The following is a 57,671-nucleotide window of genomic DNA, read 5'->3' on the forward strand; positions in this document are numbered from 1 at the left end:
CGTTGCAGCATCGGCGCCTCCGGCGTCGTGCGCGCCGGGACGACATCGCATCCGGGACCGCGGATGCGTGCGCCGGAGATGAGTCCGGCGGCCTCGCCCGCCGCGGTCAGCGCGGCGTCGACGAAGTGGGTGGTACTGGTCTTCCCGTTGGTGCCGGTGACACCGAAGATCCGCAGGTCCCGGGACGGATTCCCGTGGAACCAGGAGGTCAGCGGCCCCATCACGCGTCGCGGTTCGTCGACGACCAGAGTCGGCAACAGGGACGCCGGACGGTCGCTGATCACCAGCACGGCACCGGCCGCGGCCACCTCGCGCTCGAAGTCGAGTCCGTGCCACCGGCTGCCCGGTATCGCCAGGTAGGCGTCCCCGGGGCGGATCGTCCGGGAATCGTCGTCGATGTCGCGCACCATGATCGGGCCGGCTCCGGCCCCGCCGACGATCGGCGTCCCGAGGTGGTCGGCGATCCGCGCGATCGTGAGCCGCGCACCCGGGTCGGGGTCCGTCCGGCGACCACTCCGCTCCGGGTTCATCGCGCCTAGGTACCCGGGGCGCGGGCGAGCCCAAACCTCGACGTATGGTGCCGCTCGGTCGACTTTCCCGCCGTTATCGTGCAAAACCCGGCAATCGGACATGAGCCAGTTGCTCGCGCAACTGTGACACGCCTCACAACCGATCGAAAGCGTTGTGGTGCTTGCCCTTTGCCACCTCACCCGGTGCCGATTTCCGCCGGGGTGTTACATCTGCCCTCGTCGTGGCAACACTCGGGTTGTAGCCCGATCCCGACCCGCACCAGAGGGGAGCAAGAACCGATGACCGTTTCCACCACCACCGTTCACCAGCAACTTCGCGCGATCCTCGCGCTGACGCACACCGAGATCCAGATCGCCGAGACCCGGCAGGCCCAGGCCCGCACCGACGCCATCCGCAAGGAACTCGCCCAGAATGCCGAGAACGCACGCGAGCGTGCACTCACCATCGAGAACGCGCTGCGAGACCGCGGCGGTCTCGTCGACGTGATCCGACCTGTTCTCGGCCGCTTCGGAGCGGTGGCCAAGACCCTGGCCGAGCAGACCCAGCCGCTCGACGAGGCCCTGCTCGACGACCTCGCGCTCGAACAACGGCTCGTCGCACGCTCCACCTACCTGAAGGCACTGGCCACCGGCCAGGAGGATCAGGCGCTCGTCGGCCTGGCCGATCAGCTCATCGACGCCCATACGGCGACCGTCCACTGGCTCACCACTGTCCTCGCCGAAGAGGCACTGGGCGGACCGGCCGCGCTGCGTCGCGGACCTTCGCAGTGGGCCAGCGGCCTCGCGGCGCGCGCCCTGACCGCGCCGGCTCTCGGCGCATCATGGGCGATCGACCGCACCGCCGAGTTCGCGCGTCAGTTGCCCGATCCCGTCGACACGATCCGCAGCCGCTTCGGACGCGCAGTCGACGAGGCCACCGAGACCGCGTCGCGCGCCGGTGACGCAGTGAGCAATGCCGGCGCAGCCGTATCCAAGACGGTCGCCGCCGGACGCGACGCCGCCCTCGAGGCCGTCGAGGACAGCGCCCGCGACAACGGCGCCGCAGGCGCGGCCGACGCCCTCCATCAGCTGCGCGAGATCACCGGAACCGTTGAGGCCGAGGATCTCCCGATCGAGGGTTATGTCGACCTGAACGTCACCGACGCGGTCGCCGCGGTCAAGGAGCTCACCAAGCCGGCCGACCTGCGCGTCACCCTCGCCTACGAGGAGGCGCACAAGAACCGCCAGCGCGTCATCTCGGCGGTCGAGATCCGATTCGCCGAAGTCGCCAAGGACCTGGTCGGCATCGACAGCTGATCGACCGCACCGACCGACGGCCGCCATCCATCCGATGGCGGCCGTTGTCGTCCGGACAGAAAGAAATTTGGATCAGATCCAGAAAAACCGTGCGAGACCGCACTGACGCCCCTATGGTGGGTCACGTGGCATCGACATCGGACTATGCCCAGCAACTCCGGGCCGCAGATCTTCGTGTCACCCAGCCGCGGGTGACGGTGATGCATGCCGTCGACGATCACCCACACGCCGACACGGACACGATCTACCATGCGGTACGCGAAACCCTCCCCAAGGTCTCACGTCAGGCCGTCTACGATGTGTTGCACGCCCTGACCGAGCGCGGTCTGATCCGTCGGATTCAACCGTCTGGTTCGTTGTCGCGCTACGAATTTCGCACCGGAGACAATCACCACCACGTCGTCTGCCGCGCCTGTGGCGCGATCGGCGACGTGGATTGCGCAGTCGGGGAAGCCCCATGCCTGACCCCATCTGACGACCTCGGCTTCGTTGTCGACGAAGCCGAGGTCATCTTCTGGGGACTCTGCCCCGAGTGCGCCAGCACGACCCCGACCTGATCACCCCCGCGTGATCACAGCCCGTCAGTCCCCCTCGAAAGGAATGTCGTGACCTCCGACAGCCGCCCGCCCAACTCCGACGCCGACACCGCAAGCGCCAGCGAGAGCGAGAATCCGGCGATCCCCTCGCCGAAGCCGAAAGCGCATGCGCCGCTGACCAACAAGGACTGGTGGCCCGAGCAGATCGACCTCTCGATCCTGCACGCCCATTCCTCGCTGTCCAACCCGCTCGGCGAGGACTTCGACTACGCAACGGAATTCGAGAAGCTCGACGTCGAGGCGCTGAAGGCCGACCTCATCTCGCTGATGACGACGTCGCAGGACTGGTGGCCCGCCGACTACGGCCACTACGGCGGTCTGTTCATCCGCATGAGCTGGCACGCCGCCGGCACCTACCGCATCTTCGACGGCCGCGGTGGCGGCGGCCAGGGCGCGCAGCGGTTCGCCCCGTTGAACAGCTGGCCGGACAATGCCAACCTGGACAAGGCGCGTCGTCTGCTGTGGCCCATCAAGCAGAAGTACGGCACCAAGCTGTCCTGGGCCGATCTGCTGGTCTACGCGGGCAATGTCGCGCTGGAGTCCATGGGCTTCAAGACCTTCGGCTTCGGCTTCGGCCGCGAGGACATCTGGGAGCCGGAGGAGGTGTTCTGGGGTCCGGAGGACGCGTGGCTGGGCACCGACAAGCGCTACTCCGGTGAGCGCGAGCTGGCGCAGCCGCTCGGCGCCACCACGATGGGCCTCATCTACGTCAACCCCGAGGGCCCCGAGGGCAAACCGGACCCGATCGCCGCAGCCGAGGACATCCGCGAGACGTTCAGTCGCATGGCGATGAACGACGAGGAGACTGCCGCCCTCATCATCGGCGGTCACAGCTTCGGCAAGACGCACGGCGCCGGCGACGCCGACCTGATCGGACCCGAGCCCGAGGGCGCGCCGATCGAACAGCAGGGCCTGGGCTGGAAGTCGGGATACGGCAAGGGCAAAGCCGAGGACACCATCACCAGCGGCCTCGAGGTCGTCTGGACCTCCACCCCCACCCAGTGGGGTAACGGATTCCTCCAGAACCTCTACGGCTACGAGTGGGAACTCACCAAGAGCCCGGCAGGTGCCTGGCAGTACGTCGCGAAAGACGGTGCGGGAGCGGGAACCATCCCCGATCCGTTCGGCGGTCCCGGGCGCGCCCCGACGATGCTGGTCACCGACGTCGCGCTGCGTGAGTCGCCGATCTACGCCGACATCACCCGCCGGTGGCTCGATCACCCCGAGGAGCTCGCCGAGGCGTTCGCCAAGGCCTGGTACAAGCTGCTCCACCGCGACATGGGCCCCGTCAGCCGCTACCTGGGCCCGTGGGTTCCCGAGCCACAGATCTGGCAGGACCCGGTGCCGGCGGTCGACCACGAGCTGATCGACGCCGACGACATCGCATCGCTCAAGAGCACTCTGCTGGAGGCCCTCTCGCCGACGCAGCTGCTCAAGACCGCGTGGGCGTCGGCCGCCAGCTTCCGCAGCACCGACAAGCGCGGTGGCGCCAACGGCGCACGCATCCGCCTGGAGCCGCAGAAGAACTGGGAGATCAACGAGCCCGGCGAACTGGCCAAGGTGTTGCCGGTCCTCGAACAGGTCCAGAAGGACTTCAACGACTCGGCCTCGGGCGGCAAGAAGGTGTCGCTCGCCGACATCATCATCCTCGGCGGCGCGGCTGCTGTCGAAAAGGCCGCGGAGGCAGCCGGATTCCCGGTCACGGTGCCCTTCACCCCGGGTCGCACCGATGCATCGCAGGAGAGCACCGACGTCGACTCGTTCGAGGTTCTCGAGCCCCGGGCCGACGGCTTCCGCAACTACAGCAAGGGCGAGGAGAAGACACCGCTGGAGTCGCTGTTGCTCGACCGCGCGTACATGCTGGATCTCACCGCGCCGGAACTGACCGTCCTGATCGGCGGGCTCCGCGTGCTCGATGCCAACTACGGTGGCACCAAGCACGGTGTGTTCACCGACCGTCCCGGCGTCCTGTCGACCGACTTCTTCCGCACCATCGTCGACATGAACATCGAGTGGAAGTCCGGCACCGACGAAAACGTCTACGAGGGAACAGATCGCGCCACCGGCGAGACCAAGTGGACGGCGACCGCCGCAGACCTGGTCTTCGGTTCGCACTCCCAGTTGCGTGCCCTGTCGGAGGTCTACGCCCAGGACGACTCGGCGGAGCGGTTCGTGAACGACTTCGTCAAGGCGTGGGTGAAGGTCTCGGACAACGATCGGTTCGATCTGGCCTGACCTCTCACCGTCGCAACCCAGAACACCCCGCGGGTCAGCTGCCCGCGGGGTGTTCCGCGTTCAGCAGCCGTTCAACTCAGCCGAGCTAGGTTCGCTGGGTGGACACCGTCAACGGGCTCCCTCTTCACCCGCTCCTCGTGCATCTCGTCGTGGTCCTCGTTCCCCTGACCGCGCTGATGTCGATCGCAGGTGTGGTGTGGCCGGCGGCGCGTCGTCGGCTCGGCATCCTCACCCCACTGGTCGCGCTGGGCACCCTCATCGCGGTCCCGCTGACCACCTCCGCAGGCGAATCGCTGGAGAAACAGATGCCCGCGAGTGCGGCGGTCGAACGCCACGCAGGCCTCGGCGACCAGCTGATCTACTGGGTCGGACCCCTTTTCGCCCTGGCCGTGCTGTGGTGGGCCGTGCACGACGACCGGTTGATGACCGCCGTCCGGACCAGGGTGTCCGACTCGACGATCCCGACGAGCCGGCCCGTCGCCGTCGTGCTCGGCGCGCTCCTCGTCGTCGTGGCCGTGCTGTCGGTGATCATGGTGTACCGCATCGGCGAGAGCGGGGCGCGCGCCGTCTGGACATGAGACGCGCGGGGCCGACGGGCCCGCCGGCGGCGGCCCCGACCGGTGATACTGGGACGCATGCGCGTGCTGGTGATCGAGGACGACCCGCGGGCGGCCGAGACACTTCGCCGCACCCTGGCGGCCGAGGGCTGGACAGTCGACACCGCCGACAACGGGGCCGACGGCGTGGAGAATGCCGGCACCCGGACCTACGACGTGATCGTCAGCGACATCATGATGCCGCGCCTCAACGGGTATGAGGTGGTCCGCGAGCTCCGCAGGCGCGGGGTGTGGACGCCGGTTCTGATGCTCACCGCGAAGGACGGCGAGTACGACGAGGCGGACGCCTTCGACCTCGGTGCCGACGACTATCTCGTCAAACCGTTCTCGTTCGTCGTGTTGTCAGCCCGCCTCCGGGCGCTGGTGAGACGCGGTGCTCCCGAGCGTCCCGCTGTGCTCCGTGCCGGTTCGCTCACCCTGGACCCCGCGACGCGGGACGTCCGGCGCGGCGACACCCCGATCCGGCTGACCGCCCGTGAGTTCGCCGTGCTCGAATTCCTGATGCGACACAAGGGAACCGTGGTCAGCAAGACCGAGATCCTGGAGTCGGTGTGGGACGCGCACTACCGGGGCGACGACAACATCGTCGAGGTGTACGTCGGCTATCTGCGCCGCCGCATCGACACCCCGTTCGGTTGCCGAACCATCGAAACCATCCGGGGCGCGGGCTATCTCCTCGCCGGCGACGGCGGCGGGCCGCTGTCGTGAGGTGCCGCGCGCGGTAGCGACAGCTCGATTGCGAACCCGTCGCCCCCCGTGTCGACGACCGACACCGTACCGCCGTGCGCGTGCACTATCTCGGCCACGATCGACAGCCCGAGACCCGTGCCGCCACCACGCGCACGGGCGGCGTCCAGCCGGACGAACCGATCGAAGATCCGGGCCCGGTCGTCGTCAGGGACGCCGACACCGTCGTCGGCGACCGTCACCGCCACCTGCTCCGGCCGGACCGCCATCGTGACGCTGACCGCGCCACCGGCGTGACGGGCCGCGTTGTCGCCCAGGTTGCGCAATGCTCGCGCGAGCTGGCGGCGGTCGCCGGTCACCCGAACCGGCACCACCGTGGCGTCGACGTCGAGTTCGGTCGTCAGGTCGAGCCGGGTGACCTCGTCGTTGACGACGTCGTCGAGATCGACGTCCTCGAATTCGGGGCGCAGCCCGTACTCGTCGGCGCGCGCGAGCAACAGCAGGTCGTCGATCAGATCTCGCAGACGATAGGCCTCGGGCAACAACAGAGTCGACACCGCGTCGGCATCGATCGGCTCACCGGTCCGGTCGGCCAGCTCGAGCAGCCCGATGATCGTGACGAGCGGGCTCCGCAGCTCATGCGACGAATCGCCGACGAAGCGGAGTTGCTGGTCGCGGGCGAACGCGAGCCGGTCCAGCATCTCGTTCATCGTCTCGGCCAGGGTCGCGATCTCATCTCCGGTGTCGGGAACGGGAACACGGCGGGCGACCCCCGCGCGGGAGATGTCGGCGACTTCGGCACGGATGGACTCGACCGGACGGAGCGCTCGCCGCAGCAGCTGATTGGTCGCGATCACCGCCGCCGCGAGAATGATCGGGAACACCACGCACAGCACGGCGAACACCGTCCACACGGTGGCATGGATTCGGCCTTCCCCCGCACCGACCACCACCGTGACCAGGTCGCCGGACACTTCGGCACCCTGGATGGTCGCGCGGTACTCGGTGTCGCTGCCCGGGAACGCGATGTCGATCACGTGGCGGGTCCCGGCGCGGCCGGCAGGCGGCACGAGCGCCCGGTTCTGCTCGGAACCGGGAGTGGCGGCCAGCACGCCACCGTCGGCACCGACGATCTGGACGATGTCCACGGCCTCGGTCCGTTCCAGCAGAGACGGGTCGAGCCCGGCGACGCCGGACCGCGATATCGCATCGACGATCTCGCCGCTGCGCGCGGCGGTGGCACCGTCGGCAGCGGCATTCAACGAGTGATGCAGGACGAACAGCACGATTCCGCCGGCGATCAGCAGAGCGGTGAACAGCATCGCCGCGCCGACGAACGTCAGTCGCGTGCGCACGCTGGTCGCCCGGAGCCGCCGGCGACGGTCGGGCGCCGCGGGGGTCACGCCCGGCGCACGCACGCGACGACCTCGGCGAGCACCTGCTCGACCCGGGACTCCGCGAGCGCGGAGGCCGCGCCGGTCACCAGGACCTGCAGCTCCCCCTGCGCGGTCGGCGAGCCCTCGATCTGCAGCATCCATCGCGTGGTCCGTGGCGCGAACACGTACAGGCGACCGCCCGCGCTCGGCCGGGTGATCATCGGGGTCCAGCCGAGCAGCACCGGCACCGGGAAGAGGCGCCCATCGACGACCGGCCGACCCAGTACGTCCAGCACCTCCTCCATCGGCCCCGTCGCCGCCGCGATGCATCGACGGGTGCGCTCGACCGAGCCGCGGACATCCTCGCAGGCGTCGAGCGGCGTGACCGCAGCGACGACGAAGTCGCCCACGGTGTCCTCGGCGCCCGCCGGGCGCGTGGACGCCGCGGTGGCCGCCATCACCCGGTCTTGTCCGGTCAGCCGCGCGAGCGCCTCCGACACCGATCTCCCGAATGCCTCGAACGGGGTCATACCCTGCTCGGCCGCACCGGAACGGAACCGTGCGTAGACGCGGGCGTCGACGAGAGCCCGTCGACGAATCGCCGTGGACTGCGCGCACGAGACGGGGTCCAGCCCATCCAGGGTGAAGGCCCCCGCGGGCGGCATGCCCAGCAATCGGTGCCACGACCCACCGTCGAACTCGTCGGTGTCGGCGCGTTGTGCGGGCGGCGAGATGAGTTGCACCGCCGGAACATCCACTCCGCGGGCGATCAGGTCCGCCTCTCGGGCCAGTGTTCCGAGCGAATGACCGTCGACCGCGATGTGATGGAACACCGCGACCGCGGCCACCACACCGTCGTCGGCATCCGCCAGGATCCGCACGCAGAACGGCGGCGCGACCCGAACATCGAGCGACGCCGACATCTGTTCGGCGTGTGTGCGCAGCCTCGCGCGCCCCGGGTTCAGGTCTCGGTCCGAAACCACCTGTACGGCAACGTCGACCGCGGCGTCGGCGCCCCCGGCGAGCGCCCGCTGGACCGGCCCGGCGGGGGTGTCCGGATAGCTCGACCGCAGGGCCGGGTGCCGATCGGCCAACGCACGGAGCAATTCTCGCAGTTCGGCCGTGGTGGGCCGCCCGCTCTCGGGTGGAACCCATCCGACACGGACCAGCTGCCCGTGCGGGTGTCCCGGCGCACGTTCGACCGTCCGTTCCGCGGACGTCAGTGGACGATCGTCGTCCGGTGCGGCCGGCCGCCGTGCAGCAACGTCCGGGCGCCTCGGCTCGACCATCCGTTCGGCCAGTGTCTCCAGGTCGGGCGCGGTGAGCACGTCGTCGGGCCCGATCTCGGAATGTCCTGCCGCAGTCAGTGACCCGACGACCCGCATGACCGCCAGGGAGTCGCCGCCCTGCTCGAGGAACCCGGCGAACAGATCCACCTCATCAGTGCCCAGCGCCTCGCCCACGACCTGCACCAGCAGGGTCTCGTGGGAGCCGACGGGTCCGCGCGCCGCCCGGCGACCGGGGAGCGGGTGGTCCGCCAGTTCTCCGACGTCGAGCTTGCCGTTGCCGGTACGGGGCAGTGCGTCGATGCCGACGATGAGCGCCGGCACCATGTACGACGGCAGGACACCGGAGACCGCGCGACGCAGCCCGGGTGCATCGACGTCCGTTCCGGTGCCCTGCGGCACGACGAATGACACCAGCGCGGTACGGCCCGACGGCAACTCGCGCAGAATCGTCGCGGAACTCCGCACATCGGTGCATCGCCCGAGCGCGGCGTCGATCTCGGCGAGTTCGATACGCAAGCCCCGCAGGGTGATCTGACCGTCGCGGCGTCCGAGCAGTCGGATCTCACCGCCCTCGGTCCACTGGGCCAGATCGCCGGTTCGGTACATCACCTCCTCGGCCGAGAACGTGCTCTGCACAAAGGCCTCCGCCGTGGACGCCGGGTCGTCGAGATAACCGTCGGCCAGCTGCGGTCCCGCGCAGTGGAGCGTGCCGAGCGCCCCGGGAGGTTGTGGCCGGCCCCGGCGATCAAGGACCGCCTCGTCGACCCCGACCATCGGCGGGCCCACGGTGATCGCCCCGCCCGGCGACAGCGGTGCCGAGATGTTGATGCTGCACCGGGCCTCGGTGGGTCCGTACGCATTCCGCAGCCGGACGCGTCCCGACCAGCGGTCGATCACCCGCGGCGACGGCGGTTCGCCACCGATGATCACCTGCACCAGGTCGTCGGCGAGATCCAGCGGCAGGGTGTCGAGGACCGACGGCGTGACGATGAGGTGACTGACGCGATGCCGGCGGATCAGGTGCGCGAGAGCATCACCACCGGGAGTCGACCGCGGCGCGACGACGACGGTCGCCCCACAGACGACCCCGCACAGCATCTCGACGATCCCGGTGTCGAAGGTCGGGGATGACGCGTGCAGAATGCGTGACCCTGGCACGAGCGCGTACGTCTGTCGGATCTCCGCGATCAGGGCGGGCAGCCCGCGGTGGGGCATGATCACGCCTTTGGGGGTTCCGGTGGAACCCGACGTGAACAGCAGGTAGGCAGCATCGTCGGGACCACGTTCCAAGCCCGGCCACCGTTCGGCGATCGGGGAACCGGGGTCGTCGTGCTCGAGGTCGAGCCACCGGATCGAGCCCGGGCGGGAGGCGCCCGGCACGCACAATCCGACTTTGGCGCCGGAGCGATCGAGCAGATCCCGCGTACGCGCCTCCGGTGCGAACGGGTCGCCGACCGGCACCCAGACGCCGCCCGCACACAGCACCGACCAGAACGCGACGACGGAGGCCACCGACCGCTCGATGGACACCGCCACCCGGTCGCCCGCACCGACCCCGGCCTCCAGGAGCAACCGGGTCCCGCGATCCACCCGACGCGCGAATTCTCGTCGGGACACCGGCACCTCACCGTCGATGATCGCGATGGCCTCCGGGTCCGCCGACCGGTGGTCCTCCAGGTGGCTCACGGTGGGCGTGAAGGGCGGTGCCGGTGGTCCGCTCCGGCACCGGAAGCGCTCCCACTCCCCGTCGACGAACACCGAATCGTCGGGAATCGGTGGGCCGCCGTCCAGTTCGCGCAGTGTGGCGGTGAGGTGCCGGTCGAAACGTCGGGCGACGGTGGCCAGCGCATCGCTGTCGACGACGGCGGCCGGAGCTTCCCAGGTGACCGCCCGGCGACCGTTCTGGTCGGCGGGATGCAGGGTCACCGCGACGTCGGAGATCGGTCCGGTCCGCATCACCTCGAGTCCCCAGTGCAAGCCGTCGACAGCGGGCGGCTCGAAACCCGGCAAGAGGTTGACCACCGCACCGAAGCCGTTCAGCCCGTGCTGGTTTCGCAGCATGTCCTCGCGATGGTAGCGCTGATGGCGCAGTGCCTCGATCAGGGCCGACGACACCTCGGCGAGGGCCTGCCCGGCATCGCGGTCCCCGATCCCGTCGAGGCGCAACGGCACGACGTTCGAGACGGGCTGGACCGCGCGGAGACGTGTCGCCGAGGTACGTGCGGCGACCGGGAGACTCAGTCCCACGTCCGGGGTGTCGAGGAGGCGGGCGCACAGACCCGCGAACGCGGTGACGAACTCGGCCGACGATGCGGTGCGCGGGCTGGTCAGGGTGTCGGTGACGCGCGTGATCGACGACGTGAAATGTGGGACGGAACCGGCCAGCAGGGACGGTTCGAGGCCGTCGAGTCGTCGCGCCCAGTGTTGTCCGTCGGTCCCTCGGCGTCGCGAGTCGCGGTACTTCTCCTCTTCGGCCTCGAGTTCGATGTCGTCGGCGAGAGGCATCTCGTCCGGCCGCGCGGTACCCGCGTAGACAGCGGCGATGTGTGCCATCACCCGCAGGACGCCGGCGCCGTCGGTGAGCACGTGGTGTACCCGCACGATCCACCGGTGGGCGGCGGGAGCGAGAACGTGCAATTCGCTGCGGAACAGCGGCAGTCCGAGGTCGGCACCTGCGGGGTCATCGAGGAAACGCTGCGCACGCGCCTCGCTCTCGGCCGCGGGGTCGGCACACCCGGACAGGTCCACGTACTCCACCGGGTCCAGTCCGGAACCGGCTGGTTGCAAGGGGTGCGGATGACCGTCGGCGGGCGAACGATCCGGACTCAGACGTACGTCGCACCAGCCGACGTGGTCGAGCACGGCACCGGCCGTGCGGTGGAGTCGTTCGGCATCGAGCGGGCCGCTCAGGTTCAGGCCGAAGGCGACGACATGCGAGACCTCGGGATGCAGCAGTTGCGAGAGCCACAGGCCGCGGCGGGTGACGGTCATCGCGGATCGCCCCCTGGACATCGTCGGGTGAAGCCGCGCCCGGAGATCACGTCCCGACCGTAGGTCCGGCGAGTTGAACGGACGCTGAAACGTGAGGTCCGGCGGTCGACGACGAACGCCGCCCGCGGTGCATCTCCCGCAGCGTCACGCCCCGAGCGCGCGGGCGAACATCGGCCAGGACTCATGCATCTGGTCCTCCCAGTACCCCCAGGAATGCGTACCGGTCGCCGGGAGCCGGACGACGGCCGGGATGCGGAGGGCGGCGAGGCGATTCGCCATCGTCACCGTGCACGATCGTGCGGTCGCCTCCGCGAAACCGCCGGCGGCGACCTGCTCGGCGAGTTCCCCCACGTTGCCGGCGACTCGCCGGTCGGACAGGTTGTCGTGCGCGCCGGGCAGGCCGGTCGCGGCGCTGATCCACAGGGCAGGGGTGCGGCGAGCGAGCTTGTAGGCATTGATCACCGGGTCCTGCGCCGCCCACTGCGGGTCACCGGGCGGACCGTACATGTTGCTGGCGTCGGCGAGTCCGGGGACGAACGCGACATTGCGCAGCAGCAACTGCCCGGTGGGCGATGCGGTGTCCGCGCACCCCGAGTAGGAGCCCACCGCCCGGTAGAACCCGGGGTGGTTCTCGGCGATCCGGAGCACCGCCGTACCCGCCATCGAGATACCCGCGACGCCGCGCGAGCGTCCCGGACCGGATCGTCCCCCGTGTGCGTTCTCGAAGGCCGCGGGCAACTCCGAGGTCAGGAAGGTCTCCCACCGCAGGGGCCGGGACGTCTTCACGCCGAAGCGGAAGTTCGCTGCCGGATCGACGCGGCGCCAGTCGGCGTAGTAGCTCGCGGCACCGCCGATCGGGGTCACGGTCCACACGTTCTTGTTCGCGTAGAACGCGTTGGCGTCGGTGGCGTGCGTCCAGTCGTCGTTGTCCTCGCCGCCGGTCGATCCGCTGAGCAGGTACATCACCGGGGCGGCCTGGTTCCGGTTGGCCGGCGTCTGCACCAGCGACGGGACCTGGGTATGCATGGACCGCGACCACACCGACACCACCAGGTTCCGCGGCGACACCCAGGTCTCCCGGTATGGCGCTCCCGCGGTCGCCTTGGCGTAGCGGACCCCGGCGAGGGTGTCCGCGGCCGCGGTTCCGGCCGCCGGCACGAGCAGCCCCGAGATGCCGAGCACCATGCACAGGACGGCAGTGCCGGCGGCGATAGCGGCGTTGGACAAGCGAGGCATCCGTGGCTCCCTGAGTTCGGGCCGGGTCATCGAACCGGCTCCGTCATCGTATGCACATCGCCCTGTACCCAGAACCGTTCGGGTCAATCGTCCAGAGCTGTCGCACAGCGGAATCGGACGAATCGGTTATCCCCTCCGCCGGGTCGACGTACGGTCGGACGATGACACCACTCCTGCGCACCACCGTCGCGACGCTCGCCGCCGCGGCCGCACTCCTGACACCCCTCGCGATGTCGTCGGCGACGGCGAATGCCACGCCGTCATCCGGAATCTCGGCGGTCAGCCTGGCCAAGGCGGACATCCCGGCGGATCTGCTGCCCTTCGTGCCCGACGGCGTGCACGTCGAAGTCCGCGAGATCACCATCGCGCCCGGCGGCACCACCGGCTGGCATTATCACGACGGCCCGCTCTACGGCCTGGTCCGCCAGGGCACGCTCACCCATCCCGGCTCCGACTGCAAGCCGGTCGTCTACCGGACCGGTGACATCATCCAGGAGCCCGGCGGCAAGGTGAACACCCACGAGGGCACCAATCTCGGGACCACCCCGGTCGTCCTCGACGTCCTCTATCTGATGCCCCTGAACAAGCCGCTCTCCGAGGACGCGCCGGCACCCCCCTGTGCGACAGCCGCTCCCTGACGGCAAGCGCCTGGACCCACGGTCCTGAGGTGCGAGCTTGCGAACCAACCCCTGCTCCCTGAGGTGCGAGCTTGCGAGCGTCACGAAGGGTCCTGGCGAGTTGCGTGGCAGACCCTTCGTGACGCGCCCTCCGCACGCTCCGGGCGCTCCTCAGGGAGCGGTGGTTGACCACGCCCTCGGCACGCTCCGGGCGCTCCTCAGGGAGCGGTGGTTGACCACGCCCTCCGCACGCTCCGGGCGCTCCTCAGGGAGCGGGGTGAACCTAGGGAGCATGACGGTGCCGCCGGTCGAGCTGTGTCGTGAGTTCGGTTGCGAGCGAGCGGGATTCCGCGGTGAGGAGCCGGCCGTCGCGCACGACCCACCGTCCGCCGACCATCACGTCACGGGGACGGCGTCCCGGGCCCGCCCACAGCAGGCCGTCGAGCGGGTCGGGGACCCCGGCGTCGAAGACGTCCGAGCAGTCCCAGACGCACAGGTCGGCCGCGGCGCCCGACCGCAGGTGCCCCAGCTCGCTGCGCCCGAGACCGGCCGCCGAACCCTCGGATGCCATCGCGAGAACCGCACGGGCGGTGACCGGTTCACCGATCAACCCCGAGACCTGAACGGCCAGACGGGCGTCGGCGAGCAGGTGCCCGGCGTCGTTGCTCCCGCCGCCGCTGGTGCCGAGTCCCACCCGCACGCCCGTGTACATGAGCGCGGCCACCCGCGCGACGCCCCAGCCCATCGGTACATCGCACCCCGGGGCGTGGGTCGCCGATGCCCCTGACCGGGCGAGCAGAGCGATCTCGTCGTCCGTGATGTCGCAGAGATGCGCGACGGTGACGTCGTCGTCGAGCCATCCCCACTCATCGAGAAGTGTGAGGGGACGTCGACCGTATCGTGCTGCGGCGACCTGTACGTCGACCTCCTCGTTGGCCTGCGTACGGCGACGCAGACCGAATCGAGATGCGACCTCGGCGAGCGTCGCGAAGGTCTCGGGTCCGTCGGCGTGCACTCCGGATGGTCCGACGGCCAGCTGGAGCATGCCGTCGGCGCTGGTTCCGGTCGATGCCCCACCCAGATACGTCCGGTGGATGTCCGCGACCGACGCGGCAGCCAGATCCGGGTCGTCACGAGCGGTGCCCCGCACGAACACGAGACGCGCACCGACTCGTGCGGCAGCGCCGATCGTCGCGCCCGCCAGTGCGACCGGGTCTTGATCCCGTGGCCAGGTGAGGTGGTGATCGGCCACCGTGGTCACACCGCACAGCAGCGATTCCGCGAGTCCGACGGACGCCGCCACGGCGGTGAGTTCGGGGTCCACACCGACCGACGAATAGCGTTTCGCCATCGAGGCCAGCCACTGCGGCATCGGGACGGATCGACTCTCCGGACGCGATCGGAACGCGGTCTGCAGCAGATGATGGTGCGCGTTCACCAGGCCGGGGGTGACCACGCACCCCGAGACGTCGACGACCTGATCCGCCCCGTCCTGCGCGTCGGCGCCGGTCCCGATCCACCCGTCCACCACGACGACCGGGTCCCGCGTGACCGTCGAGGCGTCGCGCAGGATCGCCGCGGCCCCGGTGAGCACGGTCGTGGTCACAGTTCGAGAACCAAACGACCGCTCGTGCACCGCGACACGCAGATCATCATGGATTCGTTCTCGGACCTCTCCTCCGGGGACAGGATCGAGTCCCGGTGGTCCACCTCGCCGCTGACCACCCCGGTCTCGCACGTTCCGCACACCCCCTCGCGACACGACGAGGGTGCCACCACGCCTCGTCGGTCGAGCACGTCGAGGATCGTGCGGTCCGGCGGCACCGTCACCGTCACACCCGAGAAGGCGAGCGAGAGTTCGAACTCCGCGTTGGCCTCGGACTCCGTCGACGTGGCGGTGAACTTCTCCGCGAACGAATCGACTGCCGGTTGCGGTTCGCACAGGCGCGCAACCGCATCCAGCATCGACGGCGGACCGCATGTGTACACGGCGGTGCCGCGCGCCAGCCCGGCGAGCTCGTCACCGAGATCCAGGCGACCCGATCGAACCGACTCGTGGACCGTCACCAGCCCGGGGTACGTGGACTCGACGTCCTCGACGAACGGCATGTCCGCGCGGGACCGCCCGACATACACGAGCCGCCACGGCCGGCCCGATCGGTGGGCCTCGTCGACGAGGGCGAGGACGGGTGTGATGCCGATGCCGCCGGCCACGAACACGTACCCGAGTGCGCGAGTCAACGCGAAGTGGTTGCGCGGCAGACTGATCGTCACCTCGGCCCCGACCTCGACGTCGTCGTGCGCGGAGACCGAACCGCCGCGGCTGTCGAGGCGACGTTCGACGGCGATCCGGTAACTTCCCCTGTCGTCGGGCGAGGAGAGCAGCGAGTACTGCCTCACCGGCCCGGCTGGGGTGTGTAGATCGATGTGCGAACCGGCGGACCACGGCGGCAGCGCCTCACCTCCGGACGGCGCGAGGACGAATTCCTCCACCCGCCGGGCGATTCGGCGCCGAGACACCACGCGAACACGCACGGTGTCCTGGATGTCGTTCATTGACAATGACATCGGAGATCTCCTCGATACTTCGATCTCCGCCGGGATCCCAGCCACGGGAGCCACCCCCCACCACCGCGGGTCAGGGCACCTGCGCCGACGCCTGGACAACGATGAGGCGAGCAGCCGCGGCACCGATGAGCCGCCACCGGTGGGGAATGCCGCCAGCGTAGTAAAGGCTGTCGCCTCTTCGCAATTCGAGCAGACCGCCATCTCCGAGGTCGACCTCCACCTCGCCGTCGACGACGTGCAACCATTCGTCCTGCTCGTGCTGGAAGTACTCGCCGTGGTCCCGTCTGTTCAACAACTGTTCCTGAGGGAAGAACGCGGCGTCGCCCCGGACGAGCAGGCGCGCATATCCGGCGTTGTCCCCGGACTGCGGGAGGGTCGCGCCTTCTCCCGCGCGTACCAGTTGCGCCCCGTTCGGCGCCGGGCATGGCGCACCCGCCACGTGCCCCGGGTCGGCGGACAGCATGAGACTCACCTGCGTGGTGTCCAGGGCTCGGGCGATCCGTTCCAGCGTCGTCATGCTCGGACGCGCGTAGCCGCGCTCGAGCTGGGACAGGAACGGGTGCGAGATACCGGCCTGTGCAGCCAGATTCGCCAGCGTGAGACCGTGCTGCTTGCGGCGTCGGCGAATTTCGGTGCCGAGTGACACCTGCGCGATATCCGGCTCGTCGAGCGCCATGTGGCCACACCCCTTCCTCCGGCGAGAAATCGGACCGATGGTTACACGCCCGCAGCGCTGGTTAACGTCGCGGCAACAGCGCATTCCTATATTCGGTCGTGTTGACGTGATCAACAAGTATCACGAACCGCCCCACCCCCGCCGATCCCAGCCACAGCGGGACCACCGACCTCACGTGCGCCGTTGCACGCCCTCCGACGTCCTCGAGGAAGTTTCGTATGCAGGCTCCGCAGACTGCGCCCGTCCCGGGCATCACCGGGTCACTACCCAACGGGTCGGTGGTCGATGTCGAACTGTCGACCGACGCCGACGGTATCCGCCGGGTCCGCGCCGTCACGCCGTCCTCGCCCGACTCGCCGCCCCGGCCGGACTGGCTCGATCTCCGCGATCACCTGCTGCTGGCGCCCGCAGCCGAGCCCCACGCACACCTGGACAAGGCTCTGTCCTGGCCGGAATTGTCACCTCCGAGTGGCGATCTCGCCGACGCGATCGCCTCTTGGCGGGCGGGCAGCGTCTCTCTCGACGAGCACTCCTTCCGGACGCGCGCGCTGCTGGCGACCTCGTCCATGCTGGCCAACGGCATCACCGCGGTGCGCACCCACGCCGACATACTCCCGCACGAGGACCCGCTGCGCGCCGTCCGTGTCCTCACCGAGGTCCGCGACCATCTGCGCGGTCTCATGGACATCCAGATCGCCGTGCTGGCGAGTCCCCTGACGCCCACCGCGCACATCGAGGCCGCACTCGACGCAGGGGTCGATCTGGTCGGCGGCGCCCCACACATCGCCGACGATCCGCTCCTCGAACTCACTAGGCTGCTCGACCTGGCCGAGGCACGCGGCGTCGGAGCCGATCTGCACGTCGACGAGTTCCTCGACGGCGACCACCTGACCATCGAGGCCTTCGCCGACCGCGTCGCCGACTGGCCCGACGGCCGTGTGCGGACCGCCGGCCACTGCTGCCGCCTCGACACCCTGGCCACCGACGACCTGCACCGCGTCGCACGAGCGCTCGCACGAGCCCGCGTGTCGGTTGTCGCGCTGCCGGTGACGAACCTGTACCTCCAGGGCCGTCACGGCCCGTCGGCCGGGCGGCGGGGGATCACCCCGATCGACGTTCTGCGCGACCACGGCGTCCGCGTCGCCGGGGGCGCGGACAACATCCGTGACCCGTTCAACCCCGTCGGCCGGGCCGACCCCCTGGAGACAGCGGCCCTGCTGATCACCGCGGCACACCAGAGTCCGGACACGGCAACGCAACTGGTCACCGCCGAGGCACGTGCCGTGCTCGGACTGGAACCGGCGGGGCCTGTCGTCGGGGCGCGCGGCGACCTCGTCGCGATCCGCGGGAACGACCTCACCGAGGTGATCGCGACCGCTCCGGCCGACCGGGTCGTCGTCGTGAACGGTGTCCCGGTCGCGCGCACCGAGACCACCAGCTGGACGGCCTTCCCGTGGCCTCCGGTTCCGTCCCCGGCAGCGGCGGCGCCGACACAGGCGTCGACAGTCGATGTGCCACCGCTGCCCATGTCCCCCGTCGGTATGGAGAGATGATGAGTTCACCAGCAACGACCCCCAGACCGGCACTCGGTCACCCGCTCGTCGGCTTCGAACACGTGGAACTCACCTATCCGGACGGCACCCATGCCCTCCGGGACGTGAACCTCACCGTGCGAGAAGGTGAATTCGTCAGCGTCGTAGGTCCTTCCGGGTGCGGTAAGTCGACCCTGCTGCGTTTGTCGTCGGGGTTGGAGACGATCACCGACGGGTACCTGCAGAGTGGTGCCGAACGAATCGGCTACGTGTTCCAGGACGCCACCCTGCTCCCGTGGCGGTCGGTGGCCGACAACGTCGCGCTGCTCGGCGAACTCGATGGGGCATCGAAAGCCGAACGGCGCGAGCGGGTTCGCGCAGCACTCGAGACGGTCGGCCTGACCGGCTTCGACAAACACCTGCCGCACATGCTGTCCGGTGGCATGCGGATGCGGGTGTCGCTCGCCCGGTCCCTGACCCTCGACCCTGACCTCTTCCTGTTCGACGAGCCGTTCGCCGCACTCGACGAACTCACCCGCGAACGGCTCGGCACCGATCTCACCGAGCTCTTCGCCGTCAAACGCTTCGCCGGTCTGTTCATCACGCACTCGGTGGCCGAGGCCGCGTTCCTGTCCACCCGCGTGCTGGTGATGTCCGGACGTCCGGGGACCATCGTCGACGAGATCGAGGTCCCGTTCGACTACCCCCGATCGCCCGACCTGCGGTTCGAACCGGAATTCGGCGCGATCGCCGGCAGGATCTCCCGCGCACTCCGAGAGGCACATTCATGAGCGCCCCCGAGACCGACACCGACGCCACCCCGGGCGTGCGAACCCCGAAGCCCGGCAAGGCCGGCACCCCGGACCCCGGATCCACCACCGAACTCGCCGTGGCGGCACGCACGAGCCGACGCGGCCGCTCTCGCTCGAAGGCAGTGGGAGTCGCCGCTCCGCTCATCGTCCTGGCACTGGTCATCGGCGTCTGGTACCTCGTCAGCTACGCGGTGCTCGACCCCGGGCGACGATTCCTGATGCCACCGCCCCACCAGGTCGTCACCGACGGACTGCTGGGCGATGCCGCGCAGGCCATGTGGGAGGCCCTGGGCCGCACCGCGACCGTCGCGCTGACCGGACTGGCGATCGCCGCCGTCATCGGCATCACCTGGGCGGTGATCATGTCGCAGTCGCGACTCATGGAGAACGCCCTGTTCCCGTATGCGGTCGTGCTGCAGTGTGTCCCGATCCTGGCGCTCGTGCCGCTGGTCGGGTTCTGGTTCGGATTCGGTTTCAGCGCCCGCGTCTTCGTCTGCGTGCTCATCTCGCTGTTCCCGATCGTGTCCAACACGCTGTTCGGCCTACGGTCCGTCGATCGGCAGATGCGCGACCTGTTCGCCCTGCATCATCCGAGCCGCCTCACCATCCTGCGCAAACTGGAGTTCCCCGCCGCGATGCCGGCGATCTTCGCCGGCTTGCGGATCTCGGCGGGCCTGTCGGTGGTCGGCGCAATCGTGGGTGACTTCTTCTTCAAACAGGGCAACCCCGGCATCGGCATCCTGATCGACAATTATCGGTCGCGGCTGCAGGCCGAGGAGTTGTTCGCCTCGATCGTGCTCGCCTCACTCCTCGGCGTGGCCGTCTTCTGGTTCTTCGGCTGGCTCGGCAACCGGATCGTCGGCCGCTGGTACCAGCACTGACTCCACCCGGGCACCCGCCCCTGATCGTCGACACCCGACGATCTCGTCACTCCACCCCCCGAATCGTCTGTACGAAAAAGGAACTCATCTGATGAACACACATGTCTGGCGCCGCCTGTCCAAGACCACCGGCGTGGCGGTCGTGGCCGCCGCCCTCACGTTCACCGCCGCATGCGGCTCCGGTGAGAGCACCGAGTCCTCCGGGTACACCGGGGCCGTCGGCCCGGTCGACCTGAGCGCCAACTGCCCGGAGAAGATCGTGGTCCAGACCGACTGGAACCCGGAGGCCGAGCACGGCCACCTCTACCAGCTCCTCGGCCCCGACCCGACGATCAATGCCGGCAACAAGCGTGTCGTCGGCCCGCTGTTCGACCGCGGCCAGTACACCGGCGTCGACCTCGAGATCCGCTCCGGCGGACCGGCCATCGGCTTCCAGTCGGTGACCTCGCAGATGTACTCCGATCCGGAGATCCTCCTCGGCTACGTGGACACCGATCAGGCCATCCAGAACTCGAAGGACAATCCGACGACCGCGGTCATGGCACCGCTGGACATCAGCCCGCAGATGATCATGTGGGACCCCGCCACCTATCCGCAGGTGCAGGGCATCGCCGACCTCAAGGCGGCGAACGCGCGCGTCCTGTACTTCGAGGGGGCCACATACATGGACTACCTGACCGGGTCGGGCGTCCTCTCCCCCGGGCAGGTCGACGGCAGTTACGACGGGTCACCGGCGAACTTCGTCTCCGACGGCGGCAAGACGGCCCAGCAGGGGTTCGCCAGCTCCGAGCCGCAGGTCTACCAGGAGGAGGTCGAGGGCTGGCAGAAGCCGGTGAAGTACCAGCTGATCCACGACGTCGGCTTCCCGTCCTACAAGTCGTCGGTGGCGGTTCGCTCGGATGCACTGGACGAGAACGCCGCCTGCCTCGAGCAGCTGGTCCCGGTGATGCAGCGCGGGTCGGTCGACTACCTGGCGTCGCCGCAAGCGGCGGACGCGGTCATCCTCGACGCCGTCGAGCAGTACGACACCGGGTGGGTGTACTCCCAGCGCAACGCCGACTACGCCCGCCAGACGATGGCCGACCTCAACCTGGTCAGCAACGGCACCGACACGACGATCGGCAACTTCGACACCGCCCGCGTCGCCCGCGTGATGGAGGTGACCGGACCGATCTTCACCGAACAGGGCACCCCGGCCGCGGACGGGCTGACACCCGAGGCGATCGCGACCAACCGGTTCATCGACACCTCGGTGGGCCTGCCGTCATGACCGCGCCGGTGGTCGCCGTCGGTACCGATGAGGGGCGCCCCGACTTCGGACCCGACGACGTCGACGCGCTGGCCGACGACCTGCTCGCGATCGCCGGCCCGCGCGGCATCAGCTCGCTACCGCGCGCGCTCGCACGAGCAGCCCGCGACGGCTCCGGGATGAGCCCGATCCTCTCGGCGCAAGACCTCGGCGAGCCGGACCTCGTGTGCTATCCGCGCACGGCCGACGCGGTGCCCGCGATCGTGCGCGCGGCGGTCGCCCGCGGGGTGCCGATCACCACACGCGGCAAGGGCACCGGCAACTACGGTCAGGTCATCCCCCGCTTCGGCGGACTCGTCCTCGACATGACGTCGCTGACCGAGATCCGGGATGTCACCGGACGTTCCGTCACCGCGCAGGCCGGAGCACGGATGATCAACCTGGAGCAGACGGCCTGGGCGCACGAGCACCAGCTGTGGATGTACCCGTCCACCGTCCAGTCGACACTCGGCGGGTTCCTCGCGGGTGGTTCGGCCGGCACCGGCACGATCGTGCACGGTCGCAACCATCAGGGTTTCGTCGACGCGCTCGATGTCGTCCACGCCACCGCCGACGCCGAGGTGGTGCATCTCGAAGGCGCTGACGCGACGCCGTTCGTGCACACCTACGGGGTCGCCGGCATCATCGTCGGCGCCACCATCCGGGTCGAACCATTGCAGCAATGGCGGTGTGTCTATGCGAGTTTCGCCTCCGGGCGGGAGGCCTTCGACGCGGCATTGCGGCTGGCGACGGTCGAGCCGAAGCCGCGTCTGCTGTCCGCGGACGGCCCCACCATCACCGCGGCGCTGCCCGACGACCCCGCGCTCGTCCGTGGTCGCGCCAGCGTGCGCGGGATCATCGACGCTCGGGCGCTGGCGGAGACCACCGACCTCATCGCGTCGGCCGGCGGACGCGTCGAGGCGGTCCGCGAGGGCATCGCAGAGACGGTCAAGCTGTCGACACTGTCCTACAACCACCCGACGTGGTGGCTGCAGAAGTCGCAGCCGGACAAGTGGTTCCACATGGAGGTGCGCGGCGACGCGCTCGTCACCCGGCTCGACGAGGTCGAGCAGGTCTACGAGGGCGGCATGCTGCATCTCGAGGTCGGCCACGAGATGATGTTCGGGATGCTCAACGGGATCTACCGCAGTCCCCAGCAGGTCATCGACGGCGTCGCCGCGCTCGAAGAACTCGGGGTCGGCGTCCACTCCCCGCACCAGTGGTACGTCGATCTCGACGCCGAGCGCGTCCGCGCGCTGGCGCAGCAGACCGATCCGAAGGGTCTGCTCAATCCGGGGAGGTGGATGTGAACACGGTGAACATTGGCACCGGGCGCCCGGCCGGGCACCGGCGGTACGCCGAGCTGACCACCGACCAGATCGGCACCGCCCTGTCGCGGGATTCGATTCTCGTCGTGCCCACCGGCGCAATCGAACCGCACGGACCACACCTTCCGCTCGCCACCGACCTCATCGTCGCTGAGTCGGTCGCCGAGGCCGTCGTCGAGCGCGGTGCCGCCGCGGGACACGACGTCTGGCTGCTGCCCGCCCTGGGTTACACCAAGTCCGACGAGCACTCCCGGCTACCGGGCACGATCTGGCTGCGGGCGAGCACCTTGTTCGAGACGATCGTCGACATCGGCGCCTCACTCGCGCAGACCCCGGCCCGCCGCGTGCTCTTCCTGAACGCGCACGGCGGCAACTCCGCCCTGATCGAGGTCGCCGCGCGCGAACTCCGCCGCCGGTTCGATCTGCAGACGTTCTTCTCGTCCGGTCCGGGACATCCCGGTCGCACCGAACGCGGACTCGGCATCCACGCCGGCTGGGCCGAGACCTCGATGATGTTGCACCTCCGGCCGGACCTGGTGCACATGGACAAGGCGGTGGCGTCCGTGGCGGATTCGGTTGCCGACGCCGAGCACGTCGGGTTCGCCGACACGGTTCGATTCGGTTGGCTGTCCACCGATTTCGCCGAGTCGGGCGTCATCGGCGACCCCACCGGCGCTGACGCATCCATCGGCGCGAAGCTCTTCGACGAGCGCGTCGAGAATCTCGTCGCGGCGCTACCGGAGATCGCCACGTTCGACCCGGGCCGGGTCGGACGTTGATCACCAGCGGAACGGGGTTCGGAACCGATTGCGCGGTCACGGATCAGCTCACGATCGAGCCGATGGAGCTGTTGCAGCGCTGGCTTCCCGCGGCGGACCAACCGCGCCCACTGATGGCGCTGGGGACATGCGGTCGCGACGGCTATCCCCGGGTCCGGCACGTCCTGATCACCGAGGCCGACGACACCGCGGTCTATTTCCACACCGACAGCAGGTCGGCGAAGGTGGCCGAGCTCGCGGACAACCCCCGCGCCTCGGTCGCGGTGGCGTGGCCGGCCGTGGGCCGTCAGGTCGTCGCGCACGGCGACGTGCGGCGGGCGCCGGATGCCGAACTGCACGAGGCATATTCACGCCGGTCTCGATACCTGCAGCTCTTGGCATGGATGAACGATGACGATCTCGCAGCGCTGTCGACCGACGAACGGCGGCGCCGCTGGGCCGACTTCGACGCGACCCACCCACGACTGACCGCACCACCGACCTGGACCGGATACGCCGTCGACCTGCGGGAGATCACCTTCTGGCGGGGCGACCCGGACGGTCCGTCGCAACGAGTACGGTTCACCCACAACGCAGATCATTGGACATCGGAGGTTCTACCGGGATGACCGGCACTTACCACAACGCGCTGATCCTGCCGGTCAGCGGCGACAAGCCATGGTTCTGGGGATGGCTGTCGATCGGGGACGACGGCCGGATCGCCGGGATGGGTGAGGGTACCCCGCCCGCCGACGCCCCGCTTCCTCGTCATGACCTCGACGGCGCTTTCCTCGCGCCCGGCTTCGTCTCTGCGCACAGCCACATCTACACCGCCGGGATGCGCGGTGTCGCACCGAACAGTCCGCTCTACGAATGGGTCACACTCAACAGCACGATGCTGCTCGGCGCCGAGGCCGAGGATCTGTACTGGATGACGATGGCGGGCGGACTCGATCACCTGTCGTCCGGGATCACGTCGGTGTACAACTTCACCCAGTCGCGCGTCCTGGCCCTCTTCGACTACGAGGAGTCCGTCCTCAAGGCGGCGCGCGTGCACCCGCCCGAATTTGTCACCGCCCAGGTGGATGGACTTGCGGCCGCTGGAATCCGGTTCGTCACCAGCGTGCGGCTCGACGACGAGCAACTCGGCGAGGACGCTGCCTTCGCCGGTTTCGACGAGGTCATGACCCACCTCGCCACCGTCGACCCGGCGCTGGATCTGGGCGGCTCGGTCTACGGCTCGGTGCAGTGGTCGTCCTCGCCGGCGACCGCGGAACGCGAACGCGCCCTGATGGATCGGTACGGGATCACCAATCAGGCGCACTTCGTCGAGACGGCCGAACAGATCGAGATCCAACAGTCCAAGTTCGACTGGTACGACGCCGCGGGTGTCTTGGGCCCCGACTTCGCGTTCGGCCATTTCGTCCACCCCACCGAGGACATGTTCACGCGTGTTCGCGAGACCGGGTCGGCGGTGGTGTGGCAACCGATGTCCAACGGCCGCCTCGGTTCCGGGATCGCCGATGTGCCTCGCCTGCTGCGGGATTCGGTCACCGTCGGGATGGGCGTCGACGACCAGTCGTGCACGGACGTGTCCGACCCGTTCGAGAACATGCGCACCGGGCTGTTCCTGCAGCGCGGGAAGCACAGCGACGCCGCGATTCTGACACCGCTCGATGTGCTGGTGCTGCACACGCTGGGTTCGGCGTCGGCGATGGGCGTGGCCGACCGGGTCGGTTCGCTCGAGGTCGGGAAGTTCGCGGATCTGCTCGTCGTCGATCCACGCTCACCTCACCTCGGGCCGATCTGGGATCCGGTCGCGACCTATGTACTCGGATGCGGGCTGCGGAATCTGCGCGAGGTCGTCGTCGGCGGGCAGTCGGTCTGGCACCGTGACGTCGTCGACCCCCGGCGCGCACAGGCGGATTCCGAACTCACCGAACGGATGATCGCGTCAGCGGCGCAGTCCGGGATTCATCCGGTCGTCCCAGCGCATCGCGATCAGGATCGCACGAGCGTTGACGACCAGCGGTCGGTGTAATCGGCGATCCGGGAATCGGTGGTGTAGGTGGAATCCATCAGGTACAGGCCCGGCGCCGGGCACACCGCGCCGAGTTCCACCAGGACCGGTTTGAGCAGTAGATCGGGTGCCATCGCATGCGCCGGCCCCGCCCCGAGCATCAATGGGACGGCCGTGACATCGCGCAGGCCCTCGCCCGTGGCGAACTGGTCGAGGAAGAGTTTGAGGACGCCGGTATAGGTCGCCTTGAAGGTCGGGCTCGCCACCACGACGAGATCCGACGAGGCGACGGTCTCGACCGCGCCCCCGACTGCGGTGTCGCCCCACCCGAGCAGACCGGCCCCGAGCTCGATCACGTCGACGACATGGTCGGGTTCGGTCCCGGTCAGCGCCCTCGCCAACCGGCGGGCGGCGTCGAGCGTGCGTGAACCGGGCTTGGGATTCCCGGCGACAACGGTGGTGGTCATGGTCCGCCTCTCGCAGTATCGGTCCCGCTCATCGTGCCGCAGCAGGAGCGGGCGCACCCGCCCGACGCCGCAGTGTCGTCACGGCCGCCGTGGTGACGACCAGCACGACTATCGTCCCGACCGCAACTCCCACGACAGCTGTGGTCTCACCCTGTGCGGTCACGATGATCCCGACAACGCCCAGATCAGCGTGAGCGGGTAGGCGATGAGCACCGACCCGACAGCGGCGGTGACCGCCAGACCGACCACGGCGCACGCGAGCAGAACGGCCAGCTGCCATCCCAGGGACCGTGGGTCCGCGAGGTCGGCGCCGATCGCCGCGGCCCAGTTCTGGAACACCGCCGCGGTCGCCCATGCCGCGTAGACACCGACGAGGACCCGGGTCAGGACGGTGAGCCATCGCGGCGCCGAGCCGTCGGCCGGTCCGGCGGCGATCCGGGCCGCATCGAGCAGGGCCACCGTCATGACCGTCAGCACGACCGGTGTCACCCACGTCCACTCCGCGGCCGACACCAGAATCCACACCGCCGCGCCGGCGAACGCGACTTCGAGGTCGATGAGCAACCGCCGCGGGTCACCCGTCCCGGTGGCCCCCTTCCACACCACCGCCACAGCGAACACGATCGACAGCAGGTAGATGAGGCTCCAGATCGAGAACGTGTAACCCGCCGGGGTGATCAGCAGATCGGTCGTCGACTCGCTGGGCGATGCGCCGAAGCCCGAGAACGGGACGACCGGCGCGAACACCTGCGCCGCGGCGAGGAACACGGCGAGCCAGGTGATCGGACCGGAGATACGCGTCGGTGTCATATGTCCCAACGTAGGCGCAGATGCCCGATTCACGCCGACGCACTGTCTGAGGCGCAAGCGGACCTTGCGCAGCGACGGACTCCCCAGCTCCCGGAGGTGCGAGCAACGATAGCGGTCCCACCTCCCCGCTCCCTGAGGTGCGAGGAGCGATAGCGATCCCACCTCCCCGCTCCCTGAGATGCGAGGAGCGATAGCGACGAGCCACGAAGGGTCTTCGCGAGCCCCCCTCCGACTGATGAACCTCATCTCGACCGATGGACTTCGATCGAAGTCCATCAGTCGAGTTCGAGTCCATCGGTGACAACTGCAGTGCCACACAACCGGCCGGACCGGCGAAGGTGAAGCACCCCGCCTCCGGCAGTGATCCGTCTCCAAGCAGGCCGTCCACCCGTGTGACTAACGGGGTTTCTGTTCACCACAGTCCACCACGGTTCACCACTGGTGCGTGAGTGATATAGTCTGCCGCGCAGTCAGATTCGGCGAAGAATGGGTTGTGGAGAAACTTCGTCGTCGAACGTTTGGGCGAGTACCTTGGTGTCATGACCTCGATCACCGCACTCCGCGACACCCTCATCGGCCTGCCGCCACCACCCGACGACGGGACCGGTCGCGCCGTGTTCGAGCGTCTCGACGAACTGCGGGTGCTGCGCAACGTGCTCGATCACCAGATCGCCGTCCACATAGCGCTTTTCGACGCCTCTGGTGCCGCGGCGCGCGCGGGCTCGACGACCCGGTCGTGGCTGATCGAGATGGGAATGCCCCCGGCAGCCGCCGGCCGTGGTGTGCGGATCGCCGGTGGCCTGGCGTCGTTGCCGAAACTCGCCGACTGCGCCGCCGACGGATATCTGTCTGCCGAGTGCGTGGATGCGGTGGTCCGCGGCATCACTCTCATCGACACACGTGCTCCGGCAGCGCTGTCCGACGACGACCGGTCGCTGGTCGAGAGCGAGTTGCTCACCCAGGCGTTCTCCGGTGCCACACCCGCCGAGATCAACGACCACGCCCGGAGTATCGCAGTCCGGGTCGCAGCCACTGACCCGGACGCGGTTGCGGCGGCTGATGATGCGTCACTGAACACCGTGCACACCCGCGTCACCGAAGATGGTCGGGTCGCGATCACTGCCGATGTGACCGCGGTGATCGGCGAGAAATTTCTGTCGATGATCGACGAACGCTCCTGCCCGCGGCCGGAACCCGACGGCGCTGACGATCGCCGTGGTGTGGCGCAGCGTCGCGCCGATGGGTTGGAACTCCTTCTCGATCAAGCGGCGATCGGTGCGGCGATGACGACCGCCGGCGCACCCCGCACCCAAGTCCTGGTCACCATCCCCGCGGACGGCGCTGATCCGGCGCGCCTGCCGTGGGTCGGGGCGGTCACAGCATCGACAGCCCGTCGCCTGTCGTGTGACGGCGGAGTGGCCGAGATCGTCCTCGACGACGAGGGCGTGCCGTTGCGGATGGGCACCACGAAACGATTGTTCCCGCACCATCTGCGGCAGGCGATCATCGTGCGTGACGTGTGTTGCGTGAAATGCGGTGCCCCCGCCGCACATACACAGGTCCATCACATCGTGCACTGGGCTGATGGTGGTGCGACCGATCTGGACAACGGGTGCCTGCTGTGCCAGCGCTGTCACACCCAGGTGCATCACCACGGCTGGCGCGTGGTGATGGGCCCCGACCGGCACCCGTGGTTGATCCCGCCGGCCGACATCGACTCCCGCCGCCTACCCCGACCCGCCTACAACCGGCGCACCATGCGACTCGACGACGCCCCCGTCTAACCGCCCCACCCCCAGACCCTCCGGCGCCGACCCGACGCCACACGACCTTTGACAACTCCACAGTGTGCAACCACCCCCTGACCACCGGGGTCTCGTAGCGACAATCGGCTTGCAGCAAGCATTTCCGCCGCGATGTCCCGGTGGCTCAGGAGACAGTGCCGGCGACGCGCCGGTTCTGGCCCTTCATCGCGCTCGTCGGTGACGACTGCGCTCCGGCCGACGCTCGATCCCGCCGCACGACCAAACCGATGGCGACAGCCGCGACGACGGCGTAGACGAGACCGGTGACGACGGCTCCGCCGATGGTTCCGACCGCCTGCCCGGCCACGCCGATCACGGTGCCCAGAACGATCACATCCAGTCGACCTACCACCAGACCGATCACCGCCGTGGACCAGCCGACGACGAGGAGCACGCCGACCGTGGGCAGGGTCGTCGCGAGCCGCACCCCCACGCCGGCGAGACTCGCAACCATCGAGACCAACAGGCATGCGCCACAGACACATTGGGCCACCAGGAGTGAGTCACTCGCTCCGGTCGCGAGGATCGCGGCGATCAGTGCGCTCCCCCCGCGAGCGCACCGATCGCCCACGCCAGTGCGCCGACCAGGTACGCGCTGCAGGAGGTCGCCGACGATCCCCGCGAGGAAGGCGATCGGCAGCACCGTGCGTGTGTCGGACGAGCGGGCCGCGCGCCGAGATCAGCAGGACGATGATCAGCGCGATGAAGTAGGTGGCGAACAGCACCGACGCCGCGGCGGGCCCGAAGTCATGGGTCTCCACGTACCCCGGGAGCAGCGGCGTCATCGCATTCGAGCCGCAGATGGCGAGGATGAACCCGACCCCGGAAGCGCCTGCCAGCACACGAATTCCACGGCCGGTTCTCGGAGCGGTTACCATGGGAGAACTCAAGCCGACGTCTGTGACCACCGGGCAACCCTGTCGTGGCCGTCGTATTGCGCACCTCGCCGGCGCGCCGAGAGATCAACCGACCGGGCGAAGGTCCGAGGGCGTCCCCGGACGCGGTCCCCAATACTTCTCGACCCAGCTGCCCGACCCGGCCTGCGCATCGGGCTCGGGGATGTCCCAGTCCACGAAGTCGTAGAGGTCGCGTGACATCTCGACGATGACGTCGCGGAGTTCGAGGGACGCCAGCCACCGCTGCGGGATCGCTGCGACGCCGTCGCGGGCACCCAGCAGATTACCGGCGATCGCGCCCGTGGAGTCCGAGTCGCCGTCGTGGTTGACCGCGATGATCACCGCGTCTTCGAGGTCCTCGGCCACGAGGGCGGAGTAGATCGCGATCGCGAGTGCTTCCTCTCCGACCCAGCCGCCGCCGAGACGCGTGATCGCCGCCTCGTGGGACAGGCCCGAACCGGCCAGTGCCTCGGCGGCGTCGAGCGCAGCCAGGGTCTCCTCGTATCCGGCACGAGTCCGGAGGACCCCTTTCGCGACCGTCAGCGCCTCGGGCAGGCTCGCCCCGGCGACCAGATCGCGGATCGCGACCGCGAGGACACCGGCGGGCAGCGAACCGGAGGGGTGCCCGTGCGTGAGCGAGGCGAGGGTGGCCGCGAGATCGAAAGTGCCTGCGGCCGACCACTCCGCGCGGGCCGCGAACAACCCCACGGGCGCGACCCGCATGACGCCCCCACACCCCTTGCTGTCGTTGTCGGCGGGCGCGCCGGGGCGAGTGGTCGCCCGCAGCGCCTCGAGGCAGGTGGCGCCGGGCGCCCGCCGGCTGTGGAGCTGCCGGTGTCCCGCCAGCCAACTCGACCGTTCGCTCGTCGCGAGTACACCGTGGCGCGGATGGCCGCCCTGGGTGATGAACCAGCGCAGGTAGGCGCGTGCCGTGGTGGCCGCGTAACAGGAGATGCCTCCCGCGCAATCACGCACCCACGCGCGCAGCAACCCTTCGGCGGTGAACAGCGTCATCTGGGTGTCGTCGGTGATGGTGCCGACGCCGCCGTACGCTGCCGCATACGAGGTGATCCCCCGGGCTCCGAACCGCTCGACGATCGTTTCCCGGGCGGAGAACTCGACCGCCCCGCCCAGGGCGTCGCCGACCGCCCCCGCGAGTAGACATCCGCTGAATCGATCCATCGTCGCCCCCTAGAGTTCTCCCCGGCGTTTCCCCATGGTCACATGCGCGGCCCGAACTCGCTGGACAGCGGACCGCGGCGGGGTATTTTCGGAGGACCTCGAGACGAAGGGGATCCGATGACGCTCTCCCTCATCCCCGCTTCCCAGCGGCGCACCCTGGATGAGATCGACGAACGTCTCGACTTCTCGGTCGGCGACCGCACCGCCAAACGCAGCGCCTTCTGGTTGATGCTCACCTTGTCCGGCATCATCGCGGTGTCGGGTGTCGTCGCCGACAGCACGGCAACGGTCATCGGCGCGATGATCGTCGCGCCGCTGTCGACCCCGATCCTCGGCATCGGGCTCGGAATCGTCACCGGCCGTGGACGACTCGTGCTCGCAAGCATCGGCTACGTGCTCGCCGGGGTGGTCCTGGTGACGGCCCTCGGCGTCGTGTTCGCGCAGTTGCTCCCCAACCCGACCAACGTGCTCGCCAATTCGCAGGTCCTGGGCCGGACATCGCCGACGCTCGTCGACCTCCTGGCCGCGCTGGCCACCGGTATGGCCGGCGCGGTGGCCATCACACGTCGCGACGTCGGTGACGTGTTGCCCGGCGTGGCCATCGCCATCTCCCTGGTGCCGCCGCTCGGGGTCGTCGGGGTCTGCCTGGGGTCGGGAGCGCCCTCGCTCGCGCTGGGCGCATTCGTGCTGTTCGCGTCGAACGTGGTCGCGATGATCATCACGAGCCTGGTCGTGCTGACGATCGCGGGCTACGGTCGCGAAGCCGCTGAGGCCGCCCAGGACGCGGGCGAGCAGCACTCGAGCCGGTCGCGACGACGGGCCTACGCCGTACTCGCCATCGCGCTCGTCGTCGTCACGGTTCCGATGGTCGCGAACTCGCTCTCGTCACTGTGGTCCCGGCAGATCGCGACCGCGGCGGAGTCGTGGCTGGGATCCACCGGAAGCGTCACGTCCGAGGTCACCGGGGTGTCCTGGACCGGCAGTACGGTGACGGTCAGCGTGCTCGCCCCACCCGATCTGCCGCCGGTCGGCGAGCTCCAGACGACGGTCGACGAGTTGGTCCCCTGGGACCCCGAGGTCGTCGTCGTCCACACGGTCGGCGAGCGGTCGGGCGCCGGCTGACCGACGGTCGGACCGCTCGCGCGAGCCCCTGGCGACTCGCCGACCGGAGGTGACATCACTCGAACACACGTGCGAAACTGTGCATGTGGGCATGAAGTGGATTGGCGGGGACAACGGCCAACCACACCGGCCCGCCTTCGTGCGGGTCGGCCACAAGGCGGTGCTCATCGACCTCGGCGCGCTCTACCCCAACGCACCGCACTTCAGCGGCGAATACCACCCCGACGGGCTGCAGATCCGCTCGGTGCACCTCGGCGTCCTCACCGAGTGGGGACGCGACGAGTGGGGCGCCTGGTACGGCAAGGTCACCTACACGATCACGTCCAAGGACCGGCAGGAGAAGGTCACGCACTGGGTGCCGTCGTGGGCATTGCGCCCCGCCGGTGATCCCCCGCCCGGGCGCCGGTGACCCTTCGAGGCTCGCTTCGCTCGCACCTCAGGGATCGAGGGTGGCGTCGCTCGCACCTCAGGGATCGGGGGTAGCGTCATCAGGGATCGAGGGTGGCGTCGCTCGCACCTCAGGGATCGGGGCGACTCCTCAGCGGTTGAGCGGGTCGCGCGGCAACCCGAGGATGCGCTCGGCGATCTGGTTGCGGGTGATCTCCGACGTCCCGCCGGCAATCGACATCCCGCGGGCCCCGAGTATCAGCAGGCCGGCCAGCTTGCCGGGGCCGGCCGAGAACGCGACATCGGGTCCGAGCAGTTCCGCAGCGAGATGGGCGCGATCGCTGAGGTGTTCGGCGAGAAGCAGTTTCGTGACATTGCCCTCGGGTCCGGGGCCCGCGCCGACAACCGACCGGGCGGCGCGACGCAGATTCAGCAGTCGCAGCGCATCCTCGACGGCGAGGAACTCCCCGACCGTCGTGGCCGCTCCCTCGACCCGGTCGCCGTAGCCCTGGACGAGCGCCACCATCTGCTGCACCGCACCGTCGCTGCCCGGCGCGCCGCCACCGATGCTGACGCGCTCGTTGCCGAGGGTCGCGCGGGCCACCGCCCAGCCGTCGTTCGGGGTGCCCACCACGTCGGCGTCGGGGACGAAGACGTCGGTGAAGAACACCTCGTTGAACTCGGAGCCGCCGGTGATCTGACGCAGCGGGCGTACCTCGACACCCGGCGCCGACATGTCGATCAACACCGCGGTGATGCCCTTGTGTTTGGGGGCATCCGGGTCGGTCCGTACCGTCGCCAGGCCTCGCCGGCACAGGTGGGCGCCGCTGGTCCAGACCTTCTGGCCGTTGATGCGCCAGCCGCCGTCGACGCGAGTGGCCCTCGTGCTGACCGCCGCCGCGTCCGACCCCGCGCCCGGCTCGGAGAACAACTGACACCACACCTCGTCGCCGAGCAGGGCCGGCCGCACGAACCGGTCGATCTGGTCCTGCGTCCCCTGCTGGATGAGGGTGAGGATGACCCATCCGGTGATGCTGTAGTCGGGGCGCTTCACACCCGCCGCAGCCATTTCTTCCTCGATGACGAGTTGCTCGACGGAGTCCGCGGCACGCCCCCACGGCCTGGTCCAGTGGGGCATCACGTAACCGGTGTCGATCAGCCTCTCCCGCAGCGCGACCGGGTCGTCGAGACCGGCGAGGTCGGCGATGTCGGCCCGTACCCGGGCCCGTAATTCCTCCGCTTCGGGCGGCAGGTCGAGACTGTTGGCGCGGGTGATGCCGGCCGCGGAGTACTCGTAGACGTCGCGGGCAGGCCGCTGTCCGCCGAAGAACGCCTGCAGCACGGCGGCGCGGCGCAGATGCAGGTGCGCGTCGTGCTCCCAGGTGAACCCGATCCCACCGTGCACCTGGATGTTCAGCTCCGCATTTCGCGTGTACGTGGGCAGCGCCAGCGCCGCGGCCGACGCCGCGACCAGTCCGAGGGCATCGGCCTCCTCGTCGGCCGCCCGTGCGGCGTCCCACACCACCGCGGTGGCGGCCTCCGCGCCGACGAGCATGTTCGCGCAGTGGTGTTTGACGGCCTGGAACGAGCCGATCGTCCGGCCGAACTGCTCGCGGACCTTCGCATAGGCCACCGCGGTGTCGAGCGCGTCCCGCGCCCCGCCGACGGCCTCGGCCGCCACCAGTGTGCGAGTGAGCGCCAGCGCGGTGGCCGCGAGTCGGGGCAGACGGGTACCGGCGGCATCCGACAACGACACCCTCGCCGACCGCCGGGTCGGGTCGAGATCGGCCTGCGCACCCACCTCGACACCGGGGTCCGACGACTCGACCACCCACACGTCGTCGTCGGCGATGAGGACCAGCAGATCCGCGAGCGGTACGCCGAGCACCGCGTCGACGTGACCGGAGACCGTGCCACCGGACTCGGTCAGTCCCGGCGCGAGCGCGACACCCGCGGTGACCGTCCCGTCGACGAGTGACCTGAGCCAGCGAGCTCGCGCCGCGTCGTCGGCACGAGTCAGGATCGCCGAGGCGATCACGGTGGGCAGAAAGGGGCCGGGCGCCACGGCGCGCCCGAATTCCTCTGTGACGACGACCAACTCGGCGACGCCGTAACCGGAACCGCCGTACTCCTCGGCGACGTGCAGACCCAGCCACCCGAGGTCGGCGACCTCAGGCCAGAAGGTGGGTCGGGCCTCCTCTGCCGCATCCAGACGATCACGCGCCTGCGCCCGCACCTTGCGGTCGACGGTGAAATCGCGCACCACCGAGGCGAGTTCGACGTGGTCTTCGGTCAGGGCGATGCTCATGGCGACTCCCGGGATCGTCGGTCACCCGATCACACCATCTCCGCCCGTTCCGGGGTGGACGCTTGAGACAAACTCATCGAATCCGTTCCCGGCGCGCCCGTTGCACGACCGGGTCCGGGAACGGCACGGCATCGACGAGGTCCCTGGTGTATTGGTTCTCGGGCCTGGTGAGCACATCCCGCGCCGGGCCGCTCTCCACGACCCCACCGTTGCGCAGCACGACGACGCGATCCGCGACCTGTTCGACGACGGCCAGATCGTGGCTGATGAAGATCGCCGCGAAACCGAACTCGCGCTGGAGATGAAGGAAGAGGTCGAGCACCCGCGCCTGGACGGAAACGTCCAGGGCACTCGTCGGCTCGTCGGCGATCAGCAGGTGGGGGTCCGCCGACAGGGCCCGTGCGAGCGCGACCCGTTGCCGCTGTCCACCGGACAGCTCGTGCGGCAGGCGGTGCGCGAACGACGTGGGCAGCTGGACCGCCGAGAGGAGTTCGGCCACGCGCGCCGCCCGCTCGGCGCGCGTACCGATGCCCTGGATGTCCAGGGGTTCGCGGATCGATTCGGCGACGCTGAACCGGGGATCCAGCGACGCCGTCGGGTCCTGCGGGACGAAGGCGACCCGCCGGCGCAGCGCCTGCAGCCGCGCCTTCGAGACCGCGGCGATGTCGTCGCCCTCGACGAGGATGCGGCCGGCCTGCACGGGTACCAGCCCGCCGATGGCGCGTCCGAGTGTGGTCTTGCCCGAACCGGATTCGCCGACCACGCCGAGGACCTCGCCGCGGCGCACGGTCAGCGACACGTCGGCGAGTGCGGTGTGCGGACGGGCGCCGAATCGGCCGGGGTGACGCACGGTGATCCCCTCGACCGCGACGACGGTCTCCGGCACGTCGTCGGTGACGGCCGGGCCGACTGGGACGGCGACATCGACATCGCCGTCGGGCAACCGCGGCACGGCGGCCAAGAGCTGCCGGGTGTAGGGCTGCTGCGGTGCCGCGAAGATGTCGTAGACGTCGCCGGTCTCCACGACCTCGCCGAGTTGGACGACGACGACGCGGTCGGCGATGTCCGCGACGACACCGAGGTTGTGGGTGATCAGCAGGATTCCGGCACCGGTCCGATCACGCAGTCGGACCAGGAGGTCGAGGATCTCGCGCTGGACCGACACGTCGAGCGCGGTGGTCGGTTCGTCGGCGAGCAGCAGGACGGGATCGTTCGCGAGCGCGAGCGCGATCACGACTCGCTGTTTCTGCCCGCCGGACAGCTGGTGTGGGTAGTGGTCGATCCGCGTCTGCGGATCGGGGATGTCGACGAGCGTGAGGAGTTCGACGGCGCGCGCCCGCGTCCGCTGTCGGGAGACGCGCCCGTGCGCGCGCAGGGCCTGCCGCAGTTGCCATCCGATGGTCTGCGACGGGTTCAGCGCCGTCTGTGGTTCCTGGAAGACCATCGCCACCCGGTCACCGCGGATGCCGTCGAGCACGCGTTCGGGCCGGTTGAGTATCTCCACGCCGTCGACCCGCACCGACCCCGTCGCGCGGGCCGTGTCGGGGAGCAGCCCGATGGCGGCGCGCGCGGTGACGCTCTTGCCGGACCCGGACTCCCCGACCAAGGCGACGATCTCACCCCGGTCTACCCGGAGGCCGATGCCCGCCACAGCCGGCCGGGGATAGGAGAAGTCGACATGCAGGTCGTCGACGACGAGGGCCGGGGACGTCTCGTTCGAGCTCTCGACGGTCATCGTCCGACCCTCCGGTCATGCGAGATGGACTGGGCGATCAGGTAGAACCCCAGGACGAGGACCGACACGATCAGCAGCGGGCCGAGGGAGAACCACGGGTTGGTCTCCAGATACCCGTTGCCGGTCGCCAGGATCGACCCCAGCGACGGGGTCGGGGCGACCACTCCGACCCCGAGGTAACTCAGCGCGCCCTCGATGAATACCGCCAGCGACAGCGAGAGCGCGAACTGCACCGCGAGCGACTCGACGGAGTTGGGCAGAACGTGCCGCAGCAGCACCCGAGAGGTCGACGCGCCGCTGACCCGCGCGGCCTCAACGTAGGGCATCTCCCGGATCCGCAACACCGAGGTGCGGGTGAGCCTGCCGAAGATCGGGATCTCGGCGACGGCGATGACGATTCCCACCGTCAGCGCACCGGGACCCAGGATGGCCGTGAGCGTGATGCCCAGGATCAGGGCCGGGAACGCCAGGATCACATCGAACACCCGCTGGGCGACCACGTCGCTGACCGGACTCGAGACGGTGACCAGCCCGGCGAGAATGCCGATTGCGGCACCCGCCGGCACCGCGGTGAAGATGATCAGCAGATCGATCCGGATGCCGTAGAGCACCCGGGTCAGCAGGTCGCGGTTGACCTCATCGGTGCCCAGCCAGTGTTGTGCGTTCGGCGACAACAGGTATGCGCCGTCGATCTGCTGGTCGGGCCCGAACGCGGTGAGGAAGGGGCCGACGATCGCGAGGAGGACGACGACACCGACGAGCACGCTCCCGACCAGTCCGGGCCCCCGGAACAGGCTGCGCCACAACGGCGATCGGGACCCGCGGATCTCGCGGTCGTCCGGACCCTCGGGCAGCAACCCGGGCGCGAGGTCGACGTCGAGCGGCGTGCCGGTCGATGCCGACGCGTTCGGAAACCCGGTGAGGCTGTGGGACATGTCTATTCACCTGCCAGACGGATACGGGGGTCGAGCCAGGCATGTGCGATGTCGGCCAGCAGCTGGATGATCACGAAGACCGCCACCGACAGCAGGACGAGCACCTGGACGAGCGGATAGTCGCGGGAGAAGATCCCCTCCTCGGTGAGCAGCCCGAGTCCGGGCCACCCGAAGATCGATTCGACGAGCACGGCTCCGCCGAGCAATGCGCCGACCGTCAGGCCGAGAGCGGTCAGAGTGGGAGGGAGAGCATTCCGCAGAGCATGTCTCAGGATGATGTCGGAATGCGACACCCCCAGGGCGCGCGCGGTCAGCACGTACGGCTGCCGCAGCTCGGTGCGGATCGACTCGGTGAGGAAGCGTGCGAGCATCGCACCCGCCGGCAGTCCCAGCGTGAGTGCGGGCAACAGGAGGTACTGCGCGCTGATCTGCAGGCTGTCGGTGAATCCGTCGGGAGGTGTGCCGCCTGCCGGCAGCCATCGGAGTTTGACCCCGAACACCAGGATGAGCACGGTGCCGACGACGAACGTCGGCAGCGCGATCGCGGCCGCGTTCACGCTCGTGAGCGCCGCGTTGAGAAATCTGTTGTCCCACAGCGTCGCCGCCAGGCTCAACCCGAACGCCAGGACCAGCGCGACGACGAGCGCGGCGCCGGTGAGGATCAGCGTGTTCGTCAGGCCGTAGGTGATGAGGTCCCCGATGCTGCCACCGACCTGATAGCTCTGACCGAAGTCGAGGGTGAGCAGACCGCCGATCCAGGTGACGTACTGCGCGAAGAAGCTGCGGTCCAGACCCAGGTCGTGGCGGATCGCCGCGAGCGCCTCCGGCGAGGCGTCGGGCCCGGCGAGAGCCGCCTCGGGGCCGCCCGGGATGAGTCGCACGATGGAGAAGATGAGCAGTGACGCGACCGCGAGCACGATGATCGCGGTCGGCAGCCGGCGAGCCAGGTATCCGAACATGTCTACTGCTTCCCTGCCGAGGTGAGGTACGTGTGGGCGAGATGGAGTTGGTTGCGCCGGTCCCAGTCGACGTTGCCCACCGACGCGGCGGTCGCCACCTTGGTGAGGACGACGCCGACCTCCACGAGGAACAGGTCGCCCAGCCAGATGTCGTCGAGTCGGCGATAGGCGGCGAGGGCTTCCGGCGACGAGCCGTCCGGAACCTTCCACGCCGCCTCGGCCGCGGCCGCGTAGGCCGGGTTCACGTAGTTCGACGAATTCTTGGCCGCGTTGAACGGGTACGCCGACACCGCGAGTGTCGACGGGGTGAATTGCGCAAACCCGTGCTGCAGCAACCACAATCCGGCGAACTTACCGCCGATGAGCTTGGACGCCTGCTGGGTCTGGTCATTGGGCACCAGCTCCACGGTGATCCCGACGTCCTTGAGGTTCGACTGGACGATCTCGGCGATGACCCGGTCGACACCCTGAGTGGAGAAGTCCAGCGCCAGCGGAGGAATCGGTCCGACCTCGGCGAGAAGGGCTCGTGCGCGGGGTAGATCACGGGCGTAGGTGGTGTTGTCGGCGGGCTGGAACGCGGGAGACCACTCCGGCCACGGCAGGTTCACGGTGTAACCGCTGCCCCGGTAGACATCGGCGATGATCCGTTCGCGATCGATCGCCAAGGCGATCGCGCGGCGGATCCGCACATCGGACAGCACCGGGTTGGCGACGTTGATGCCCACGTACTGCTGGGACTCGGCGCCGGTGAGGGTGATCTCCTTGAAGCCGTATCGCGAGGTGACCAGTTGCTGGTCGTGGTAGCTGAGCCCGTCTGCGACATCGAGCTGACCGGTGCGCAGCCGGGTCGACAACGACTGATCGTCCTTCACCACGACGAACCGGACGGCGTCCAGCGGAGGGGCCCCTCCCCAGTACCGGTCGTTGCGCACCAGACGGACCGAGGAATTCGGTTGCCACGACTCGAACCGGAACGGGCCGGTGCCGTTGAACCGCCTGCCCGCCTTCAGATCGGCCAGGGTGTTCCCGTCGATGATGGGGGCCGAGTCGAGCAGGTCGAAGATGTTGCTCAGCGGATGGGCGAATCCGAGAACGATGCGATGCGGGTCCGAGGTGTCGAAGCCGGTGATGGCTGCGGCCGTCCGCTTGAACTGCGGTGTCCACGGCCCACCCACGTACGCCCTGATGGAGTTCTCCACGTCGGTGGAGACGAACGGCCGGCCGTCGTGGAAGGTGACGTCGCGGCGCAGATCCAGGGTCAGCGACCGTCCGTCCGGGGACAGCTGCCACCCGGTCGCGAGCGAGGGTTCGACGGTGAGCGAGTTTCGCGCGTAGCGGATCAGCGTGTCATAGGTGTTCGCCACGACATGCCCGTTGAGATTGCCGGTCCCGATCTGCAGAAAGGTCTTCGGCGACAGGTCGTTGAGCACACCGACCCGCAGCTCGCCGCCGCGCGGTGCGGGCTCGCCGGGCTCCAGCGACCGGACCGCGGAGTTCTGTTGCCGGGACACGGCGGACTGGCAACCGGTCACCGCGAGCAGTGTCGTGACGGCCACGACCAGCACGCAGCCCACACGGACGCTTCGACGTCGGAGCATATGGATTCGGCAATTCTGTGATGGCTGCGGACGTGCCGCAGGGCGGACCGGGGTCTCGGGAGGGATCGACACCTCCGAGGTGGGGGTTCGACGCCCATTCTGGACAACCGACCACAAGAGATGCGTCCTTGGATTTCACCGGGATACAACCCTTGACACCCGTGGGGCCGTGCGGCACCGTGCGTCGTGCCCGGTATCCGACGACCCCGGACGCGACGACAGGAGGATCGGCACGTGGCCGACCGCAACACGCCCACCATTCCCGAGAATGCCCGCGGCTACGAGGGTTTCGGTGGTGTGGTCGGGCGCACCACCTCGGAGTCGGAGCCGTGGTGGCCCGACGAGAAGTCTGCGCCACCCGGTGCACCCAACATCGTGGTCGTCCTCATCGACGACATGGGTTACTCCGACATCGGTCCGTTCGGCGCCGAGATCGACACACCCAATCTGGATCGTCTGGCACGCAACGGAATCCGGTTGAGCAACTATCACACCACCCCGGTGTGCTCACCGGCGCGAGCTGCCCTGCTCACCGGACTCAACCCGCATCGCGCGGGCTACGGGAGCGTCGCGAACTCGGACCCGGGCTTTCCCGGTCTCCGTCTCGAGTTGGCCGACGACGTGCTGGCGCTGCCCGAGATACTTCGGGAATCCGGGTACGCAACATACGCTGTCGGCAAATGGCATCTGGTGCGCGACGCGAACATGGGACCGGGCCGCAACCGCGAATCATGGCCGCTGCAACGCGGTTTCGACAGCTACTACGGTTCGCTCGAGGGCCTCAACTCGTTCTTCTACCCGAATCAGCTGATCGCCGACAACTCGGTCGTCGACGTCGAGGCCTATCCCGAGGACTACTACGTCACCGACGATCTCACCGATCGCGCCATCGGGCAGATCAAGAGCCTGCGCGCGCAGGACCCCACGAAACCGTTCTTCCTGTACTTCGCCCACATCGCGATGCACGGTCCGCATCAGGTGAAGGACGCCGACCTCGCCAAATACCGCGGCCGCTATGCCGAGGGTTGGGATGTGGTGCGGCAGCGCCGCTTCGAACGCCAGAAGGAAGCGGGGCTGTTCGACACCGACACCCCGATGGCCGAACGCAACACCGAACCGGGATACGACGCCCCGCCGTGGGCGGACCTCACCGCCGAGGAGCAGCGCCGCTACCAGCGTTACCAGGAGGTCTATGCCGCGATGGTCGACAGCGTCGACCAGAGCGTCGGCCGGGTCCTGGACACACTGGACGAACTCGGTGAGCTCGACAACACCATCGTCGTCTTCACCTCGGACAACGGCGGTACCGCCGAAGGCGGCCCGGTCGGAACCCGTTCGTACTTCAGCCAATTCGTCCACGGACCGGTTCCACCGGACTGGGAACGCGACGTACCTCATGACGAGGACCTCATCGGGTCGTCGGAGCTGGGAGTGCACTATCCGCGTGGCTGGGGTCAGGCGTCGAACACGCCGTTCCGGTTCTACAAGGGGCAGACCTTCGCCGGCGGTGTCCGGGTGCCGTTCGTGATCTCGTGGCCGGCCGGCCTGTCGCGAGACGACCAGGACAACGGCGTGCGACGCCAGTTCTCTTATGTCACCGACGTCGTCCCCACACTCCTCGAACTCGCCGGGGTCGACAGCCCCACCCATCGGCACGGGCGGCCGGCCCAGGAGCGGGACGGCGTGAGTATCGCGGAGTTCCTCCGGAATCCGACGGCGGAGTCACGCCACACCGAGCAGTACGCCGAGTTCGGCGGACACCGCGGTTTCTACCGCGACGGCTGGAAGCTGGTGTCGCTGCACACGGATCCGGCCGCGGTGGACGATCCGACCTGGGAACTGTACGACGTCACGAACGATCCCGCCGAGACCCGCGACCTGGCTGCGACACATCCCGACAAGGTCGCCGAGCTCGCCCGCGCCTGGGACGAGGCGGCCTGGCACAACACGGTGTTCCCGTTGTTCGATTCGCCCTCGGCACAGTCCCGGCGGCGTCCCGCGGAGGAGCGGCTGAGCGATCCGGTGCGAATCGTTGCGGGCACACCGACCCTGGAGCGCTACCGGTCCAGTCGGCTGATCGCCTACCGCGACTTCGACATCGAGGCCGAATTCGACGGATGGACCGCCGACGCCGAGGGCGTCGTGGTCGCGCACGGCGATCCCCAGGGCGGGTACCTGCTCTACATCGAATCGGGTTCGGCCCATTTCGTGTTCAATGCATACGGTCGCCGGCAGCGGGTGTCCGGTGCCCTACCCGCCGGCACCACCCGACTCGTCGTCCATGCCGTCGCGACGCCCGCGGTTCGCTGGGGATTCACGATCGAAGCGGTCGCCGGCGAACATTCGTCGATCATCGCCAAACTCGACGATCAGGTGCAGCTTGTCGGCATGGCACCGTGGACGGGAATCTCGTTGGGCCTCGACGCCCGTGGACCGGTGGACCCCGACGTCCGGAGCCGACGGGGCGTGTTCCGGTTCGGGCCGACGCTCCGCGCGGTCACCTACCGGCCCGGGATCGTGCGCGTCCCGGTCGATGTCCGTCGCGGGATCGACCAGGCCGCGGAAGCCTCCGCGGACTGACCCGTTCCGATCACCGTGAGCGTTTTCCTCGATCGCACCACCATCGCAGTGTTCTGATGAATCGGATTGTCACGAAACGTTATTGAGAAGAGAGGACAAGAGATGACCTTGGCGCAGATCGAGGACCGGACCGAACGCGAGCAGGCAGCTCAGCAGATCTACCGCGATGCGGGGATCACCGTCGACAAGCTCGGCGAGCACATCGGGGCACGCATCGGACAGGTGCGGCTCGGCGGGGACATCGCCCCGGAACAGGTGGAGGCGATTCGCCTGGCGCTGGCGATCAACAAGACGATCGTCTTCGAAGGCCAGGATCACCTCGACGACGACAAACAGTATGCCTTCGCCGAACTCCTGGGTGATCCCACCGCACCGCATCCGACGGTGACCTCGCGCGGCGAACAGTTGCTGACCATCGAAGGTGCGGCGAACAGCTGGCACTCCGATGTGACGTTCGTCGACCGCATCCCGAAGGCGTCCATCCTCCGGGCGGTGACGCTGCCGAGCTACGGCGGCGCAACCACCTGGGCCTCGACGGTGGCCGCCTACGAACAGCTGCCGAAACCGCTGCGCGCGCTGACCGAAGAGCTGTGGGCCACCCACACCAATCTCTACGACTATGTCGGCCAGAAGGAGCCGTCGGGCGGCGTCGACGTCAGCCGCAAGGCCGATCACTACAAGGAGTTCACCAGCTCCGAGTACCAGACGTTGCACCCCGTCGTCCGTGTCCATCCGGAGACCGGCGAACGCAGCCTGCTGCTCGGACACTTCGCGAAGGAGTTCCGGGGCCTGAAGAGCTCGGAGTTCACCGACCTCTACCAGCTACTGCAGGCGCGTATCACCAAGCTGGAGAACACCTTCCGGTGGAACTGGAAGCTCGGGGACGTGGCGATCTGGGACAACCGCGCCACCCAGCACTACGGCATCGCCGACTTCGGCAACCAGAAGCGCGAACTGCACCGCATCACCCTGGCCGGTGACGTGCCGGTCGACATCCACGGTCAGTCGAGCCAGGTCCTCCAGGGCGACGCCACGCATTACTCGGTCGTCGAGGAACCCTCACGACTGTCGGTGTTCGCGGCCTGACCCGCGCGCCCTGCTCCTTCACGAGCGAGCTCGCGAGCCACTTCCTGCTCCCTGAGGAGCGAGCCTCACCCCCGCCCCCTGAGGAGCGAGCCTGCGCGCGTCACCCCCCGCTCCCTGAGGTGCGAGGAGCGCAAGCGACGAGCCTCGAAGGGTCCTGGCGAGGTGCGTGGCGAACCCTTCGTGACGCGCCCTCCGCAAGCTCCGGGCGCTCCTCAGGGAGCGGTGGTCGGAGGCGCCCTCCGCAAGCTCCGGGCGCTCCTCAGGGAGCGGTGGTCGGAGGCGCCCTCCGCAAGCTCCGGACGCTCCTCAGGGAGCGGTGGTCGGACGCAGGGAGCACAGGGTGCGGCTTGCGCTCCTCTCGCCTCACGGCCGGTCGCCCTCGGCGACCGGCCGCTCCGGGTCCGACGCCCACTGCGAGAACGAACCCGGGAACAGCGCGGCGTCGATCCCCACCACGGCGAGCGCCGCGATCTGGTGCGCGGCATTGATCCCGGAACCGCAGTAGACGACGACATCGGAGCCGGCGTCGGAGTCGAGGCCGAGATCTGCGAACCGGCGTCGTAACTCGTCACTGGGATGGAAACGGCCGGACGTGTCGACGTTGTCCGCCGTCGGGACGTTGATCGCCCCGGGAATGTGCCCCGCACGCGGATCGACCGGTTCGACGTCGCCGCGGTAGCGCTCGGGGGCCCGGGCGTCGAGCAGATGCTCCGGCCCGGCCGCGACATCGTCGATCGTCACGACCGGCAGTTGCCCGGAGGTGAGGGTCACGCTGCCGGTCCGCGGCCGACCGCCGTCCCCCGTCGTCGTGCGCAGGCCCTCGGCACGCCACGCCGCGAGACCACCGTCGAGGAGTCGCACGTCGGCGACACCCGCCCACCGCAGCAGCCACCAGGCACGCGCGGCCGCGAGATTGCCGGAGTCGTCGTAGACCACCACCGGGACGCCGTCGTCGATCCCCCACCGCCGGGCTGCCTCCTGGAGGTCCGCGACGGCGGGCAGCGGATGCCTGCCGCCGATCGGGCCCGAGGGCGGGGCCGCCAGTTCAGAGTCCAGGTCGACGTAGACCGCGCCGGGGATGTGTCCCTCCCGATAGGCCCGTCGGCCGTCGAAGTCGCCCAACTGCCAGCGGACGTCCAGCAGGACCGGCGGCCTCGCCAGCAGCATCTCGGCCAGGTCGAGCGGGGTGATGAGGACCTCGTTCATGGCGGCGAGGGTACCAACGCGGAGCGATGGCAGAATGGGGCAATCCGCCCATGACCGGGCACCTGGCGATCCGTCGCCCCGTCGTCACCACCCTCAGGAGTCCATCCGTGGCGTTGTTTCCTGCCGTCGTCTTCGGACTCATCACGTTCTGGCTGCACCGGCGCATCGTCCGTGCGACCGCGCTGCCGCGGCCCTGGTCGATCGTCGCCGACGTCGCGCTGGCCGTCCTGTGGGCGCTCGCCCTCATCGGATTCGCCACCGGGCGCGTGCTCGATCCGTCGTGGGCGCGACCGGTCGGCACCATCGGGCTGATCTGGCTCGCCGCCGTCTTCTACCTCTTCCTCGGGCTCGCGGTGGTGGGCCTCGTCTCGTTCGCCGCGCACATCGTCCGCTGGATCCGGCGGCGGCGGTCGGGGGTGCAGGACACCCCGGCGCTCGCCGCCCGTCGACTCGGCAAGCTCCGGGTCGCGACCGCCGCGATCGTGATCATCGCTCTCGCGGTCACCGGGTACGGCGTGTTCGAGGCGTCCCGACCACAGATGGTCGACGTCGACGCCACGTTCGCGAGCCTGCCGCCCCAGTTCGACGGGACGCGGATCGCGGTGATCTCCGACCTCCACGTCGGTCCCGCCCGCGACGCGTCGTTCACCCAGCGCGTAGTCGACGACGTCAACGAGCAGAAGCCGGATCTCGTCGTCCTCGTCGGCGATCTGACCGATGGCACCATCCCGAACGTCCGCGACACACTCGAACCCCTTGCGGATCTGCAGGCGCCGCTCGGCGTCTTCGGCGTCAGCGGCAACCACGAGTACTACGCCGACGACGGCGACCGCTGGCTCGACGTCTGGGAGGGACTCGGCGTGCGCACGTTGCGCAACGCGCGTGTGCCCATCGAGGTCGACGGCGCGACCATCACCCTGGCCGGTGTCCACGACGCCACCGCGCCGGAACCGTATGAGCCGGACCTGCCGGCGGCCTTGGCCGGGACATCCCCGGAGGACTTCACCCTGCTGCTCGCCCACCAGCCCAAGCAAGCTGTCGAGGCCTCCGATCTGGGTGTCGACCTGCAGCTGTCGGGGCACACGCACGGTGGGCAGCTCTGGCCCATCCGCTACCTGGTCCGGGCCCAGCAGCCGACCATCACCGGGCTCGACCAGATCGGCGACACCGTCGTGTACACCACCCGCGGCGCCGGCGCCTGGGGCCCGCCGGTCCGTGTTCTGACGCCGCCCGAGATCACGATCCTCACGCTGCGATCGGCGCCCCCTGCGCCCTGAGGTGCGAGGAGCGAAAGCAGACCTTCTGGCCCCTGAGGTGCGAGCAGCGATAGCGACGAGCCTCGAAGGGCTGGTGAGTGTGACTCGCCGGCCCTTCGAGGCTCGCTTCGCTCGCACCTCAGGGAGCAGGAACGGGGGCCCGCGCACCTCACGGAGCACGACGGGGGCTCGGGCGCACCTCAGGGAGCAGGAACGGGGCCCCCGCCAGGGATCACGACGGGGGCTCGGGCGCACCTCAGGGAGCAGGAACGGGGCCCCCGCCAGGGATCACGACGGGGGCTCGGGCTCACCTCAGGGAGCAGGCGGACCGTTGATGTCGGACGGATGGGTCGCCAGCGGGGTGACCTTGATCCGCATGTAGGGGAACAGGGGCAGACCCGACAGCAGGGTGTGCAGTTCGTCGTTCGACTCGACGTCGAAGATCGAGTAGTTGGAGTACTCGCCGACGATCCGCCAGATGTGCGGCCACTTGCCGGCGCGTTGCAGATCCTGCGAGTACGCCTTCTCCCGGGCGACCGTGTCGGCCCGCACGTCGGGGTCGAGGTCGTCGGGAATGGACACGTCCATCCGCACGTGGAACAGCATTACTTCGCCGGATCCAGCACGAAGTCGTAGGAGATGGTGAAGCCACCCCGGCCGTCGTCCTTCGGGTCCAGCACCAGTTCGGGCTTGACGGCGCTGGCGACGTCGTCGTCGTTGTGCGGGTCGCCCGGGAAGTACAGCTGCGCGGTGAGCTGCTCGTGGCCCGGTGCCGAGACCTTGAGGTGCAGGTGCGCGGGACGCCACGGATGCCAGCCGGCAGCGGAGATCATCTTCCCGCACGAGCCGTCGGTCGGGATCATGTACGGCGCGGGCCGGATGGTGGTGATCTCGAAACGACCGTCGTCGTCGGCCGTGAAGCTGCCACGGAGGTTCCACTCCGGGATTCCGGGTGCGAACTGCGAGTAGAAGCCGTCGTCGTCGGCGTGCCAGAGCTCGACCGTGGCACCCGCGAGGGCGGTGCCGTCACAGGACCGGACCTGGCCGGTCCACACCAGCGGGTCGCCGGCCTCGTCGTCGCGCATCGGGAGGGTGCCCTTGGCGCCGAGTTCCGGTGCGTCCGGGACGTAGTACGGACCTTCGATGCTGCCCTTGTTGCCCTGGCGGTGCTCGGTCGCGACGTCTTCGACGACGTGCTCCACCCACACGTCGAGGAACAGCGGCCACTCGCCGTCCTCGCCGACGTTGATGAGCCATGCCTTGAGGGCGTTGTACTCGTCGTAGGTGACCTTGTGCTTGCGGATGGTCTCGTGCACGCCCGCGAGGACCTCGTTGATGAGGGTGGACACGCGCTCGGGCGGGGTGTCCTTGACGGCCTCGAACGGCGACTTGTCCGCGTGGAACCGTTCGGTCGCGGAGGCGCCGGACGCGGCGGCGGTGGCGACTTCCTGGGGATGCTCGGTGGTGGTCATGTCCTTCTCCTTGTTACTCCGAGTTCGTGGGGCTGCCACGAGACGTGTTGTGGGGTCGTGCTTTCAGTTGTCGGTGCGGTACTTCTCGAGCTTGTCCGGGTCGACCTCGAAGCCGATGCCCGGCGCGGTCGAGCGGTGCAGATGGCCGTCGCGGATCTGCAGCGGCTCGGTCAGCAGGTCGTCGCTCATGTCCAGGAAGTTCGACAGCTCACCCGCGTAGCGTGAGGTCAGCTCGAAGGCGCTGCCGAAGGCCAGAGTGCAGGCGGTTCCGATCTGGCCGTCGATCTGATTGCCCATGACGACCGGGACGCCGAGACCCTCGGCGAGGTGATGCGTACGGCGGGAGGTGGTGAAACCCGAACGCGCGGTCTTGATGCTGATGGCGGTCGCCGACCGGCCGAGGATCTCGCGGGTGACGTCGGCCGGGGTCGGCACCGATTCGTCGGCGATGAACGGCACCGCCAGCTGTTCGACGAGCCAGCGTCGGCCGAGCACATCCGCTGCGTCGCACAGCTCTTCGGCGAACAGCAGATCGAGGTCGGCCATCTCCCGCATGGCTCGCGCCGACTCGGCCGCCGTCCACCCCCGGTTGCCGTCGACGTACAGTTCGACGTCGTCGCCGAATCGCTCGCGGAGCGCGCGGACGACCGCGGTGTCGAGGGAGGCGGGATGACGTCCGACCTTCACCTTGAACGTGCGGATACCGTAGGTGTCGACCATCTTCTCGGCTTCGGCGACCATCGCGGCCGGTTCGGCGAAACCGAGCATGTGACCGACCCGCATCCGGTCGGTGTACCCGCCGAGCATGTCGCCCACCGGAAGCCCCAGGACCTTGCCCAGTGCATCCCAGATTGCCATGTCCACAGCGGATTTCGCGGCCGGGTTGCCGACCGTTCGCGCCATCCGGGCGGCGACGACCTCGCGCTCGAGCAAGGTGAGGCCGACGACCGCGGGCGCGAAGATGCCCTCGATCACGGCGATGATGCCGTCCTGGGTCTCGCCGTAGGTGAACGGGCGCGGCGGTGCCTCGGCGACGCCGACCACACCCGCGTCGGTGTGCACCCGGACCAGCACGTGGGTGGCGGCGTGCACCTCACCGGAGGCGAACTTCAACGGCTTCACATACGGGATGGCGAACGGGATCGCCTCCACAGCGGTGATCTTCACGATTTCTCTCCAGATCGAACACCCAGACGGGCACTCACGGAACGATGGTCGGCGACCCGGCTGCCGCCGGTTCGGGCGACGACGGCGGGATCGGTGTTGATGGCATCATCCGGGGCGAAGGCGGCGGCGATGACGTCGGCGACCGCGGTGACGACCGGGTCGTCGGAACCCGATCGCCAGGCGAGTGCGACCTCGACGGTGTCGGCGTCGGCGAGGTCGCGCACCACGAGACCGTCGAGCGGCAGTGACCGCACCGAGGCCGGGAGCAGGGAGACCCCCAGCCCGGCGGCGACCAGCGCCAGCAGGACCGCGGTACCCGGCGCCTGGTGCGCCCGATGTGGGACGAAACCAGCTGCGCGACAGGTTCGCATCGCAGCGTCGTTGACCGCCGAGTCCCGGCTGTCGTAGAGCACGAACGGTTCGTTGCGTAGGTCGGCGACCGAGACCACCGGCTCGACGGCCAGGCGGTGATCGACCGAGACCGCGACCACCATCGGCTCGACATCGATGACCTTTGTCTCGATGTCCTCGCCGATCGCCGGCGGACGGAGCACTCCGAGGTCGAGGGCTCCGGCACGCAGGGCGTCGCACTGGCCCGGCGTGAGCATGTCGGACTGGATACGGAGATCCACGTCGGGCAACTCCCGCTTGACGACCCGCGCGATGCGCGGCAGGTGGGAGAACGCGGCGATACCGGTGATACCGACCCGGACGAGGCCGCTGCGGCCGGCGGCGATCCGGCGCACGCCGTCCACGGCTTCGTCCACGCCGGCGAGAATTCGCTCGGCCTGGATCCTGAGGTACTGCCCGGCCGGGGTGAGTGACACCTGGCGGGTGGTCCGCGTGAACAGGGTGACGTCGAGCTCGGCCTCAAGCTGCCGGATGGCGTACGACAGCGCGGGCTGCGCCACGTGCAGCGACTCCGCCGCCTGCCCGAAATGACAGGTGTCGGCCACGGCGGCGAAGTACCGCAAGTGTCGTAGCTCCATGACCCGCCTCGTCTCGTACCGATGGAACCGCGGTTGTGACCGCGGACACGTCTCACGGTAGAGCGTCGATCCATACATGACAAAGACACAATTTGCAGCGATTGATCAATCGCATCGATCAATTGGCTACTGGGCCAGGACTGGCAATTACCCCGGTGTGATCGCCACCACGTGCTGCCACAGTGCAGAGAGCAGCCCACTTTCTGGAGGTATACGACCATGACCGCGTCCGTATCGGAACACCTGAACCATGTGAACTCGGTCCTCGGCGACGCGGTCGTCGACGACCGCGACGCCGGTGTCTACCGCGCCAACCGGCGGATCTTCACCGATGAGGACATCTTCGAGCTGGAGATGAAGCACATCTTCGAGGGCAACTGGATCTACCTCGCACACGAGAGTCAGGTCCCCGAGCCCGGCGACTACTTCACCACCTACATCGGCCGGCAGCCCGTGGTCATCACCCGCGACAAGACCGGCGAACTGCACTGCCTGATCAACGCCTGCGCGCACCGCGGCGCGATGATCTGCCGGCGCAAGACCGACAACCGGATGACCCTCACCTGTCCGTTCCACGGGTGGACCTTCCGCAACGATGGCACGCTGCTCAAGGTCAAGGACCCCGACGGCGCCGGGTACCCGGACACCTTCGACGTCGACGGTTCGCACAACATGACCAAGGTCGCCCGCTTCGACAGCTACCGCGGCTTCCTGTTCGGCAGCCTGAACGACGACGTCAGTTCGCTCGGCGACCATCTCGGCGACACCCGCGTCGTCATCGACATGCTCGTCGACCAGTCCCCCGAGGGTCTCGAGGTCCTGCGCGGCGCGTCCACCTACACCTTCGACGGGAACTGGAAGGTGCAGGCGGAGAACGGCGCCGACGGCTACCACGTCACCGCCACCCACTGGAATTACGCGGCCACCACATCTCGACGCGGCACCGGCGAGTCGAAGAACGACACCAAGGCACTCGACGCCGGCGGCTGGGGGAAGTCCGGCGGCGGCTACTGGTCCTACCCCAACGGCCACCTGTGCCTGTGGACCTGGGCGGCCAACCCGCAGGACCGTCCGCTGTGGGATTCGCTGGAGCAGCTCAAGGAGATCCACGGCGACGCCAAGGGCGAGTTCATGGTGAAGGGCTCGCGCAACCTGTGCCTGTACCCGAATGTCTATCTGATGGACCAGTTCTCGACGCAGATCCGCCACTTCCGCCCGATCGCCCCGGACAAGACCGAGGTCACCATCTACTGCATCGCCCCCAAGGGGGAGAGCGACTCCGCACGGGCGCATCGCATCCGCCAGTACGAGGACTTCTTCAACGCCTCCGGCATGGCCACGCCCGACGACCTCGAGGAGTTCCGCTCGTGCCAGCTCACGTTCCGGGCCCAGGCCGCGCCGTGGAACGACATGAGCCGCGGGGCCGAGCACTGGCTCACCGGGCCCGACCCCGTCGCCGAGTCGCTGGGCATGACCGGGGTGATCTCGGCCGGCGTCAAGAACGAGGACGAGGGTCTCTACCCCGTGCAACACGGCTACTGGCTCGAGACGATGCGCGCCGCCGCAGCCGCCGAACAACGCATCTCCGCCACCGAGCGCTGAAAGGGATGGCCATGACGAACGCCCACACCGATTCCCCTGCACCGACGTCCGCCCGGGGCGCCGCCGGCGCGACCCGGAAACTCATCACCCAGAACATGATCGAGCAGTTCCTCTACCGGGAGGCGCGTCACCTCGACGACCGCGAGTTCGAGAAGTGGCTCGACTGTTACGCCGACGACGTCGTCTACTGGATGCCGTCGTGGGACGACCGGGACCGCCTCACCGAGGACCCCCACCGCGAGATCTCGCTCATCTACTACGGCAACAAGGGCGGCCTCGAGGACCGGGTGTTCCGGATCCGCACCGAGCGGTCCTCGGCGACGTCACTGCCGGAGCCACGGACGAGTCACAACATCACCAACGTGGAGGTCATCGACCGGCGCGGTGACCTCGTCGACGTCCGATTCAACTGGCACACCATGTATTTCCGGTACAACACCGTCGACCCGTATTACGGGACCTCGTTCTACACGATCGACTTCTCCGGCGAGCATCCGCTGATCCGGCGCAAGACGATCGTGCTGAAGAACGACTACATCCATCACGTCGTCGACGTGTATCACTTCTGACCGATCCCCATCCCAGTCAGCCCGATCAGCGAGGACCGACCCATGACTGTCACCACCGAGGCGGGTGTCCGCAGCGGCACCGGCGACACCGACGCGCCCACCCACCAGGTGGCACTGTCCTTCGAGGACGGGGTCACGCGATTCATCACGTGCCGAGAGGATCAGACCGTCGCCGACGCGTCGTATCGTCAGCGCATCAACATTCCGCTCGACTGTCGCGACGGCGCATGCGGCACGTGTAAGTCGTTCTGCGAGTCCGGGGACTACGACGGCGGCACGTACATCGAGGACGCCCTCAGCGACGACGAGTCGGCAAGGGGTTACGCACTGCCGTGCTGCATGACGCCGAGATCCGATCTGGTCCTGCAGATCCCGGCGACGTCGGACATCGCCAAGACACAGGCGGCCAGATTCACCGGGACCGTCGTCGAGCTCGACCGACTGTCGGAATCCACCGTCCGGCTGGGTATCCGCATCGAGAATCGTGGGCAACTGGCGTTCCTGCCGGGTCAGTATGTGAACATCGAGATCCCCGGCAGCGATGACGGGCAGGGCAACCCGGTCACCCGGTCGTATTCGTTCGCCAACGGATCGCACGAGGATCGGCTGACCTTCTTGATCAAGCTGACGCCCGGCGGGGCCATGTCGACCTATCTCACCGACCGCGCCGCCCGGGGTGAGTCGATCTCCTTCACCGGTCCGCATGGTTCCTTCTTCCTTCGCGAGGCCGACCGACCGGTGCTGTTGCTGGCCGGCGGCACCGGGGTGGCCCCGATCCTGTCGATGCTGCGAAAGTTGCACTCGGACAACAGTCAACGCACGGTCCACCTCATCTACGGGGTGTCGACCGACGTCGACCTGGTGGCGGTCGACGAGATCGAGTGGTTCGTCGGGAAACTGCCCGGGTTCACCTGGGATCACTGCGTCTCCGACCCGGCGAGCTCAGCACCCAACAAGGGTTACGTGATGAGCCTCATCGGCCCGGGCCACCTCAACGACGGCGACGTGGCGATCTACCTCTGCGGTCCGCCGCCGATGGTGGAGTCGGTCCGGCAGCACGTCACACAGGCCGGAATCGAGCCGACCGGTTTCTACTACGAGAAGTTCGCGCTCGCCGCACAGGGAACCCCGGATACCGACGCCGGCCCGGATGCGGGCGCCGTGACCGACACGGAGGTCGGTCAGGCCGGGGAGGACGGGACTCCGAAAACCGCTCTGGCGCAGGACACCGACGCACCGGTGTCCGCAGACCTCCTTCTGCCGTCACCGGACGCACGGGCTGTCGCAGGTCAGGAGATACTCCCGTCCTCGGCCCTCGATGCGTGGTCGGGTCCCCGCCCCGTCGCAGCCGAGGACACCCCCACCCGGATCGCCGGTCAACTCATCTGGCCCCACGGCTCGGGCGCCGCGACCGTCGACGTGGATGCCGAGACGATCCAGGCCACCGCGTCACAACCCGGCGGAGCCGCCCGGTCGATAGCCGGGCAGCAGATGTTCGCCGAATCGGACATCACTCAACTCCACGCGTACGCCGCCCCGACCCTCACCCCGCCGGAGACTCTCGAGCGCGACGCGTCCCCCGCACCGACCGTCATCGGGTCACACGGATACCAGATCGGTGAGGAGCATCCGGAGATCACCGAGTCCGACGCCCTCTTCGAGGCGCGGGCCGCTCTCGAACTGGGTGCGCTGGAGCTGACTTTCGGCCGATTGTCCACCCGGCAACTGGCGGGCTACCGGCTGCTCGCCGACGCCACGGTGCCCTACGTCGACGGCGACCGGTTCGTCGATTCTGCCGAATACACCGAGACCAACGCCGCGTTCCACGACTATCTGTTCCTGCTCACCGGCAACGATCACCTGCTCGAGGCCTACAAGGCCCTGGGTGTGAAAGGCCGCATGAGCGAGGTGTTGCGGAACGCGACATGGTGTCACCCTCTGTGCGCACAGGACCACCTCGACATCGTGACCGCGTTCACCTCCGGCGACCACGACGCCGCCCGGGGGCTGATCGTCGCACACGCCGACCGCTCCAAGCAGACCATGCGACGAGCGATGTCCGACGAGATCGATTCTCGGCGGCCACGTTTCGTCACCCCGGGCCGATTCACCGGCAAGGTCGTGGTGATCACCGGCGCCGCGCAGGGTATCGGGGAGCAGACCGCGCGGCGGATCAGCGCCGAGGGCGGGCAGGTCGTGCTGGCCGACCGTTCCGAACTCGTCGACGACGTCGCCCGCGAACTCGCCGGCACCGGGACCGGTGCGGTGTCGGCCGTCGCCGATCTCGAGACCTTCGGCGGCGCCGAGGCCGTCGTCGGGCGGGCGATCGACTGCTACGGCCGCGTCGACGTCCTCATCAACAACGTGGGCGGCGCGATCAACTTCAAACCGTTCACCGAGTTCACCGACGAACAGATCCGCGCCGAGATCGACCGGTCGCTCATGACCACGCTCTTCACCTGCCGCGCGGCGCTGCCGCCGATGGTGCGATCGGGACGCGGGGTGATCGTCAACGTCTCGTCCGCCGCGACGCGGGGAATCCACCGGATTCCCTATTCCGCGGCCAAGGGTGCGGTCAACGCGCTCACCGCGTCCCTGGCGCTGGAGTGCGCCGACGACGGCATCCGCGTCGTCGCCACGGCCCCCGGCGGAACCGAGGCACCACCCCGCCGTATCTCCCGCGGCACCCCGGAACCGCGTAGCGACACCGAAGCGCAGTGGTACCAGGCACACATCGACCAGACTCTCTCGTCGTCGACGATGCACCGGTACGGCACCCTCGACGAGCAGTCGGCCGCCATCTGCTTCCTCGCCTCGGACGAGGCGTCGTACATCACCGGGACCGTACTGCCCGTCGCCGGCGGCGACCAGGGTTGAGCTGCTGACTAGTATGGACCGATGATGGTCACCGGCGGGTGTGTCGGCCGCGACCGCGAGATCGAGTTGCTGTCCTCGCGGCTCGACGCCGTGTCGGAGTCGGGTTTTCTGGCCGTCACGGGAGATCCCGGCATCGGCAAGACGACGCTGCTGAGGTACCTGGTCCGGCGGCGACTGTCCGCTCCGACAACCGGTTCCACGTTGTGGGCCGCGGTGTCACCGTGGCGAGTGCACACGCCCGGCGCACTCATCCGGCAACTGATACAGGACCGGCCCGACGCCACCCCCACGACCGCTACCGACCCGACCGCGGACGACCTCCTCGACGCACTCCTCGCAGCGGTCACCGCCCCTGCGGAGACATCGACCCAGATGCCCGGCGACACCGCCGTACTCATCGCCGTCGACGACGCCGACCTCGCCGACGAGGAGTCCCTGCAGGCGTTGGTCTCGCTCACCCGCGAACACCGTGATCGCCGAATCCTCGTCGTTATCACCATGTCTCGGCCGGGTGCCCGGCTCGTCGGCAACGCACTCGACGAGCTACGACTCGAGGGCCTGGACGCACCGGGTACGGCAGACATCGCCGCGCAGCGCGGCATCGTGTTGCACCCGGCGATGCGCGAGGAACTGGCCCGGCACACCGGCGGGAATCCGCGCGACATCGTCGCCCTGCTCGACGAGGTCCCGGCGGGCACCTGGTCCCGCACCGGTGTGGGGCTGCCCGCGCCGGCCCACGTGGTCTCCATGGTTCGGAACCGACTGCCCGACAACGGGACACCCGCTCGCGCGCTCATCGAGGCGCTCGCCATCCTCGACCCCGCCGAGCCCCTCGCCACCGCGATCGCGCTCGCCGGGATCACCGACCCCCTGGCCGCGATCGACGACGCGCGGTCAACCGGTCTGGTGACGGACGACGGGGCGCTGACACCCGCGGAGGCGCAACCGCGTCTCGCCGGCCCCCTGGTGCGGGCCGCCGTCCTCGAGGTCCTCGGCATGAAGACCGTGGGCGACGCCCACCGCCGGGCCGCGGGGCTGGTCGACGACCCAGCCCGACAGCTTCATCACCGCGTCGCGGCCACCTCGACGGTCGACGCCGCCCTCGCGGACGCGCTCGCCGACCTGGCACGTGCCCGCGGCGCCGACGGTGCGTGGGCCGAGGCCGCCGGGCTGTACCGTCAGGCGGGCCGGCTCACCCCCGATCCGTTGCAGCGCGACACACGGGTGACGCTCGCGGTCGATTCGCTTCTCGCCGCGGGCGACTGCACCGGCGCCGGCTCGCTGGTACCCACCGTGGAGAGCCTGCGCGAGACACCGCTGCGCAACGCGACCCTGGCGTACCTCGCCATCCTGCGGGGCCGGTCGGCGGAGGCACAGCTGCGTCTCGACCGGGCGTGGGCGATCGTCAACGTCGAGCGCGAGCCCGATGTCGCCGCCCTGATCGCGCAACGTTTCGTCCTGCACAATCTGGTTCGATGCCAGGGCACCGAACTGGTCGACTGGGCCGATCGCGCGAACGCGATGGCCGACGCCGGATCGGCCGCCCGAGTGGAGGCCGCCGTCATCCGCGGGTTGGGACTGGCGTGGTCGGGACATCCGGATGCCGCACGCGCCGAGTACGAGACCGTCTCCGAACGGGTTCGGTACGGCGCGCAGGCGCAGCGCGCGATCATGGGCCGCGGTTGGCTCGAGCTCGGCCTCGACGAGATCGACGCGGCGCGTACCGATCTCGAAACCGCCGTGTCGATGGCGCAACTCGGCGGCTCGACCCGGATCACGTTGTGGGCGATGGCCTGGCTCGCCCGGGTCCAGTTCCTCACCGGCGACTGGGACGAGGCCCTGCGTGGCGTCGAGACCGGTCGCGCGCTGGCCCGCAGCAGCGGCATCGCGCTCACGACGCCCCTGCTCAACTGGACTGCGAGCCAGATCCATTCGCTGCGCGGGAACTGGGAGGACGCGCATGGGAGTATCGCGCAGAGCAGCACCTCCATCGGCGACTACGAGATCATGCGGATACCCGACCTGCTGGCCCGGGCCCAGCTGGCGGAGGCCGCGGCCGACTACGGCAGGGTTCGGCGAATACTGACACCGCTTGTCGCGATGGCCGAGTCCGTCCCGGCCCTGTCCGAGCCGGGCCTGTGGCCGTGGGTCGACGTCCTCGCCAACGCATTGGTCCTCGAGGGACGGCACGAGGCCGCCGACGACCTGCTGCGACGCTACGAGATCCGGTCCGCCGAGCGGGGCCACCGGTCGTCGGCAGCCCGGATGAAATACGCACGCGGCCGCCACCTCGGCGCGACCGGTGACATCCACGGAGCACGACGCACCTTCGAAGAGGGCATCGAACTCCTCGACGGTCTCGGCCTGCGCTACGACCAGGCGCGGGTGAACTTCGCCTATGGTCAGACGTTGCGACGTGCGGGCAAGCGCCGGGCCGCCGACGCCGTCATCGGGACCGCCCGCGACCTGTATCTGTCGCTCGGCGCGACCACCTACGTCGAACGCTGTGAACGCGAACTGAAGGCCGGCGGACTCGCGACGTCGCGCGGCGAGAACCACACCGCCGCAAGGGATGGCGCCGAACTCACACCCCAGGAGGAGGCAGTGACCGCCCTTGTCGCGCGTGGCCTGTCGAACCGGGAAGTGGCGGCCGAACTCTACATCTCACCGAAGACGGTGCAGTACCACCTGACCCGGATCTACGCGAAGCTCGGCGTCCGGTCCCGCGCCGAGTTGGCCGCCACACGCCGGTGACGTCGACCGTGCGTCAGATTCCGTCGACCGTGCGTCCGAAACCGTCGACCGTGCGTCCGATTCCGTCGACTGTGCGTCAGATTCCGTCGACCGTGCGTCTGCGCCTGCAGGCGATCTACGTCCCGGCCGTCGCGTAGGCGGTGGTGCGGTCGACCACCGGCGCACCGGTCGCGTCCGCGACCATCCCCAGGTCGACGCCCGGGGCGAACTCGACGACGTCGAATCCCGTTCCGGCGATGTCGAACACACCGAGGTCGGTGATCACGCGACTCACCACGCCGCGGCCGGTCAGTGGGAGCGCGCAGCCCTCGAGCAGCTTGTGATCACCCTTCTTGGTGACGTGGTCCATCAGCACGATGACCCGGCCTGCGCCGTTGACGAGGTCCATGGCGCCACCGATGCCCTTGACGAGCGCGCCCGGCACCATCCAGTTGGCCAGGTCGCCGTTCATCGCGACCTGCATGCCACCGAGGACCGCGACGTCGACGTGCCCGCCGCGGATCATCGCGAAGCTCGTGGCCGAATCGAAGTACGAGGCCCCGGGCAGCACCGACACGGTCTGCTTGCCGGCGTTGA

General features: G+C 68.9%; 47 protein-coding genes (2 of these 47 cut by a window edge). 24 read left to right on the forward strand and 23 right to left on the reverse strand.

From position 1 onward, the window contains the following. Window positions 1-530: the 5' end (the start) of a Mur ligase family protein gene (locus CA982_RS03925; RefSeq protein WP_086534040.1), read on the reverse strand. Its footprint begins 988 nt before the window's first position; only the first 530 of its 1,518 coding nucleotides appear in the window; the start codon lies at window positions 528-530; its stop codon lies off the left edge, out of view. A 279-nt stretch (window positions 531-809) separates the two neighbouring features. Between CA982_RS03925 and CA982_RS03930 the strand changes: the two genes are divergently transcribed. The 5 genes from CA982_RS03930 to CA982_RS03950 all read left to right on the forward strand — a co-directional run bounded on the left by CA982_RS03930 (window position 810) and on the right by CA982_RS03950 (window position 5,982). Next, complete coding sequence (locus tag CA982_RS03930) at window positions 810-1,826, forward strand: hypothetical protein (RefSeq protein ID WP_086534041.1); 1,017 nt, start codon at window positions 810-812, stop codon at window positions 1,824-1,826. Between the two features lie 113 nt (window positions 1,827-1,939). Then, complete coding sequence (locus CA982_RS03935; protein ID WP_086534042.1) at window positions 1,940-2,383, forward strand: Fur family transcriptional regulator; 444 nt, start codon at window positions 1,940-1,942, stop codon at window positions 2,381-2,383. 48 nt (window positions 2,384-2,431) lie between these two features. Further along, window positions 2,432-4,657 (forward strand): catalase/peroxidase HPI, encoded by a 2,226-nt coding sequence (gene katG, locus CA982_RS03940; protein WP_086534043.1) that lies wholly within the window; start codon window positions 2,432-2,434, stop codon window positions 4,655-4,657. A 98-nt stretch (window positions 4,658-4,755) separates the two neighbouring features. Further along, window positions 4,756-5,235, forward strand: a complete 480-nt coding sequence (locus CA982_RS03945) for a DUF2231 domain-containing protein (protein ID WP_086534044.1) — start codon at window positions 4,756-4,758, stop codon at window positions 5,233-5,235. A 57-nt stretch (window positions 5,236-5,292) separates the two neighbouring features. Next, window positions 5,293-5,982 carry a response regulator transcription factor gene (locus CA982_RS03950; RefSeq protein ID WP_086534045.1) on the forward strand — a complete coding sequence of 230 codons (690 nt, stop codon included), beginning with the start codon at window positions 5,293-5,295 and terminating at the stop codon, window positions 5,980-5,982. On the opposite strand, the gene CA982_RS03955 is transcribed toward CA982_RS03950, so the two are convergent. From CA982_RS03955 to CA982_RS03965, 3 genes are all read right to left on the reverse strand, one after another. Then, window positions 5,943-7,379: an ATP-binding protein gene (locus CA982_RS03955; RefSeq protein WP_086534046.1), complete on the reverse strand. Its 1,437-nt coding sequence runs from the start codon at window positions 7,377-7,379 to the stop codon at window positions 5,943-5,945. The genes CA982_RS03950 and CA982_RS03955 overlap by 40 nt on opposite strands. Then, on the reverse strand, window positions 7,361-11,617 hold the full coding sequence (locus tag CA982_RS03960; protein ID WP_086534047.1) for a non-ribosomal peptide synthetase: 4,257 nt from the start codon (window positions 11,615-11,617) through the stop codon (window positions 7,361-7,363). The genes CA982_RS03955 and CA982_RS03960 overlap by 19 nt, the downstream gene beginning before the upstream one ends. 144 nt (window positions 11,618-11,761) lie before the next feature. Beyond that, window positions 11,762-12,853 carry an alpha/beta hydrolase gene (locus tag CA982_RS03965; RefSeq protein ID WP_086534048.1) on the reverse strand — a complete coding sequence of 364 codons (1,092 nt, stop codon included), beginning with the start codon at window positions 12,851-12,853 and terminating at the stop codon, window positions 11,762-11,764. A 161-nt stretch (window positions 12,854-13,014) separates the two neighbouring features. Between CA982_RS03965 and CA982_RS03970 the strand changes: the two genes are divergently transcribed. Next, window positions 13,015-13,491, forward strand: coding sequence for a cupin domain-containing protein (locus tag CA982_RS03970; RefSeq protein ID WP_208617878.1), 477 nt, complete (start codon window positions 13,015-13,017; stop codon window positions 13,489-13,491). 262 nt (window positions 13,492-13,753) lie between these two features. Here CA982_RS03970 and CA982_RS03975 read toward each other — a convergent pair whose 3' ends face one another. The 3 genes from CA982_RS03975 to CA982_RS03985 all read right to left on the reverse strand — a co-directional run bounded on the left by CA982_RS03975 (window position 13,754) and on the right by CA982_RS03985 (window position 16,714). Beyond that, on the reverse strand, window positions 13,754-15,076 hold the full coding sequence (locus CA982_RS03975) for an amidohydrolase family protein (protein ID WP_086534049.1): 1,323 nt from the start codon (window positions 15,074-15,076) through the stop codon (window positions 13,754-13,756). Then, window positions 15,073-16,038: a PDR/VanB family oxidoreductase gene (locus CA982_RS03980; RefSeq protein ID WP_086534050.1), complete on the reverse strand. Its 966-nt coding sequence runs from the start codon at window positions 16,036-16,038 to the stop codon at window positions 15,073-15,075. Before CA982_RS03980 ends, CA982_RS03975 begins: the two co-directional genes overlap by 4 nt. A gap of 70 nt (window positions 16,039-16,108) precedes the next feature. Further along, window positions 16,109-16,714, reverse strand: coding sequence for a helix-turn-helix domain-containing protein (locus CA982_RS03985; RefSeq protein ID WP_086534051.1), 606 nt, complete (start codon window positions 16,712-16,714; stop codon window positions 16,109-16,111). A gap of 218 nt (window positions 16,715-16,932) precedes the next feature. On the opposite strand from CA982_RS03985, the gene CA982_RS03990 reads away from it, so the two are divergent. The 8 genes from CA982_RS03990 to CA982_RS04025 all read left to right on the forward strand — a co-directional run bounded on the left by CA982_RS03990 (window position 16,933) and on the right by CA982_RS04025 (window position 25,354). Next, window positions 16,933-18,267 carry an amidohydrolase family protein gene (locus tag CA982_RS03990; protein ID WP_244176116.1) on the forward strand — a complete coding sequence of 445 codons (1,335 nt, stop codon included), beginning with the start codon at window positions 16,933-16,935 and terminating at the stop codon, window positions 18,265-18,267. Further along, window positions 18,267-19,037 carry an ABC transporter ATP-binding protein gene (locus CA982_RS03995; protein ID WP_086534052.1) on the forward strand — a complete coding sequence of 257 codons (771 nt, stop codon included), beginning with the start codon at window positions 18,267-18,269 and terminating at the stop codon, window positions 19,035-19,037. The genes CA982_RS03990 and CA982_RS03995 overlap by 1 nt, the downstream gene beginning before the upstream one ends. Beyond that, entirely contained in the window at window positions 19,034-19,939 is a 906-nt protein-coding gene (locus CA982_RS04000) for an ABC transporter permease (RefSeq protein ID WP_086534053.1), read from the forward strand. The genes CA982_RS03995 and CA982_RS04000 overlap by 4 nt, the downstream gene beginning before the upstream one ends. A 91-nt stretch (window positions 19,940-20,030) precedes the next feature. After that, window positions 20,031-21,209 (forward strand): nitrate ABC transporter substrate-binding protein, encoded by a 1,179-nt coding sequence (locus tag CA982_RS04005; protein WP_086534054.1) that lies wholly within the window; start codon window positions 20,031-20,033, stop codon window positions 21,207-21,209. After that, window positions 21,206-22,537, forward strand: a complete 1,332-nt coding sequence (locus tag CA982_RS04010; RefSeq protein ID WP_086534055.1) for an FAD-binding oxidoreductase — start codon at window positions 21,206-21,208, stop codon at window positions 22,535-22,537. Before CA982_RS04005 ends, CA982_RS04010 begins: the two co-directional genes overlap by 4 nt. A 5-nt stretch (window positions 22,538-22,542) precedes the next feature. Beyond that, a complete protein-coding gene (locus CA982_RS04015) occupies window positions 22,543-23,334 on the forward strand; it encodes a creatininase family protein (protein ID WP_244176117.1) in 792 nt (263 codons plus the stop codon). Beyond that, the gene (locus tag CA982_RS04020; protein WP_086534057.1) at window positions 23,331-23,942 is read left to right on the forward strand and encodes a pyridoxine/pyridoxamine 5'-phosphate oxidase; all 612 of its coding nucleotides are present in this window, start codon (window positions 23,331-23,333) and stop codon (window positions 23,940-23,942) included. The genes CA982_RS04015 and CA982_RS04020 overlap by 4 nt, the downstream gene beginning before the upstream one ends. Beyond that, complete coding sequence (locus CA982_RS04025; RefSeq protein ID WP_086534058.1) at window positions 23,939-25,354, forward strand: amidohydrolase family protein; 1,416 nt, start codon at window positions 23,939-23,941, stop codon at window positions 25,352-25,354. The genes CA982_RS04020 and CA982_RS04025 overlap by 4 nt, the downstream gene beginning before the upstream one ends. On the opposite strand, the gene CA982_RS04030 is transcribed toward CA982_RS04025, so the two are convergent. Both CA982_RS04030 and CA982_RS04035 read right to left on the reverse strand, forming a co-directional pair. Then, entirely contained in the window at window positions 25,315-25,800 is a 486-nt protein-coding gene (locus tag CA982_RS04030; protein ID WP_086534149.1) for an NADPH-dependent FMN reductase, read from the reverse strand. The genes CA982_RS04025 and CA982_RS04030 overlap by 40 nt on opposite strands. 159 nt (window positions 25,801-25,959) lie before the next feature. Next, entirely contained in the window at window positions 25,960-26,610 is a 651-nt protein-coding gene (locus CA982_RS04035) for an MFS transporter (protein WP_244176119.1), read from the reverse strand. A gap of 539 nt (window positions 26,611-27,149) precedes the next feature. On the opposite strand from CA982_RS04035, the gene CA982_RS04040 reads away from it, so the two are divergent. Further along, complete coding sequence (locus CA982_RS04040; protein WP_086534059.1) at window positions 27,150-28,394, forward strand: HNH endonuclease signature motif containing protein; 1,245 nt, start codon at window positions 27,150-27,152, stop codon at window positions 28,392-28,394. A gap of 145 nt (window positions 28,395-28,539) precedes the next feature. On the opposite strand, the gene CA982_RS26805 is transcribed toward CA982_RS04040, so the two are convergent. The 3 genes from CA982_RS26805 to CA982_RS04050 all read right to left on the reverse strand — a co-directional run bounded on the left by CA982_RS26805 (window position 28,540) and on the right by CA982_RS04050 (window position 30,493). Beyond that, on the reverse strand, window positions 28,540-28,869 hold the full coding sequence (locus tag CA982_RS26805; protein WP_244176120.1) for a hypothetical protein: 330 nt from the start codon (window positions 28,867-28,869) through the stop codon (window positions 28,540-28,542). Window positions 28,870-28,918: 49 nt separating this feature from the next. Next, a complete protein-coding gene (locus CA982_RS26810; RefSeq protein ID WP_244176121.1) occupies window positions 28,919-29,257 on the reverse strand; it encodes a hypothetical protein in 339 nt (112 codons plus the stop codon). A 120-nt stretch (window positions 29,258-29,377) separates the two neighbouring features. Next, window positions 29,378-30,493: an ADP-ribosylglycohydrolase family protein gene (locus CA982_RS04050; RefSeq protein WP_086534060.1), complete on the reverse strand. Its 1,116-nt coding sequence runs from the start codon at window positions 30,491-30,493 to the stop codon at window positions 29,378-29,380. Window positions 30,494-30,610: 117 nt separating this feature from the next. Here CA982_RS04050 and CA982_RS04055 point away from each other — a divergent pair, with 117 nt between their 5' ends. After that, window positions 30,611-31,615, forward strand: a complete 1,005-nt coding sequence (locus CA982_RS04055; RefSeq protein ID WP_086534061.1) for a TIGR00341 family protein — start codon at window positions 30,611-30,613, stop codon at window positions 31,613-31,615. Window positions 31,616-31,706: 91 nt separating this feature from the next. Then, on the forward strand, window positions 31,707-32,024 hold the full coding sequence (locus CA982_RS04060; RefSeq protein WP_086534062.1) for a hypothetical protein: 318 nt from the start codon (window positions 31,707-31,709) through the stop codon (window positions 32,022-32,024). 129 nt (window positions 32,025-32,153) lie between these two features. On the opposite strand, the gene CA982_RS04065 is transcribed toward CA982_RS04060, so the two are convergent. The 5 genes from CA982_RS04065 to CA982_RS04085 form a co-directional block, all read right to left on the reverse strand. Then, on the reverse strand, window positions 32,154-34,310 hold the full coding sequence (locus tag CA982_RS04065; protein ID WP_086534063.1) for an acyl-CoA dehydrogenase family protein: 2,157 nt from the start codon (window positions 34,308-34,310) through the stop codon (window positions 32,154-32,156). Window positions 34,311-34,383: 73 nt separating this feature from the next. Continuing rightward, window positions 34,384-36,045 (reverse strand): dipeptide ABC transporter ATP-binding protein, encoded by a 1,662-nt coding sequence (locus CA982_RS04070; protein WP_086534064.1) that lies wholly within the window; start codon window positions 36,043-36,045, stop codon window positions 34,384-34,386. Further along, entirely contained in the window at window positions 36,042-36,980 is a 939-nt protein-coding gene (locus tag CA982_RS04075; RefSeq protein ID WP_086534065.1) for an ABC transporter permease, read from the reverse strand. The genes CA982_RS04070 and CA982_RS04075 overlap by 4 nt, the downstream gene beginning before the upstream one ends. Window positions 36,981-36,982: 2 nt before the next feature. Continuing rightward, window positions 36,983-37,939, reverse strand: coding sequence for an ABC transporter permease (locus CA982_RS04080; RefSeq protein WP_086534066.1), 957 nt, complete (start codon window positions 37,937-37,939; stop codon window positions 36,983-36,985). 2 nt (window positions 37,940-37,941) lie between these two features. Next, on the reverse strand, window positions 37,942-39,537 hold the full coding sequence (locus tag CA982_RS04085) for an ABC transporter substrate-binding protein (RefSeq protein ID WP_086534067.1): 1,596 nt from the start codon (window positions 39,535-39,537) through the stop codon (window positions 37,942-37,944). A 234-nt stretch (window positions 39,538-39,771) separates the two neighbouring features. Here CA982_RS04085 and CA982_RS04090 point away from each other — a divergent pair, with 234 nt between their 5' ends. Continuing rightward, on the forward strand, window positions 39,772-42,117 hold the full coding sequence (locus tag CA982_RS04090; protein ID WP_086534068.1) for an arylsulfatase: 2,346 nt from the start codon (window positions 39,772-39,774) through the stop codon (window positions 42,115-42,117). 102 nt (window positions 42,118-42,219) lie between these two features. Next, window positions 42,220-43,203 (forward strand): TauD/TfdA dioxygenase family protein, encoded by a 984-nt coding sequence (locus CA982_RS04095; protein WP_086534069.1) that lies wholly within the window; start codon window positions 42,220-42,222, stop codon window positions 43,201-43,203. 363 nt (window positions 43,204-43,566) lie between these two features. Here CA982_RS04095 and CA982_RS04100 read toward each other — a convergent pair whose 3' ends face one another. Continuing rightward, on the reverse strand, window positions 43,567-44,409 hold the full coding sequence (locus CA982_RS04100) for a sulfurtransferase (RefSeq protein ID WP_086534070.1): 843 nt from the start codon (window positions 44,407-44,409) through the stop codon (window positions 43,567-43,569). 107 nt (window positions 44,410-44,516) lie between these two features. On the opposite strand from CA982_RS04100, the gene CA982_RS04105 reads away from it, so the two are divergent. After that, window positions 44,517-45,686, forward strand: a complete 1,170-nt coding sequence (locus CA982_RS04105) for a metallophosphoesterase (RefSeq protein WP_086534150.1) — start codon at window positions 44,517-44,519, stop codon at window positions 45,684-45,686. Between the two features lie 291 nt (window positions 45,687-45,977). On the opposite strand, the gene catC is transcribed toward CA982_RS04105, so the two are convergent. The 4 genes from catC to CA982_RS04125 form a co-directional block, all read right to left on the reverse strand. Beyond that, the gene (catC, locus tag CA982_RS04110) at window positions 45,978-46,271 is read right to left on the reverse strand and encodes a muconolactone Delta-isomerase (RefSeq protein ID WP_086534071.1); all 294 of its coding nucleotides are present in this window, start codon (window positions 46,269-46,271) and stop codon (window positions 45,978-45,980) included. Then, on the reverse strand, window positions 46,271-47,137 hold the full coding sequence (catA, locus tag CA982_RS04115) for a catechol 1,2-dioxygenase (RefSeq protein ID WP_086534072.1): 867 nt from the start codon (window positions 47,135-47,137) through the stop codon (window positions 46,271-46,273). Before catA ends, catC begins: the two co-directional genes overlap by 1 nt. A 63-nt stretch (window positions 47,138-47,200) precedes the next feature. Next, on the reverse strand, window positions 47,201-48,304 hold the full coding sequence (locus CA982_RS04120) for a mandelate racemase/muconate lactonizing enzyme family protein (RefSeq protein WP_086534073.1): 1,104 nt from the start codon (window positions 48,302-48,304) through the stop codon (window positions 47,201-47,203). Continuing rightward, window positions 48,301-49,293, reverse strand: a complete 993-nt coding sequence (locus CA982_RS04125) for a LysR family transcriptional regulator (RefSeq protein ID WP_086534151.1) — start codon at window positions 49,291-49,293, stop codon at window positions 48,301-48,303. Before CA982_RS04125 ends, CA982_RS04120 begins: the two co-directional genes overlap by 4 nt. Before the next feature lie 219 nt (window positions 49,294-49,512). Here CA982_RS04125 and benA point away from each other — a divergent pair, with 219 nt between their 5' ends. Genes benA through CA982_RS04145 form a run of 4 tightly spaced genes read left to right on the forward strand, consistent with a single transcriptional unit; the run spans window position 49,513 to window position 57,095 of the window. After that, complete coding sequence (gene benA, locus CA982_RS04130; protein WP_086534074.1) at window positions 49,513-50,895, forward strand: benzoate 1,2-dioxygenase large subunit; 1,383 nt, start codon at window positions 49,513-49,515, stop codon at window positions 50,893-50,895. Between the two features lie 11 nt (window positions 50,896-50,906). Then, the gene (gene benB / locus CA982_RS04135; protein WP_086534152.1) at window positions 50,907-51,464 is read left to right on the forward strand and encodes a benzoate 1,2-dioxygenase small subunit; all 558 of its coding nucleotides are present in this window, start codon (window positions 50,907-50,909) and stop codon (window positions 51,462-51,464) included. Between the two features lie 42 nt (window positions 51,465-51,506). Then, window positions 51,507-54,341 carry a benzoate 1,2-dioxygenase electron transfer component BenC gene (gene benC, locus CA982_RS04140; RefSeq protein ID WP_086534075.1) on the forward strand — a complete coding sequence of 945 codons (2,835 nt, stop codon included), beginning with the start codon at window positions 51,507-51,509 and terminating at the stop codon, window positions 54,339-54,341. A gap of 21 nt (window positions 54,342-54,362) precedes the next feature. Beyond that, a complete protein-coding gene (locus CA982_RS04145) occupies window positions 54,363-57,095 on the forward strand; it encodes a helix-turn-helix transcriptional regulator (RefSeq protein WP_086534076.1) in 2,733 nt (910 codons plus the stop codon). A 115-nt stretch (window positions 57,096-57,210) separates the two neighbouring features. On the opposite strand, the gene CA982_RS04150 is transcribed toward CA982_RS04145, so the two are convergent. Continuing rightward, window positions 57,211-57,671 carry the 3' portion of a 3-oxoacid CoA-transferase subunit B gene (locus CA982_RS04150; RefSeq protein WP_086534077.1) on the reverse strand. 199 nt of this gene lie beyond the right edge of the window, so only the last 461 of its 660 coding nucleotides appear in the window; the start codon falls outside the window, past its right edge; its stop codon occupies window positions 57,211-57,213.

Origin of the sequence: Gordonia lacunae, from assembly GCF_002149015.1 — a bacterium.
Classification (GTDB): domain Bacteria; phylum Actinomycetota; class Actinomycetes; order Mycobacteriales; family Mycobacteriaceae; genus Gordonia; species Gordonia lacunae.

Coding starts and splice junctions, on each gene's coding strand:
- CA982_RS04060 (WP_086534062.1), top strand. CDS start 31,707: ATGAAGTGGATTGGCGGGGACAACGGCCAACCACACCGGCCCGCCTTC.
- CA982_RS03995 (WP_086534052.1), top strand. CDS start 18,267: ATGAGTTCACCAGCAACGACCCCCAGACCGGCACTCGGTCACCCGCTC.
- CA982_RS04000 (WP_086534053.1), top strand. CDS start 19,034: ATGAGCGCCCCCGAGACCGACACCGACGCCACCCCGGGCGTGCGAACC.
- CA982_RS03930 (WP_086534041.1), top strand. CDS start 810: ATGACCGTTTCCACCACCACCGTTCACCAGCAACTTCGCGCGATCCTC.
- CA982_RS03985 (WP_086534051.1), bottom strand. CDS start 16,714: ATGGCGCTCGACGAGCCGGATATCGCGCAGGTGTCACTCGGCACCGAA.
- CA982_RS04085 (WP_086534067.1), bottom strand. CDS start 39,537: ATGCTCCGACGTCGAAGCGTCCGTGTGGGCTGCGTGCTGGTCGTGGCC.
- CA982_RS26805 (WP_244176120.1), bottom strand. CDS start 28,869: ATGGTTGCGAGTCTCGCCGGCGTGGGGGTGCGGCTCGCGACGACCCTG.
- benA (WP_086534074.1), top strand. CDS start 49,513: ATGACCGCGTCCGTATCGGAACACCTGAACCATGTGAACTCGGTCCTC.
- CA982_RS04070 (WP_086534064.1), bottom strand. CDS start 36,045: ATGACCGTCGAGAGCTCGAACGAGACGTCCCCGGCCCTCGTCGTCGAC.
- CA982_RS03935 (WP_086534042.1), top strand. CDS start 1,940: ATGGTGGGTCACGTGGCATCGACATCGGACTATGCCCAGCAACTCCGG.
- CA982_RS04080 (WP_086534066.1), bottom strand. CDS start 37,939: ATGTTCGGATACCTGGCTCGCCGGCTGCCGACCGCGATCATCGTGCTC.
- CA982_RS04005 (WP_086534054.1), top strand. CDS start 20,031: ATGAACACACATGTCTGGCGCCGCCTGTCCAAGACCACCGGCGTGGCG.
- CA982_RS04065 (WP_086534063.1), bottom strand. CDS start 34,310: ATGAGCATCGCCCTGACCGAAGACCACGTCGAACTCGCCTCGGTGGTG.
- CA982_RS03950 (WP_086534045.1), top strand. CDS start 5,293: ATGCGCGTGCTGGTGATCGAGGACGACCCGCGGGCGGCCGAGACACTT.
- CA982_RS04025 (WP_086534058.1), top strand. CDS start 23,939: ATGACCGGCACTTACCACAACGCGCTGATCCTGCCGGTCAGCGGCGAC.
- CA982_RS03980 (WP_086534050.1), bottom strand. CDS start 16,038: ATGTCATTGTCAATGAACGACATCCAGGACACCGTGCGTGTTCGCGTG.
- CA982_RS04125 (WP_086534151.1), bottom strand. CDS start 49,293: ATGGAGCTACGACACTTGCGGTACTTCGCCGCCGTGGCCGACACCTGT.
- CA982_RS04050 (WP_086534060.1), bottom strand. CDS start 30,493: ATGGATCGATTCAGCGGATGTCTACTCGCGGGGGCGGTCGGCGACGCC.
- CA982_RS04075 (WP_086534065.1), bottom strand. CDS start 36,980: ATGTCCCACAGCCTCACCGGGTTTCCGAACGCGTCGGCATCGACCGGC.
- catA (WP_086534072.1), bottom strand. CDS start 47,137: ATGACCACCACCGAGCATCCCCAGGAAGTCGCCACCGCCGCCGCGTCC.
- CA982_RS04145 (WP_086534076.1), top strand. CDS start 54,363: ATGATGGTCACCGGCGGGTGTGTCGGCCGCGACCGCGAGATCGAGTTG.
- CA982_RS03965 (WP_086534048.1), bottom strand. CDS start 12,853: ATGCCTCGCTTGTCCAACGCCGCTATCGCCGCCGGCACTGCCGTCCTG.
- CA982_RS04040 (WP_086534059.1), top strand. CDS start 27,150: ATGACCTCGATCACCGCACTCCGCGACACCCTCATCGGCCTGCCGCCA.
- CA982_RS04100 (WP_086534070.1), bottom strand. CDS start 44,409: ATGAACGAGGTCCTCATCACCCCGCTCGACCTGGCCGAGATGCTGCTG.
- CA982_RS03960 (WP_086534047.1), bottom strand. CDS start 11,617: ATGACCGTCACCCGCCGCGGCCTGTGGCTCTCGCAACTGCTGCATCCC.
- CA982_RS04035 (WP_244176119.1), bottom strand. CDS start 26,610: ATGACACCGACGCGTATCTCCGGTCCGATCACCTGGCTCGCCGTGTTC.
- CA982_RS03970 (WP_208617878.1), top strand. CDS start 13,015: ATGACACCACTCCTGCGCACCACCGTCGCGACGCTCGCCGCCGCGGCC.
- benC (WP_086534075.1), top strand. CDS start 51,507: ATGACTGTCACCACCGAGGCGGGTGTCCGCAGCGGCACCGGCGACACC.
- CA982_RS04030 (WP_086534149.1), bottom strand. CDS start 25,800: ATGACCACCACCGTTGTCGCCGGGAATCCCAAGCCCGGTTCACGCACG.
- benB (WP_086534152.1), top strand. CDS start 50,907: ATGACGAACGCCCACACCGATTCCCCTGCACCGACGTCCGCCCGGGGC.
- CA982_RS04010 (WP_086534055.1), top strand. CDS start 21,206: ATGACCGCGCCGGTGGTCGCCGTCGGTACCGATGAGGGGCGCCCCGAC.
- CA982_RS04095 (WP_086534069.1), top strand. CDS start 42,220: ATGACCTTGGCGCAGATCGAGGACCGGACCGAACGCGAGCAGGCAGCT.
- catC (WP_086534071.1), bottom strand. CDS start 46,271: ATGCTGTTCCACGTGCGGATGGACGTGTCCATTCCCGACGACCTCGAC.
- CA982_RS04055 (WP_086534061.1), top strand. CDS start 30,611: ATGACGCTCTCCCTCATCCCCGCTTCCCAGCGGCGCACCCTGGATGAG.
- CA982_RS03990 (WP_244176116.1), top strand. CDS start 16,933: ATGCAGGCTCCGCAGACTGCGCCCGTCCCGGGCATCACCGGGTCACTA.